The sequence below is a fragment of the Caballeronia sp. AZ1_KS37 genome (assembly GCF_023631165.1).
GTDB classification, from domain to species: domain Bacteria; phylum Pseudomonadota; class Gammaproteobacteria; order Burkholderiales; family Burkholderiaceae; genus Caballeronia; species Caballeronia zhejiangensis.
Map to the genome: position 1 here is coordinate 1 of NZ_JALQDP010000042.1, position 57,671 is coordinate 57,671.

Annotated in this window: 50 protein-coding genes (1 of these 50 running past the window's edge); 24 read left to right on the forward strand and 26 right to left on the reverse strand. The window is 62.3% G+C overall.

Translation table 11 applies throughout. The features are described from left to right. Positions 1–103: IS3 family transposase (locus NCS00_RS28815; RefSeq protein WP_250439142.1), on the forward strand; the 103-nt coding region annotated here is incomplete at its 5' end. Between the two features lie 81 nt (positions 104–184). Here the strand turns inward: NCS00_RS28815 and NCS00_RS28820 are convergent. Further along, on the reverse strand, positions 185–1,318 hold the full coding sequence (locus tag NCS00_RS28820) for an MraY family glycosyltransferase (RefSeq protein ID WP_033536894.1): 1,134 nt from the start codon (positions 1,316–1,318) through the stop codon (positions 185–187). A 781-nt stretch (positions 1,319–2,099) separates the two neighbouring features. Here NCS00_RS28820 and NCS00_RS28825 point away from each other — a divergent pair. From NCS00_RS28825 to NCS00_RS28870, 10 genes are all read left to right on the forward strand, one after another. Further along, positions 2,100–4,340 carry a polysaccharide biosynthesis tyrosine autokinase gene (locus NCS00_RS28825; protein WP_033536895.1) on the forward strand — a complete coding sequence of 747 codons (2,241 nt, stop codon included), beginning with the start codon at positions 2,100–2,102 and terminating at the stop codon, positions 4,338–4,340. A gap of 94 nt (positions 4,341–4,434) precedes the next feature. After that, entirely contained in the window at positions 4,435–5,712 is a 1,278-nt protein-coding gene (tviB, locus tag NCS00_RS28830; RefSeq protein ID WP_008346170.1) for a Vi polysaccharide biosynthesis UDP-N-acetylglucosamine C-6 dehydrogenase TviB, read from the forward strand. A 116-nt stretch (positions 5,713–5,828) separates the two neighbouring features. Continuing rightward, positions 5,829–7,040, forward strand: a complete 1,212-nt coding sequence (locus NCS00_RS28835; protein ID WP_008346171.1) for a glycosyltransferase family 4 protein — start codon at positions 5,829–5,831, stop codon at positions 7,038–7,040. Further along, positions 7,033–8,103, forward strand: coding sequence for an SDR family oxidoreductase (locus NCS00_RS28840; protein WP_250441632.1), 1,071 nt, complete (start codon positions 7,033–7,035; stop codon positions 8,101–8,103). The genes NCS00_RS28835 and NCS00_RS28840 overlap by 8 nt, the downstream gene beginning before the upstream one ends. After that, on the forward strand, positions 8,100–9,266 hold the full coding sequence (locus NCS00_RS28845) for a glycosyltransferase family 4 protein (RefSeq protein ID WP_250441633.1): 1,167 nt from the start codon (positions 8,100–8,102) through the stop codon (positions 9,264–9,266). The genes NCS00_RS28840 and NCS00_RS28845 overlap by 4 nt, the downstream gene beginning before the upstream one ends. Before the next feature lie 13 nt (positions 9,267–9,279). After that, positions 9,280–10,443 carry a glycosyltransferase family 4 protein gene (locus tag NCS00_RS28850; RefSeq protein WP_008346177.1) on the forward strand — a complete coding sequence of 388 codons (1,164 nt, stop codon included), beginning with the start codon at positions 9,280–9,282 and terminating at the stop codon, positions 10,441–10,443. Continuing rightward, a complete protein-coding gene (locus tag NCS00_RS28855; protein WP_008346179.1) occupies positions 10,443–11,462 on the forward strand; it encodes a hypothetical protein in 1,020 nt (339 codons plus the stop codon). Before NCS00_RS28850 ends, NCS00_RS28855 begins: the two co-directional genes overlap by 1 nt. Positions 11,463–11,509: 47 nt before the next feature. Continuing rightward, positions 11,510–12,616 (forward strand): EpsG family protein, encoded by a 1,107-nt coding sequence (locus tag NCS00_RS28860; protein ID WP_235366307.1) that lies wholly within the window; start codon positions 11,510–11,512, stop codon positions 12,614–12,616. 5 nt (positions 12,617–12,621) lie between these two features. Next, complete coding sequence (locus NCS00_RS28865) at positions 12,622–13,632, forward strand: polysaccharide deacetylase family protein (protein WP_008346183.1); 1,011 nt, start codon at positions 12,622–12,624, stop codon at positions 13,630–13,632. A gap of 124 nt (positions 13,633–13,756) precedes the next feature. Next, positions 13,757–15,694: an acyltransferase family protein gene (locus NCS00_RS28870; protein ID WP_250441634.1), complete on the forward strand. Its 1,938-nt coding sequence runs from the start codon at positions 13,757–13,759 to the stop codon at positions 15,692–15,694. A gap of 10 nt (positions 15,695–15,704) precedes the next feature. On the opposite strand, the gene murJ is transcribed toward NCS00_RS28870, so the two are convergent. From murJ to NCS00_RS28885, 3 genes are all read right to left on the reverse strand, one after another. Then, entirely contained in the window at positions 15,705–17,090 is a 1,386-nt protein-coding gene (murJ, locus tag NCS00_RS28875) for a murein biosynthesis integral membrane protein MurJ (RefSeq protein WP_250437546.1), read from the reverse strand. A gap of 171 nt (positions 17,091–17,261) precedes the next feature. Continuing rightward, positions 17,262–17,825 carry a serine O-acetyltransferase gene (locus NCS00_RS28880; RefSeq protein ID WP_008346189.1) on the reverse strand — a complete coding sequence of 188 codons (564 nt, stop codon included), beginning with the start codon at positions 17,823–17,825 and terminating at the stop codon, positions 17,262–17,264. Positions 17,826–18,983: 1,158 nt separating this feature from the next. Then, on the reverse strand, positions 18,984–19,325 hold the full coding sequence (locus NCS00_RS28885; protein ID WP_241814146.1) for a hypothetical protein: 342 nt from the start codon (positions 19,323–19,325) through the stop codon (positions 18,984–18,986). On the opposite strand from NCS00_RS28885, the gene NCS00_RS28890 reads away from it, so the two are divergent. Then, a complete protein-coding gene (locus NCS00_RS28890) occupies positions 19,303–20,178 on the forward strand; it encodes a hypothetical protein (protein WP_239295288.1) in 876 nt (291 codons plus the stop codon). The genes NCS00_RS28885 and NCS00_RS28890 overlap by 23 nt on opposite strands. Before the next feature lie 69 nt (positions 20,179–20,247). Here the strand turns inward: NCS00_RS28890 and NCS00_RS28895 are convergent, their stop codons facing one another. The 3 genes from NCS00_RS28895 to NCS00_RS28905 form a co-directional block, all read right to left on the reverse strand. Continuing rightward, positions 20,248–21,423 (reverse strand): GDSL-type esterase/lipase family protein, encoded by a 1,176-nt coding sequence (locus NCS00_RS28895; protein ID WP_250437547.1) that lies wholly within the window; start codon positions 21,421–21,423, stop codon positions 20,248–20,250. Between the two features lie 298 nt (positions 21,424–21,721). Continuing rightward, a complete protein-coding gene (locus tag NCS00_RS28900; RefSeq protein WP_502801607.1) occupies positions 21,722–24,070 on the reverse strand; it encodes a transglycosylase domain-containing protein in 2,349 nt (782 codons plus the stop codon). Between the two features lie 83 nt (positions 24,071–24,153). Next, complete coding sequence (locus tag NCS00_RS28905) at positions 24,154–24,681, reverse strand: Lrp/AsnC family transcriptional regulator (protein WP_008346196.1); 528 nt, start codon at positions 24,679–24,681, stop codon at positions 24,154–24,156. Between the two features lie 151 nt (positions 24,682–24,832). Here NCS00_RS28905 and NCS00_RS28910 point away from each other — a divergent pair, with 151 nt between their 5' ends. After that, positions 24,833–25,849, forward strand: a complete 1,017-nt coding sequence (locus tag NCS00_RS28910; protein ID WP_008346198.1) for a 1-aminocyclopropane-1-carboxylate deaminase — start codon at positions 24,833–24,835, stop codon at positions 25,847–25,849. On the opposite strand, the gene NCS00_RS28915 is transcribed toward NCS00_RS28910, so the two are convergent. The 3 genes from NCS00_RS28915 to ppnP all read right to left on the reverse strand — a co-directional run bounded on the left by NCS00_RS28915 (position 25,846) and on the right by ppnP (position 28,176). Further along, positions 25,846–26,715 (reverse strand): nucleotidyl transferase AbiEii/AbiGii toxin family protein, encoded by an 870-nt coding sequence (locus NCS00_RS28915; RefSeq protein ID WP_250441635.1) that lies wholly within the window; start codon positions 26,713–26,715, stop codon positions 25,846–25,848. The genes NCS00_RS28910 and NCS00_RS28915 overlap by 4 nt on opposite strands. Then, a complete protein-coding gene (locus NCS00_RS28920; RefSeq protein WP_250441636.1) occupies positions 26,693–27,709 on the reverse strand; it encodes a type IV toxin-antitoxin system AbiEi family antitoxin in 1,017 nt (338 codons plus the stop codon). Before NCS00_RS28920 ends, NCS00_RS28915 begins: the two co-directional genes overlap by 23 nt. A gap of 146 nt (positions 27,710–27,855) precedes the next feature. Continuing rightward, on the reverse strand, positions 27,856–28,176 hold the full coding sequence (gene ppnP, locus NCS00_RS28925; RefSeq protein WP_008346204.1) for a pyrimidine/purine nucleoside phosphorylase: 321 nt from the start codon (positions 28,174–28,176) through the stop codon (positions 27,856–27,858). A gap of 356 nt (positions 28,177–28,532) precedes the next feature. On the opposite strand from ppnP, the gene NCS00_RS28930 reads away from it, so the two are divergent. Then, on the forward strand, positions 28,533–28,970 hold the full coding sequence (locus tag NCS00_RS28930; protein ID WP_008346207.1) for a YqaA family protein: 438 nt from the start codon (positions 28,533–28,535) through the stop codon (positions 28,968–28,970). 127 nt (positions 28,971–29,097) lie between these two features. Here the strand turns inward: NCS00_RS28930 and NCS00_RS28935 are convergent, their stop codons facing one another. After that, the gene (locus NCS00_RS28935) at positions 29,098–29,952 is read right to left on the reverse strand and encodes a class II aldolase/adducin family protein (RefSeq protein WP_008346210.1); all 855 of its coding nucleotides are present in this window, start codon (positions 29,950–29,952) and stop codon (positions 29,098–29,100) included. A 774-nt stretch (positions 29,953–30,726) separates the two neighbouring features. On the opposite strand from NCS00_RS28935, the gene NCS00_RS28940 reads away from it, so the two are divergent. Further along, on the forward strand, positions 30,727–31,458 hold the full coding sequence (locus NCS00_RS28940) for a Crp/Fnr family transcriptional regulator (protein ID WP_008346211.1): 732 nt from the start codon (positions 30,727–30,729) through the stop codon (positions 31,456–31,458). Between the two features lie 727 nt (positions 31,459–32,185). Here the strand turns inward: NCS00_RS28940 and NCS00_RS28945 are convergent. From NCS00_RS28945 to NCS00_RS28970, 6 genes are all read right to left on the reverse strand, one after another. Then, positions 32,186–33,004: an ABC transporter permease gene (locus NCS00_RS28945; protein WP_008346213.1), complete on the reverse strand. Its 819-nt coding sequence runs from the start codon at positions 33,002–33,004 to the stop codon at positions 32,186–32,188. Positions 33,005–33,018: 14 nt separating this feature from the next. Further along, positions 33,019–34,272, reverse strand: a complete 1,254-nt coding sequence (locus NCS00_RS28950; protein WP_175980279.1) for an ABC transporter permease — start codon at positions 34,270–34,272, stop codon at positions 33,019–33,021. A gap of 26 nt (positions 34,273–34,298) precedes the next feature. After that, entirely contained in the window at positions 34,299–35,345 is a 1,047-nt protein-coding gene (locus NCS00_RS28955; RefSeq protein WP_250441637.1) for an ABC transporter substrate-binding protein, read from the reverse strand. Between the two features lies 1 nt (position 35,346). Then, positions 35,347–36,528: an ABC transporter ATP-binding protein gene (locus NCS00_RS28960; protein ID WP_250441638.1), complete on the reverse strand. Its 1,182-nt coding sequence runs from the start codon at positions 36,526–36,528 to the stop codon at positions 35,347–35,349. Positions 36,529–36,547: 19 nt separating this feature from the next. Next, the gene (locus tag NCS00_RS28965; RefSeq protein WP_008346220.1) at positions 36,548–37,678 is read right to left on the reverse strand and encodes an aromatic ring-hydroxylating oxygenase subunit alpha; all 1,131 of its coding nucleotides are present in this window, start codon (positions 37,676–37,678) and stop codon (positions 36,548–36,550) included. Positions 37,679–37,832: 154 nt separating this feature from the next. After that, a complete protein-coding gene (locus NCS00_RS28970; RefSeq protein ID WP_008346221.1) occupies positions 37,833–38,759 on the reverse strand; it encodes a LysR family transcriptional regulator in 927 nt (308 codons plus the stop codon). Positions 38,760–38,934: 175 nt separating this feature from the next. Here NCS00_RS28970 and NCS00_RS28975 point away from each other — a divergent pair, with 175 nt between their 5' ends. The 7 genes from NCS00_RS28975 (at position 38,935) to NCS00_RS29005 (ending at position 46,857) form a co-directional block, all read left to right on the forward strand. Next, positions 38,935–40,275 (forward strand): flavin-containing monooxygenase, encoded by a 1,341-nt coding sequence (locus NCS00_RS28975; protein ID WP_008346223.1) that lies wholly within the window; start codon positions 38,935–38,937, stop codon positions 40,273–40,275. A 31-nt stretch (positions 40,276–40,306) separates the two neighbouring features. Then, positions 40,307–40,750, forward strand: coding sequence for a RidA family protein (locus NCS00_RS28980; RefSeq protein WP_008346225.1), 444 nt, complete (start codon positions 40,307–40,309; stop codon positions 40,748–40,750). Further along, positions 40,747–41,424: a DUF1028 domain-containing protein gene (locus NCS00_RS28985; RefSeq protein ID WP_250441639.1), complete on the forward strand. Its 678-nt coding sequence runs from the start codon at positions 40,747–40,749 to the stop codon at positions 41,422–41,424. The genes NCS00_RS28980 and NCS00_RS28985 overlap by 4 nt, the downstream gene beginning before the upstream one ends. After that, positions 41,417–42,580, forward strand: coding sequence for an acetylornithine deacetylase (gene argE / locus NCS00_RS28990; RefSeq protein WP_250441640.1), 1,164 nt, complete (start codon positions 41,417–41,419; stop codon positions 42,578–42,580). Before NCS00_RS28985 ends, argE begins: the two co-directional genes overlap by 8 nt. Before the next feature lie 77 nt (positions 42,581–42,657). Continuing rightward, positions 42,658–44,079: a purine-cytosine permease family protein gene (locus NCS00_RS28995; RefSeq protein ID WP_250441641.1), complete on the forward strand. Its 1,422-nt coding sequence runs from the start codon at positions 42,658–42,660 to the stop codon at positions 44,077–44,079. A 241-nt stretch (positions 44,080–44,320) separates the two neighbouring features. Beyond that, positions 44,321–45,652, forward strand: a complete 1,332-nt coding sequence (locus tag NCS00_RS29000; RefSeq protein WP_250441642.1) for an epoxide hydrolase family protein — start codon at positions 44,321–44,323, stop codon at positions 45,650–45,652. A 185-nt stretch (positions 45,653–45,837) separates the two neighbouring features. Beyond that, on the forward strand, positions 45,838–46,857 hold the full coding sequence (locus NCS00_RS29005) for an alcohol dehydrogenase (protein WP_008346234.1): 1,020 nt from the start codon (positions 45,838–45,840) through the stop codon (positions 46,855–46,857). 39 nt (positions 46,858–46,896) lie between these two features. Here the strand turns inward: NCS00_RS29005 and NCS00_RS29010 are convergent, their stop codons facing one another. The 8 genes from NCS00_RS29010 to NCS00_RS29045 form a co-directional block, all read right to left on the reverse strand. Continuing rightward, positions 46,897–47,499 carry a dimethylsulfoniopropionate lyase gene (locus NCS00_RS29010; protein ID WP_250441643.1) on the reverse strand — a complete coding sequence of 201 codons (603 nt, stop codon included), beginning with the start codon at positions 47,497–47,499 and terminating at the stop codon, positions 46,897–46,899. Positions 47,500–47,512: 13 nt separating this feature from the next. After that, positions 47,513–48,706 carry a M24 family metallopeptidase gene (locus NCS00_RS29015; RefSeq protein ID WP_250441644.1) on the reverse strand — a complete coding sequence of 398 codons (1,194 nt, stop codon included), beginning with the start codon at positions 48,704–48,706 and terminating at the stop codon, positions 47,513–47,515. A gap of 12 nt (positions 48,707–48,718) precedes the next feature. Further along, complete coding sequence (locus NCS00_RS29020) at positions 48,719–49,849, reverse strand: FAD-binding oxidoreductase (protein WP_250441645.1); 1,131 nt, start codon at positions 49,847–49,849, stop codon at positions 48,719–48,721. 101 nt (positions 49,850–49,950) lie between these two features. Continuing rightward, positions 49,951–50,499, reverse strand: coding sequence for a GNAT family N-acetyltransferase (locus NCS00_RS29025; protein ID WP_008346242.1), 549 nt, complete (start codon positions 50,497–50,499; stop codon positions 49,951–49,953). A gap of 28 nt (positions 50,500–50,527) precedes the next feature. Further along, a complete protein-coding gene (locus tag NCS00_RS29030; RefSeq protein ID WP_008346244.1) occupies positions 50,528–51,130 on the reverse strand; it encodes a helix-turn-helix domain-containing protein in 603 nt (200 codons plus the stop codon). A 104-nt stretch (positions 51,131–51,234) separates the two neighbouring features. Then, positions 51,235–52,482, reverse strand: coding sequence for a serine hydroxymethyltransferase (gene glyA / locus NCS00_RS29035; RefSeq protein ID WP_250441646.1), 1,248 nt, complete (start codon positions 52,480–52,482; stop codon positions 51,235–51,237). A 143-nt stretch (positions 52,483–52,625) separates the two neighbouring features. Beyond that, complete coding sequence (locus NCS00_RS29040; RefSeq protein WP_250441647.1) at positions 52,626–53,324, reverse strand: GNAT family N-acetyltransferase; 699 nt, start codon at positions 53,322–53,324, stop codon at positions 52,626–52,628. A gap of 113 nt (positions 53,325–53,437) precedes the next feature. Beyond that, positions 53,438–54,325: an SDR family oxidoreductase gene (locus NCS00_RS29045; protein WP_008346249.1), complete on the reverse strand. Its 888-nt coding sequence runs from the start codon at positions 54,323–54,325 to the stop codon at positions 53,438–53,440. 102 nt (positions 54,326–54,427) lie between these two features. Here NCS00_RS29045 and NCS00_RS29050 point away from each other — a divergent pair, with 102 nt between their 5' ends. Beyond that, positions 54,428–55,249, forward strand: a complete 822-nt coding sequence (locus NCS00_RS29050; RefSeq protein WP_008346252.1) for a helix-turn-helix transcriptional regulator — start codon at positions 54,428–54,430, stop codon at positions 55,247–55,249. Between the two features lie 4 nt (positions 55,250–55,253). Here the strand turns inward: NCS00_RS29050 and NCS00_RS29055 are convergent, their stop codons facing one another. Continuing rightward, complete coding sequence (locus NCS00_RS29055) at positions 55,254–55,955, reverse strand: SDR family NAD(P)-dependent oxidoreductase (protein WP_250441648.1); 702 nt, start codon at positions 55,953–55,955, stop codon at positions 55,254–55,256. 1,041 nt (positions 55,956–56,996) lie between these two features. Between NCS00_RS29055 and NCS00_RS29060 the strand changes: the two genes are divergently transcribed. Then, positions 56,997–57,671, forward strand: the beginning of a protein-coding gene (locus tag NCS00_RS29060; RefSeq protein ID WP_250441649.1) for a ShlB/FhaC/HecB family hemolysin secretion/activation protein. 1,098 nt of this gene lie beyond the right edge of the window; 675 of the gene's 1,773 nt are visible here — the first part of the coding sequence; it begins with the start codon at positions 56,997–56,999; its stop codon lies off the right edge, out of view.

Consider the following 57,671-nt stretch of genomic DNA (forward strand, 5'->3'; position numbering starts at 1 on the left):
CGGAATCAGACGCTACATTCACTACTACAATCACCACCGCATCAAGCTGAAGCTGAAAGGGCTGAGTCCTGTGATGTACAGAACTCAGCCCTTAGCGGCCTAGCCCAAAACTGTCCAACTTTGCGGGGTCAGTTCAGATTCGACCGGGGCCTTTCGTGATTACGTTCCTACGAACTGCTCAGGATCACTTGTGATGTGTCGTCTGCTCGGCAACCGCGCTGGCAACGACGCTGCGCCGCTGACTGCCGAGGAGCCATCGCGGCGTCTTGAACCGCACGATCGCCGTGTAGAGCCACACGTACGCCACCGCGAACACGACCGCCGTCACCGCGAGCACCACCGGGTTGTGCCAGAAGAGCGACGCGGGCACGATGCCGATCATGCTCAGCACCCACAGATACGGCGACGTGCGCGCGTTTCTGCGCTGACGCTGACGCGGGTCCGTCCCTTTGCGCACGACTCGCTTGAAGATGAGCGTGTGCAGATGGATGCCGTCGGGCGCGCCGACCGGACGCCCGCGCACGATCCGGCGGCGGTAGATCGAGAAGAGCGTTTCGAAAAGCGGATAAATCGCGACGACCATTGCATACCACGCACAGACGTTCGGATGCCGCGCGACCAGCAGCACGAGCAATTCGGCGATCGTGAAGCCGATGAAGTACGCACCGCCGTCACCGAGAAAAATCGACGCAGCCGGATAGTTCCAGATCGCGAAGCCGCCGATCGCGCCGATCATCGTGAGCGCGGTGCTCATCACGAGCAGGTCGCCGACTTCATGCGCGACATAGCCGATCGAACCGAAGATCAGAATCGCCACGACGGCGGCGAGTCCGTTGAAACCGTCGATGATATTGACCGCGTTGGTGAGTCCGGCGACCGCGAGCACGGTGAGTCCGATCGCAATGGGCGTGACGGCGAGAATCGGATCGACGAGCGGCAGATCCACACGGCCGACGACGCCGTTGAGAATGAACGCGCCGAGCAGCGCGGCCAGCATCGCGCTCAGCAGCCGCGCCCGCACGCTCACGCGCTTGGTCAGGTCTTCGATCACGCCGCTTCCGAATGCGGGCGCTGCGCAAAGCAGCAGCAAAAGGGACTCGTCGCGCGGATTGCCGCCGAAGATCGCGGCGATGGGAAACGTCACGCAGGCCGCGACCATCAATGCGATGCCGCCGACCCGCGGAACCGGATGAGAATGGTTCTTTTGAACCCCGTTCAAATCATGATCCAGGGAAAGCGCCCCGTAGCGTCCCGCGAATCGAACTATAAGTAGCGTCATGCAGAAAGAACTGATGAAGCCAAGCGCAAGGTTTAACATTTTTTTCACTCACGAAGAGGGCGCATCTCTTTTCGAATATCAATACCCGAAAGCCTATGGTAGGTACAACCCCTGCCATTGTCCACGCATTTATGGCGCTTTAATGTGTGAAACCGAGCCTACTGCGATTTTATTGGGGCTTCCCCCGATTATTCATACAAACCCGAAATTAATAGCGCGTTAAAACACGGATTTCATATAAAGGACTTAATGCGCGCTTTTGAAATTCGCGCCTTGTCCGTACGCAAGCCCACCTTCGCGCGCATATTCTTCTGAGGGCCGGTACGTTTTTCCCTGCGTTAGAGCCCAGCGGGCCGGCGCTGCCGGCACAACAGGCCCGACGAGCCCGTCCCGGCAGGCGAAAAAATGTCCGCAAATCGAACCCAGGCTAAACCGGCTTTCTTCATAGAATTAGCAGTTCGATTAATAGCGATTATATGTGCGGTGCCGCGCATACAACAAGGCGGCCTATGCTACTTTTCGATTTGCTCAAATGGCCCGCATACTCGTTAAATTCTTAAAAGCGGGAAAGCGAACACTCGGTCGCTCTGAAAGGTTCGATAAACAACAAAAATCGTCTGTGGGAATTTCTCTTTTTTTGGGTCGTGTGTTTCAATACGACTGCAATGCCGGGGCGGGATTTTAACGGCCCTGAATGCAGGCCTGAATTCAAGAATAAGGAAATGATGTTTGCGCCCTTAGGGGTGCGCCGCAGGTGTTTCGATCCGCATCCGGTGCGCTTGCCGCGCCGGTCCCATAAGAGCCTGTAACGAGACGTTCTATGAAAGTTAAAAATCAGGCGTCAGCCGTAATGGCCGAGAGCGAGAAAGAGATCGAGCTGACGTCGATTCTCGAAACGCTGGGCCGTCACTGGAAGATGATCGCGGCGACCGTGGCGGTCGTCTTCAGCATCGGGGTGGTGTACGCGTATTTCTCGGCCCCGATTTATCAGGCCGGCATGCTCGTCAGAGTCGACGACTCGAGCAATGGACAGCCGGCCGACTCACGCGACATGGTTCGGACCGCGGCCACGCTGTTCGATCAGCGTGCGACGGCCGAAGGCGAGATCCAGGTCATCGGATCGAAGTTCGTGCTCGGTCCCGTCGTCGATGCGCTCAAGCTGTACATCCAGGCAGCGCCGCATCGCTTCCCGATCATCGGGGGCATGGTCGCCCGCATGAACGATGAAACGTCGACTCCCGGTCTCTTCGGCCGCGGCGGTTACGCATGGGGCGCCGAATCGATCGACGTGTCCGCGTTCGACGTGCCGAAGAAATACGAAGGCAAGGAATACACGCTGCGCTATCTCGGCAACGGCCAGTATCAGGTGCGCGGCCCGGGCGTCGAAACGGGCGTCGGCGGCCAGGTCGGCAGCGTGCAGCGTTTCGACACCGACGCCGGTCCCATCTCGCTGCTCGTGGGCTTCATCCACGGCGAGAAGGGCGTCGAATTCGATCTGACGCGTAACTCGCGCGTGTCCGCCATCGATCGTCTGCAGAATTCGCTGGCGATCGCCGAGCAGGGCAACAAGTCGGGCGTCATCAGCACGACACTGGAAGGCAAGGACCCGGTGCTCGTGGCGGCGACGATCAACGAACTGTCGCGCATGTACGTGAAGCAGAACGCCGATCGTCGCGGGATCAACGCCGAGAAGTCGCTCGAATATCTCGAGCAGCAGCTTCCCGACGCCAAGCGTCAGATGGAAACGGCCGAAGACAACTACAACGCGTATCGCAACAGCCGCACGCTGTTCAATCCGGACGAAGAAGGCCGCATCGTGATGCAGCAGGCTTCGCAAGCGGATGCGCAGTTGCTCGACCTGAAGCGCCGTCGCGCCGACCTGGCCGTGCACTTCTCGCCCTCGCACCCGAGCGTGGTGGTGATCGACCAGCAGATCGCGGCGACCGAGAAGTACATCAACGACCTGGCAGCGCGCGTCAAGGCGATGCCGCAGGCCGAGCAGGGCGCGCTTCGTTTGCAACGCGACGTGCGCATGAGCACCGACGTCTATTCGGCATTGCGCAACAACATTGAAACGATGCGCCTCATCAAAGCCGGCCGCACGCCGACGGTGGAGCTGCTCGACCACGCCGAAGTGCCCGAGCGTCCCGTCAAGCCGGTCAAGGCGCTGGTGCTCGTGATCGCGGCTGGTATCGGTCTGTTCCTCGGCATCGTGATGGCGTTCGCTCGCGACTTCCTGTTCAAGGGCGTGCTCGATCCGAAGGAACTGGAATCGAAGACGGGTCTTTCGGTATTCGCGACGATTCCGGACAGCGAGCGTCAGAAGGAACTCGCGAAGCGCATCGCCGAGAAGAAGCCGGAACAGCTCGCGCTCGCCTCGCGTTACCCGACCGATCCGGCTGTGGAAGGCCTGCGCATGATGCGCTCGTCCCTGCAGTACGCCTTGATGGATGCGCCGAACAACGTCGTGATGCTCGCGGGTCCGCTGCCCGGCATCGGCAAGTCGTTCGTCTCCGCGAACCTGGCGACGCTGCTCGCCGCCGGCGGCAAGCGCGTGCTGCTCGTCGACTGCGACCTGCGCCGTGGCCACCTGAACCAGTACTTCGGCCTGCCGCGCGGCAAGGGTCTCGTGGATGTCGTGAACGGTTCGGCCACGCTCGAAGAGACCGTGCATCGCTCGGTGCTGAACAATCTCGACTTCGTCCAGTGCGGCTTCTATCCGCCGGACCCGGCCGAGCTGCTTTTGTCGGACGCATTCACGGAATCGGTGAATCGCGCATCGGCGGAATACGACATCGTGCTGCTCGACGCACCGGCCATTCTGGCGGTGTCCGACACGGCGATCATGGCGCCCGTCGCGGGCTCGATCTTCCTGGTTGCGCGTTATGGGGATACGCGTTCCGGGGAAATCTCGGAGTCCGTGAAGCGGCTCGAACAATCGGGCGCAAGCGTCACCGGCGTGTTGCTCAACGGCTTCAAGGTGCACTACGGCAACTATGCCCAGGCGCGCCAGTACGGCGGCTACGCCTACGCTGCCTACAAGGCCGACAAGGAAGACTAGAGACTGACTCATCCGGCATTTGCTTCAGCTGGACCCCGAATCGAACAGCAGTACTAAATAAACGTCCTGAGTTGCATAACGAGGAGAAGTGAATATGTTCTCGCCGCAAGAGTTGAAACTCGGCATTGTCGGATTGGGCTACGTTGGCCTGCCGCTCGCCGTCGAATTTGGCAAGCGCCATCCCGTCGTGGGCTTCGATATCAATCGCGCGCGCATCAACGCGCTGCGCGAAGGGCGCGATGTCACGCTCGAAGTCGACGATGCCGAGCTGGCTTCCGCGACCTTCATGCAGTACAGCGCCGATGTAGAAGACCTGCGCAGCTGCACCGTGTTCATCGCGACCGTGCCGACACCGATCGATCACTACAAGCGTCCGGACCTGTCGCCGCTGATCGGCGCATCGACGACCATCGGCAGCGTGCTCAAGAAGGGCGACGTCGTCATCTATGAATCGACGGTTTATCCCGGCGCGACCGAAGAAGAGTGCGTCCCGGTGCTCGAAAAGATGTCGGGCCTGAAGTTCAACGAAGACTTCTTCGTCGGCTACAGCCCCGAGCGCATCAACCCGGGCGACAAGTCGCACCGCCTGCCGGACATCAAGAAGGTCACGTCCGGCTCGACGCCCGAAGTGGCCGATTTCGTCGACGAGCTCTATCGCGGCATCATCACGGCCGGCACGCACAAGGCGAGCAGCATCCGCGTCGCCGAAGCGGCCAAGGTGATCGAGAACACGCAGCGCGACGTGAACATTGCGCTGATCAATGAACTGTCGATCATCTTCAACAAGATGAACATCGACACCGAATCCGTGCTGCTCGCGGCCGGCACGAAATGGAACTTCATCCCGTTCCGCCCGGGCCTCGTCGGCGGCCACTGCATTGGCGTGGATCCGTATTACCTGACGCACAAGGCGCAGGCGATCGGCTATCACCCGGAGATCATCCTCGCCGGGCGCCGCCTGAACGACAGCATGGGCAACTATGTCGTCTCGCAGCTCGTGAAGACGATGACCAAGCGCGACATCGCCATTTCGGGCGCGCGCGTGCTCATCATGGGTCTCACGTTCAAGGAGAACTGCCCGGACCTGCGCAACACGCGCGTGGTCGACATCATCGCCGATCTCAAGGAGTACGGCGTCCAGGTCGACGTGTACGACCCGTGGGTCTCGAAGGAAGAGGCGCATCACGAGTACGGCATCGATCCGATCGATCAGCCCGCCAAGGGCGTCTACGATGCGGTCGTGCTCGCGGTGGCGCACAAGCAGTTCGCCGATGAAGGCGCGGAAGGCATTCACGCCTACGGCAAGTCGCAGCACGTGCTGTGCGACCTCAAGTACGTTCTGCCGCCCGAGGCGAGCGACATGCGTCTCTGAGGTTCGGTGGCATCGGCATTGACCGGTGCAGGCCGTCGCACAACATCGCCGCGGTTCGGCTCCCGGAATTTCGGGGGTTGCCCGCGGCGATGTCAACCGGACGTTCGGAGTTCGCAATGAAGATGCCCAAGGTAGTTCTGTACGCCAACACCGATTGGTATCTGTTTAATTTCCGGCTTTCGTTCGCTCGCAAACTGCGCGACGCGGGTTTCGAAGTCATTCTGTTGTCACCCGACGGCGAATACGGCCCGAAGCTGCGCGATCAGGGTTTTCGCTGGCATGCGGTGCCGATGAACCGGCGCAGTCTGAATCCGCTGCGCGAACTGGCGCTCGTGCTCTGGCTCGCGCGCTTCTTCCAGCGCGAAAAGCCGCAACTGGTGCACGGCTTCACGATCAAGAGCGCGGTGTACGGCTCGTTCGCGAGCAAGCTCGCAGGCGTGCCGGCGCGCGTGAACGCGGTCGCGGGGATGGGCTACGTCTTCACGAGCCGCGATCTGAAAGCGCGTATCTTGAAGCCGGTCGTGCGCACGGTGATGCGCTCGGCGCTGAACGGCCGCGACAGCATTCTCGTCCTGCAGAATCCGGACGACATCAAGCTGTTCGAAGCCGCGCGCATCGTCGAGAAGCAGTCGATTCGTCTGATCAAGGGATCGGGCGTCGATCTGACGCGCTTCAAGGTGCGCGAGGCGTCGCCGGACGATGCGGCCAAGCCGCTGCGCATTCTGCTGGCGGCGCGGCTCGTGTGGGACAAGGGCATCGAAGAATATGTGGAGGCGGCGCGCATGCTGCGCCGCGAGAATCGCACCGTGCGCTTCCTGCTCGCGGGTTCGCCCGACGACGGCAACCCGGCATCGGTGAGCACGGCGATGGTGCAGGGCTGGGTGAAGGAAGGGCTCGTCGAATGGCTCGGTCATGTGAGCGATATGCCGAAGCTCTTCACGGAAGTGGATGTGATGGTGCTGCCGAGCTATCGCGAAGGCTTGCCGAAAGCGCTGATCGAAGCCGCGGGCTGCGCGCTGCCGCTCATCACGACGGACGCGCCGGGCTGCCGCGAAGTGGTCAGCGAGTCGGGCGTGGATGGTTTGCAAGTGCCGGTGCGCGATGCACGCGCGCTCGCCGATGCGATCCGCCAGCTCGACGACGACCGCGCGCTCGCGAGAAAGCTGGGCCTCGCCGCGCGCGAGAAGGCACTGAAGAATTTCGACGAACGCATCGTCATCGAGAAGACGCTCGCCGTGTATCGCGAGCTGGTTCCCTCGATCGCGATCGAAGACGAGCGCCGCGAACACGCCGCGCCCGTCGGCAAATTTGGAGACTTTCATGTCTGATCGTTACGAATCGATCCGTCAACAACTGACGCGCACGCCGCAGAAGTGGCTCATTACCGGCGTCGCCGGGTTCATCGGCTCGAATCTGCTCGAAGCGCTGCTGAAGCTCGACCAGGACGTCGTCGGGCTCGACAACTTCGCGACCGGGCATCAACGCAATCTCGATGAAGTGCGCTCGCTCGTGACGCCCGCGCAATGGGCGCGCTTTCGCTTCATCGAAGGCGATATCCGTAATCTCGACGATTGCCGCACCGCGGTGACAGGCGTCGCGCACGTTCTGCACGAAGCGGCGCTCGGCTCGGTGCCGCGCTCCGTGAACGATCCGATCACGACGCACGAAGTCAACATCAGCGGCTTTCTGAACATGCTCGTCGCCGCGCGCGACGCGAAAGTCGAGAGCTTCACTTACGCCGCGTCGAGCTCGACGTATGGCGACCATCCGGGCCTGCCGAAAGTCGAGGATCGCATCGGCCAGCCGCTTTCGCCGTATGCGGTGACGAAGTACGCCAACGAGCTGTACGCTTCGGTCTTTGCGCGCACGTACGGGTTGAACGCCATCGGTCTGCGTTACTTCAACGTGTTCGGCAAGCGCCAGGATCCGGACGGCGCGTATGCGGCCGTGATCCCGAAGTGGACGGCCGCGCTCATCGACGACGAACAGGTGACGATCAACGGTGACGGCGAAACGAGCCGCGATTTCTGCTTCATCGACAACGTGGTGCAGATGAACATCCTCGCTGCGCTCTCCGAGCCGCAAGCGCGCAATCAGGTCTACAACGTCGCGGTCGGCGATCGCACGACGCTCAATCAGCTCTATGACGGCTTGAAGCGCGTGCTCGCGGACAACGGCGTCATCAACGAAGGCAGCCCGGTGTATGCGCCGTTCCGCGCGGGCGATGTGCGTCATTCGCAAGCGAACGTCGATAAGGCCGCGCAACTGCTCGGCTATGCGAGCGCCATTCCGCTCGCCGACGGACTCGCGATCGCGATGCCGTGGTACATCCGCTTTCTGTCGCAGCGCCGCGTGCCGGTCGAAGCCGAACTCGCGACGAGGCCCGCATGAAAATAGTCGTTTTCATCTACTCGATGCACGGCGGCGGCGCTGAACGCGTCACTGCCAATCTCGCGAACGAGTGGGCGGCGCTCGGCTGGGAAGTGACCGTCGTCACGCTGACAGCCGGTGAAGGCGATGTCTATCCGTTTCATCCGGGCGTGAAGCGCCTCGAGCTGGGGCTCGCGGGCGGCGTCGAGGGCGGCGGCTTCGTGCGTACGCTGATGTCGAACGCGAAGCGCGTGCTCGCGTTCCGCAAGGTGTTGCGCGAGACGAAGCCTACTGTCGCGCTCGGCGTCATGGCGACGGCCAACGTGCTCGCCGTGCTTGCGGGCATCGGGCTGCCGTACAAGATCATCGCGAGCGAGCACACGCATCCGCCGCGCGCGCCGCTCACGCCGTTCTGGGAGCGTCTGCGGCTCTTGACGTATCGCTTCGCGGACAAGGTCGTCGCGCTCACCGACGAAACCCGCGACTGGATCGAAACGCATTGCCGCGCGACAGACGTCAAGGTGATTCCGCCGCCGTTCACGCTGCCTATCGCGCGAACGAATCCGATCATCGAGCCGAAAAGCGTCGTGAAGGACGGGCGCAAGTTGTTGCTCGCGGTCGGACGGCTCTCACCCGAAAAAGGTTTCGACAGCCTCATCGATGCGTTCAGGAAGATTGCCGGCGCGCTGCCGCAATGGGATCTGGTGATCGTCGGCGAAGGGCTTGCGCGTGCGAGTCTCGAACGCCGTGTCGAAGAGGCGAAGCTGCGCGGCCGCGTGTTTCTGCCTGGCCGCGCGGGCAACGTCGCGGACTGGTACGAGCGCGCCGATCTCTACGTGCTGAGTTCGCACTTCGAGGGCTTCTCGATGACGCTCGTCGAAGCGATGGCGAGCGGCTGCGCGGCCGTGAGCTACGACTGCGATTCGGGTCCGCGCGTGATCGTCACGCACGGCATGAACGGCCTGCTCGTGAACCCGGTCGGCGATGCGAGCGCGCTCGCGAAGTCGCTCGAATCGCTGATGAAGGACGACGCAGAACGTCATCGCATGGCGCTGTGCGCGACGTCGGTCAACGACACGTTCGCGTTGTCGAAGACCATCGCGCTGTGGCAGGAAGTGTTCGAAGAGTCGGGCGTGAAGGTGCCGCGTCGCGCGGAACTTCACGCTCCCGCAGCCGGACGATGAGGAGCCACGACCGATGAAGATCATGCTCGTGGTCAGTTCGATGGGAAGCGGCGGCGCGGAGCGCGTCGCGGCCTCGCTCGTCAATGCGTGGGCGCAACGCGGCGATACGGTGACGCTCGTCATCACGTATAGCGGCCGTGGCGCGTGCTTTTATCCGCTCGCGCCGAACGTGCGCTGCGTCTTCCTCGCCGATCGCGTGAAGGCCGGCGCGCGCATGCTGCAATATCCCGCGCGCTTTCGCGCGCTGCGTGCGCTGATCCGCGAAAGCGCGCCCGATGTGGTCGTGTCGTTCCTCTCGAACGTGAACATCACGACGATTCTCGCGACGCGCGGCCTCGGCATTCCGGTTATCGCGAGCGAGCACATCGATCCGTCCGCCGACGGCCGTTCGCAGCTCATGAGCCAGATGTGCCGCTTCGTTTATCCGAGCGCGGACCTGCTCACGCTGCTCACGGACAACATGGAGGCATCGTTCAGGAAGATGGTGCCGCGCGTGAAGCGCATCGAAGTGGTGCCCAATCCGCTGCCGGACGAGTTGTTGCTGTTGCAGCCCGAAACCATCGAGAAGAGCGCGCGCAAGCGGCTCGTCGCGGTCGGGCGTCTCAACACGCAAAAACAGTTCGATCTGCTGATCGATGTATTCGCGACGCTCGCGCCCGAGTTTCCGGACTGGGATCTGTGGATCTGGGGCGAAGGCCCGGAGCGCGCGGTGCTCGAAGCGCAGGTCGCGCAACTGAAGATGAACGAGCGCGTGCTGATGCCCGGCAAGACGACGACGCCTTGGGAAGAGATGGCGCGCTCGGATGCGTTCGTGCTGTCGTCGCGCTACGAAGGTCTGCCGATGGCGATGCTCGAAGGCATGGCGCTCGGCCTCGCGACGGTCGCGTTCGACTGCAAGAGCGGCCCGCGCGAACTCACGCGCGACGGCCAGGACGGTCTGCTCGTGCCTGCCGGCGACAAGGCCGCTCTGATCGATGCGCTGCGCCGCGTGATGTCGGACGAAGCGTTGCGCGCCGAGCTCGGACGCAAGGCGGCGGCATCGGTACGGCAGCGTTATTCGTCGCCGGCGATCCTGCGTCAGTGGGACGCGATCTTCGCGCAACTCGGCGCACGCTCGCGCGGCGGCGAAGGCAAGAGCACGGCTTATGCGCGTGCGGTGACGGGAGAGAAAGCGTAATGGTCGACCGGCGACAAGTGATCCGCTCGCTGCTGATGGGCGCCGTCGCCAGTGGAGCGGGCGTCGCCGGCTTCGACGCGCGCGCGGCGCAGAAACGCGATGTCGTCACCGACAAGTCGTTCGGCGTGAAGGGCGACGGCAAGACGAACGATCGCATCGCGCTGCAGCGGGCCATCGATCAATCCGTCGATTCGACCTTGCTCATCACGGGCAAGTGCCGTATCGACGACAAAGGGCTCGACCTGCGGCGCGATAGTCACCTGCGCTTCGCACCGGGCGCGTCGATCAAGCTGCTGCCGCACGATACGTCGTTCTATTCGATCTTCCGCATCTGGGACGTGAGCAACGTGCTCGTCGAGAACGCGGTGCTCGACGGTAGCAAGGAGCTTAATGCCGCGAAACCGGCGCTGCGTGAAAACGGTCACGGCATGGGCTTTTCGATTGCGGGAAGCACGGAGGTGACGCTCATCTCGCCGAAGACGATCGGCTGCTGGGGCGATGGCATCTATATCGCCAACAGCTACAACGTCGCGTTTAAGTACAGCAGCGGTATTCGCGTGGTGAATCATCATGCGGACCGCTGCCGCAGACAAGGCGTGTCGATCATCAGCGGACGCAACATCGTGTTCGAGAATCCGCTGTGGGAGAACATCGGCGGCACGCAGCCGGAAGCGGGGCTCGACGCGGAGCCGAACAGCAACGCCGATATTCTCGAGAACATTCGCATCGTCAATCCGACGACGCGCAATTGCCGGTACGGGATCATCGTCTGGCTGGAGGAGATCGTCGGGCCGATGCCCAAGCATGTCGATATCGGCATCACGAATCATCGCGACGAAGGCGCGAGCGATGCCGCGTTCGCCGTGTCATCGCTCAAGCTGAATGGGCGCAAGGTGTCCGGGCAGATCGCGAGTCATTCGCCGACATGGGTGAGTCCGAAGATGTCGACAGTGGAAAGCATCGATTACGACAAGGCGGGACCGAAGATCATCGTCACCAACCTGAGGCTCGTGCCATGAAAGCCGCGCCCACACACAATAACTAAAGCGGAAAAAAGGCCAATACGATGCAAGCAACGACAATGAACAATACGGCGCAGCAAAGCGCACAGAGCGCGCAGAGCGAACCGATACGACGCATGACCGGATTCGCGTACTTCATGACGCCATCCGGCTGGGCGTTCCTTGTGCTCGCGGCCACGGCGCTCTCGATCGTCGCGTTCCGCGAGCGCAGCGTCGGCCTGATCTTCGACCAGGAAGCGTACATCCAGTACTTCCGCTCGACCGACTGGCACTGGCTCGTGCAGTTCTATCAGAACCGCGAGTCGGATATGGGCTTTCTCATCAGCCTTATCACGGAAGAGCTGGGCTGGCGCTCGTGGGTCATCCTCCTCAATGCGTTCGGCGTGTCGCCCGAAGGCGGCATCCGCATTACGGTGGTGCTGCTTAACCTGGTCGTGATGTATTCGCTGTTGCAGACGCGCAGGCCGCTCATCGGTCTCGTTCTGTGGCTCGTGATTCCGTATGCGCTCGCTACGGTCGGTCTGTTCCAGATCCGCCAGGGCTTCGGTCTTGCCATCGCGATGCTCTTCGCGCTGCGCTTCAATAAGCCGACCATCGGCATGGGGCTCGCGAGCTTCGTGCACACGACCTTCGCGGTGCCTACAGCGTTCCTGATGACCGCCGGTTTCATCGGCGAGCAAAGGAAAGCGCGCGCGCTCGTCGCGGTGAGCGTGGTGGCGATCGTGCTTGCGTCGGCGGCGAAGTTTCTGTTTGCGACCTACGGCGGCCGTCGTATCGACGAGTACTCGGGCTATCAGGAAAACTTCACGATCAAGCTGCTGTCGCTGCTGCTGTTCTACACGATGGCATCGGTCATGGTGCTCTACTCGACGTGGCGCGCGCAGGATACGCAGCGTCAGCGCGCATTCACGCGGCTGTCGATCATGCATGTCGGACTCTTCGTGTATCTCGTCGTTGCGTTCTTCGTGTTTCCGTTCGCGAAGGGCCGCGTCTGGTATTGCGTGCCGCTGCTGCTGCCGTTCCTCGCGCCCGAGATCAAGTTCAAGAACGCGATGGTTCTGGTCATCACCTTCGGCGTGTTCGTGGCCGTCGCAGCCGACGCCACGAAGAGTTATTTCGAAGGCGTCTATCACTACTTCCTGATGCCCTGACGACGATGTCCTACTTCCTGATTTCGCTCGATTTCGAACTGATGTGGGGCGTGCGCGACCATCGCTCGATCGCCACATACGGAAAGAACATTCTCGGCGTGCGCGAGGCGATTCCGGCGATGCTCGACATGTTCACGAAGTATCGCGTGAAGGCGACGTGGGCGACGGTCGGCATGCTGCTGTTCGATAACAAAAAGGACCTGCTCGCGAATCTGCCCGACGTCCGGCCGACTTATACCGATACGAAGCTGAGTCCATACGCCAACGGTTATCTCGATTCGATCGGCGATAACGAAAAGAGCGATCCGTACCACTATGGTCTGTCGCTCGCGCGTCGGATCGTCGATACCGAAGGCAGCGAGCTCGCGAGCCATACGTTCTGCCATTACTACGCACTCGAAGCAGGGCAGAACAGGGCGCAGTTCGCCGCCGACATGGAAGCATCGGTCGCATCGATCCGGCGTCTCGCCGATCCGCCCGCGAGCATCGTGTTTCCGCGCAATCAGGTGAACAACGCGTATCTGTCGGTGTGCGCGGAGCAAGGGCTCGTCGCGTATCGCGGCACGGAGCGCAGCTGGATGTATCGCGAAACCTCGCGCGCCGATGAAGCGGCGATGCGCCGCGCGGCGCGTCTCGTCGATACGTACATCAATATCTCAGGCGATCACGCGTTCGATCCGCGCCCGGCTCGCGGACTCATCGACGTGCGTTCGAGCCGCTTCCTGCGTCCATATGCGCGCAACAAGCGCGCGCTCGAATGGCTGCGCATCCATCGGATCAAGCAGTCGATGACGTCGGCGGCGCGCACGGGGCGTTCGTTCCACTTGTGGTGGCATCCGCATAACTTCGGTGCGAATCTGGCCGAGAACCTCGGCGTCCTCGAAGCGGTGCTGAAGCATCACGTGTACTTGAGAGAGACCTACGGCATGCAGCCCGCGACCATGGCGGAAGTCGCGCGGGCGACGCAATCGGAAGAAAGCCGGCTTGCGGAGATGGAATTCGGTTTGTTCGTATGACGAAGTAATCAGGAAAGACAAGACGCTAGAAAATAACCCGCACCGCGGGCGCGATGCAATGGCGATGTCCATTGCATCGCGCTGGCGCGTGCGCGGCAAAAAAGAAGTTCTTGGGGGAAGCGCGATGAACTTTCGTAACGACATCAACGGCCTGCGCGCGTTCGCGGTTCTCGCGGTCGTCCTTTTCCACTTCGATGTGCCCGGCTTCAAAGGCGGCTTTCTCGGCGTCGACGTGTTCTTCGTGATCTCCGGTTATCTGATGACGAGCATCATCTTCAGACGCCTTTCGAAGGACAGGTTCTCGGTGCTCGAATTCTATGGCGATCGAGCGCGGCGCATCATTCCGGCGCTCGCGTTTCTTTGCTTCGCGCTCGGTGTGTTCGGCTGGCTGATATTCCTGCCTTCCGAGTTTCGCGCGTTCGGCAAGGCGGCGGGATCGAGCCTCGGCTTCTTTTCGAACATCGTTTACTGGCGCGAAGCGGGTTACTTCGATACGCGCTCGCATCTGAAATGGCTGCTGCATACGTGGTCGCTTTCCGTCGAGTGGCAGTTCTATCTGCTGTATCCGCTCGGCATTCTGCTCGTGCGCAAGCTCTTCGGGCGACGCGGGACGAAGATCGCGCTCGTCGGCGCCGCGCTCGTTTCGTTCGCGGCGTGCGTCTATCTCTCCGATCCGACGAAATGGCCGACGGCCGCGTTCTTCCTGCTGCCAACGCGCGCATGGGAAATGATCGCGGGCGGGCTCGTCTATCTGTTCCCGTTGACGGCGGGCAGGCCCGTGCGCCGCACGCTGGAATGCATCGGCCTCGCGATGATCGCGTACGGCGCGGTCATGTTCAACGAGAACAACGAATGGCCGGGCTACCTCGCGCTCGTGCCGGTGCTCGGCACGGCGTTCGTGATTCTCGCGGCGCGCAGGCATTCGATCTTCACGGGCAATCCGCTCGCGCAGTTCATCGGCAAGATTTCGTACTCGGTCTATCTCTGGCACTGGCCGTTCGTCGTCGCGCTCACGTACTTCGACAGGGAAGGTTCGCTGCGCTGGCGCGCGGCCGCGATCGCGGGCGGCTTCGTCATGGGCTATCTGTCGTATGCGCTCGTCGAGTCGAAGACCAGAAAGCCGCCGGCGCGAGACGAGGCGCGCGCCTTTCCGCGCTTCATCACGCTGCGTCCGATTCTCGCGTTCACGCTGCTGCTGGCAATCGGCGGCGGCAGCATCTATGCGAGCCAGGGCGTGCCGAATCGCTTCGACCGTTCGGTGTTCATCGCCGATAGCGAGACCTACGACACGAATCCGCATCGCACGAAGTGTCACATGATGATCGATCCGTGCGATGTCGCGAACAAGCAGAAGGAGAGCCGCGTCGTGGTGCTCGGCGACAGTCACGCGGAAGCGATCGCCGAAGCGGTCGTCGACGCCGTGCCGAACGGCAAGCCCGATGATGTGCTGCTCATCACGATAGAAGGTTGCCCGACGATCTACGGCATTCGCCGCGGCAATGGCGATTGCTTCGATCAGGACCGCAAGTACATCGATATCCTGAGCCGCGATCAGAGCGCGAAGACGCCGGTCATCATCGCGAATCACTGGTCGCAGTACTGGTCCGGTCCGACGATGGACGACTTCGCGTTCGTCAATCCGGAGCAGCCGGCGCAGACATCGACGCCGTTCACGACGGAGTTGTATCGCGAGCACTTGCTATCGACCGTTTGCCGCATCTCGAAGATTCGCCCGGTCTATCTCGTCGAACCGATTCCCGAGTTCGACTTCAACGTGCCGCTGACGCTCGCGCGCGAGAAGATGCGGGATCCGAAGGCGCCCGATCTGTCGATCACCATGTCGGATTACGTTCAGCGCAATGGCGCGTTGCTGCAGGCGATGCATCAGGCACACGATCAATGCGGTATCCATCTGCTCGACCCGCGTCCGTTCCTGTGCCCGGACGGCAAGTGCATGGGCTCGCACGATGGCCGGCCGCTTTATTCCGACTTCCATCACATGAGCGAATACGGCAACCGCTTCCTCGTGCCGATGTTCCGGCGCGTCTTCGAACAAGGTTGAAAGCAGGTGCTTATTGCGGCGTGCCGGTATCGTGCTGCGCGCCGTTGCCGGTGAACGGCGGCGCATAGCGCGTCCAGAAGATATAGCTCGCGAGCACCGCGATCGCGCCGATGCCGGTCGCGAGCAGCACGCCCTGCGCGCCGTAGTAGCGCACGAGAATGACGTTGCCGATGATCTTCGTCGCGAAGCCGATCAGCGAAATGACGGAGATCGCGCGATAGCGTGTCTCGCTCGCGAACAGCTGCACGAGCACGCACATGCCGAAGTAGAACGGCACTTGCAGCAGCCCGTAGCGAAAGAGCGTGGTGACGGCGATGGTGTCGTCGGCGGTGAACGCGCCTTTCTGAAACAGCAGCTTCACGACGTACGGCGCGAGCGCATACGCGAGGATGCTGCCGGTCAGGCCCAGTACGGTCATGATGCCGGACCACTTCAGCGCGGTGCTGCGTGCGCGCGCATGATCGCCGCGATGAAGAATCTCCGCGAGAATCGGCAAGGTCGCGCGCGTGATCGCAAGCGCGCCCATGCTGAGCACGAGCGAGAGCAGCCGGTTCGCGTAGCCGAGCGTCGCGATGGCGCCGTCGCCTTGCTGCGCCATGAAGTACTGATCGATCGGAAGCCACAGACTCGCGACGACCGCGCCGATCGTGAGCATGCCCATCGAGCGGATCGTCGATGGCCACTGCTTCGCGCGCATCGAAACGCGCGGCCGGGCGGGCATCGTGTCGGCTCGCCTGGCGAGCACGCGCAGCCACGCGGCCTGCACGACGAAGCCGAGCGACGTCCCCATGACGAGCGGAAAAATCGATTCGTTGTTGCGCGCGGCAAGCACGAAGACCAGCAGGCCGATGGCCGGCACGCATTCGAGCAAGGTGTTGATGTGCTTGCCCGACGCCTGCAGCCGCGACGACGAAATGCAGATCGTGAAGGTCAGCACACCGACCGGCGTCATGCTGATGATCATCGCGCGGCACATGTCGCGTGTGGATTCGGCGAGACTGCCCGCGATGACATCGGCGAGATAAGGCCAGAAAAGCCATAGCAGAAGCGACGAGCCGAGGCCGAGCACGAGGCCCACGCCTTCCAGCTCGCCGAGAAAACCGTTGCGCTGCGACTTGTCTTCCTGAAGCGAGACGAGCGCGGGAACGAGCAGCACGGCGAGCACGTTCGTGAGCATCGTCGGCAGCCAGGTGACGAGCGTGAGCGCGAACTGATAGGCGTCGACCGTGCCGCTGATCCCGTAGCGATACGCGATCGCCATTTCCTTCGACGCGCCGATGCACTTCCCGGCGATCACGAAGATCAGCAGGACGACCGCGCTTCTTGCGATTCTCTTGTGATCCTGATGCACGCCGCCGAGACGTCGTCTCACCGATTGCACTGCTGCGCTCAGCACGGGTCCTCCTGCGTGGGAGCCTTTCGCCGCATGGCCTGACGTCGAAACGAAAGCGCCATGCGACAGAAATCACGCGAAGGCCCGCGGCTTTCGCGTGAGAGAGGAGAGCGTGCACCAAAACGGGCGGCGTGACTGTTCGCTAAGGCACCTCGCCATGCCGAAGCCGGCCCTTCATACCGCGCCTGTCTGCCACGGACGCATGATGTAGCGCGCCGCCCGCTCGGGCGTGGCGTCGTCGGTCAGAATGCGCGCCGGGCAGCCGGCCACCGTGACGTTCGGCGGAATATCCTTCGTCACGACGCTGCCCGCGCCGATCGTCACGTTGTCGCCGATGGTCACGTCTTCGATGATGCAGACGTTCGGCCCGATATACACGTTGTTGCCGATGGTAGCCGCCTTGCCGTGATTCGATCCGATGGTCACGCCCTGCGAGATGTTGCAGTTCGCGCCGATGACCGCCGTCGGGTTTACCGCGATCGTGCCGATATGACTGATATAGAAGCCCGGCCCGATGCGCGTGCGCGGACTGATGACGAACCCGAAGCGGCGCTGCTTCAGACGCACGATGTGGTTGAGCACGAGGCGCATGGGCCGCGACGACGCGGCGCTCGCGAGGCGCAGCCAGAACATGTAGTTGAACCCTTCGTTCAGCATCAGTTGCTCGAGAAGGAGCATGACGCTGTACTCGCCCGTATAGCGATAGAGATCGCTTTTGATCAGATCAAAGGTTTTCATCGCGGTGTATCCGCTGGTCGTGTGATTTCTTGTAATACCTCCGGCCGGAATCGGCCGTTCCCCCGACTGTGCTGAGCGCACCAAATCCGAGACTAGTCTTTCTGTCCAACTGGATCAGTGCGAAACGGAACATATGACCGGCTGGCAATCGAAACGATTCCAACTTTCGCCTGTTTTGTCTGTTGAATAAACCGGTTTCTTTAATCAGATCATTAGCGTTTCGCTCGAATCCCAGGCTGCGCGCGGGATTCAGCGGAAAATGATCCGATTCGTAAAAACCCGATAAGGGTAAGCCCTGTAGGGTCTTTCGTCTTTTGAATGAAAAAAGTTTTTGGACCGCACTTACAAAATCCGATTCGTCGGATGAAATCGTTTAAAACGGTGCTTACTTGAATGTAATGTTGGGACTGCAACCGTGCAGATGCGGCAATTTTGGTGCGCGTCTGGATAATCGTCGGCGGATTGACCGGTCAATAAGGCGAAATAATCGGGGGATCGTTGCTCGTTTCGGCATACGAAAGGCGCTCTGCAAGCCCCACCGGGCCTTCCGAGGCGATAGGTCGCGCTCTCGGCGGGTGAACGTTCGTGTCGTTATAATCGATTCTTCAGATGATTATTAGTCATCGTACCTCAACTGGTTTGAAGTGGTGTTATTCATCTACGGTATTAACATTAAAAAAGCGGTAGATTAATTTACTCGCCGTCGATTAAAAGCGGAAATACACAGCAATAAAGACGCGGAAAAGCAAAATAATAAGTTACAAGCGTACATTTTGTAACAAGTGCCGGGTAGAAACGCCTCGTAACAATCTGTAGGATTTAAAAAAGACGGTAATTACTGCCGTCAGACTTCAGCGCTTCATCAGCCCGTTCGCGGGCCGATCAAGCGCGGGGTTGAGTGGGTACTTCCGGATTATCTGGCTCTTCCGACTCTGGTTCGTCCAATCCCGAAGTCGTCATGTTTTTCGCCGAGATGCCTTTCGGAGTCGCCGTGTGCGGCTGTCGAGCGCTGAGCGGCGCAATCGTTTGCGCCTGCTGAATTTGCGTTGGTCATCTCACGCCCATAAAGAAACGTTGCGTGCGGCCGTAGTCGCATGAACGGGTCCGCCCGTCGACAACGCACAACCAACTCGGAAAGACAATGCTTTCGAACAACACTCAGGCAGACACCCAGGCAGACAACACCGTCGTCGACACGCGTATCGCAACCCGTCGCAAACTCCTGACCTCGCTTATCGCGGGTAGCGGCGCGTTTGTGCTCGCCGCATGCGGCGGCGGCAGCGACAGCGCGGCCCCCGATTCGGTCGCCGATCGCTGGAGACGCCGTAACACTGGCAGCGGCGCCTCGACGGCGACGCCCGCGAGCTCGGCTTCGTCGGCAAGCGCCACGACGACCGCCAGCGCGCCGGCCGCGGCAAGCTCGACGAACGCCGCCAGCACGAACACCGCAGGCACCATCAACGCATCGTCGTTCGGCGTGAAGGCCGACGGCTCGACCAACGACCGCGCCGCGCTGCAAGCCGCCATCGACGGTTCCGTCGGTCAGATTCTCCTGATCTCGGGCCAGGTCCGCATCGACACGACGGGTCTCAAGCTGCGCACGAACACGCACATCCGCTTTGCGTCGGGCGCTTCGATCAAGCTGCTCCCGCACAACGCCGACATCTACCAGATGATGCTCATCGAAGACGTGAGCAACGTCATCGTCGAAAACGCGTACCTCGACGGCAGCAAGGAGCTGAACTCGGCTTCGGGCGGCGAGCACGGCATGGGCTTCTCGATCATCGGCGCACAGAACGTGCACCTGATCGCGCCGACCACGATCAACACGTGGGGCGACGGCATCTACATCAACGACAGCCAGAGCAAGAAGAACACGCCGACGTACAACCTCGTCGTCGACAACCACAAGGCCGACGGCTGCCGCCGTCAGGGTGTGTCGATCATCTCGGGCGACACGATCACGTTCAACAGCCCGATTTGGCAGAACATCACCGGCACGGCGCCGGCTTGCGGTCTCGACTTCGAACCGAACGACAACTCGGCCGTGTTCAAGAGCATCACGATCAACAGCCCGACGACGGCGAACTGCAAGGGCGGCGGCATCAACGTGTGGTTCGGCTCGCTGCCGGGTCCGATCAGCAAGACGGTCACGATCGCGATCAACAACCACGTCGACACGACCAGCCCCGGCGGTTCGTTCGCGGTTCAGGGTCTGTCGCTCGACGGCTACATCGTCAACGGTCAGATCAGCAGCACGAATCCGAAGTGGAAGTACCCGCTGATCGTCGAGCAGTGGGACAACGCGGGTCCGCGCATCAACGTGCAGAACCCGACGATCGTCAAGTCGTAATCGGCGATGAAACGAAAAACGCCATGCGGATGAATTTTCCGCATGGCGTTTTTTGCTTTTCCGCGCCGCCTACTTGAGCCAGTTGAGATTCACGGAATTGGCGATCGCCTGCAGCCCCGCCTGATTCGGATGCAGATGGTCGCCGCTGTCGTACGCACCGAGCATGACAGGCGGATTGGCCGGATCGCCGAGCGCGGCGGCCTGATCGAGCACGGCGTCGCAGCCGCTGTCGGGCGTCGCGACGAACGCGTTCACCGCTTGCCGCGTCGCTTCGATGTCGGCCGTCCACGGCGACACGCCCTCGAACGGCGTGAGCGTCGAGCAGATCGCCTTGACGCCCGCCGCGTGCGCGCTCTGCGTCAGTTGCGCGAACGCGCTGTTCAGGCGCGCGGCCGTCGGCGGCGATCCGCCGATCAGGTTGTTGACGGCATCGTCGGAAATGATGACCCACTTGACGTTGTACTTGTCGAGCACGTCGCGCTGGAAGCGCGTGAGGCCGGCATCGCCCGCGTCGTTCGTGAAGAAATCGTTGCCGGCGATACCCTGATTCAGCACGCCCACCGTCATGCCCGCCTGCTGCAGACGCGCGGCGAGCAGGTTGGGCCAGCGGCCGTTCGTGTTCGGCGGCGAATCGATGCCGTCCGTGATCGACGCGCCGAACGCGACCACCGCGCCCGTCGCACTGGCGTTCTGCACGACGACGTCGGTGAGGAAGTAATACGACTGCGCGCCGAGCGCGTTGACCACGCCGCCCGCGAATTCGGTGTCGGCGCTGACATCGCCGGGCGCGACGTACACGTCCTGCAGGCCTTCGGCGTGACCGGTGGTTTCCGATGGCGTCTGCTGCGGGAGATAGGCGCTGACGACGATGTCCGACATCGCCGGCACCGCGATCGCGATCGGATCGCTCATCTCCGTCTTGCCGGGCGGAATCGTCACGAAGGGCTGACCGTTGAAGGTGACGGCCCGGTCGCTGCCCGGCACGGTGCGTTTGCCGTCGGCGCGCAACGCGACGCGCACGTCGCCGATCACGAGCGGCTCGCTGCCGTACTGATTGGAAAACTGGACGCCGGCGGCCGTCCCGCCGATGCTCGTGTGCACGATCTGCCGGATGGTCTGATTATTGAAGCCGCCGCCGCCGACGATCATCGGCGCGGTGCTCCAGGTGCCGGTCCACGGCAGGGTAGCGCTGATGTTCTGCGCAAAACTCGACGACGTAAGCGGCAAGGCGAGCGCGGTGGCCACGAGGGCTCGCTTGAGGCGAGGAAATCGCTTGTTCAACTTGTTCTCCGAAACCAGCCTGGAATGAGATAGACGTCTCGCAGTGCGCGAGACTTTTGGCGGGCGCATGTGGCCACAGCGCGCCGGGGTGCGCGGCGAAATCTTTGAATGCGTTTGTTTCGCCTTGGTGAATCGGAGCACCATTTGTGCGCGTGCTCTGTGCGCGCGCGCTCATTTCGCCCGATACGCAAGTCTTTCGTCGCTAGCTCGCAACTAACTGTCTACGCAAGCACCCGCCTTTGTTCGCGGGCGGCGTAAGCGTTTACGGTTGCACGTCGGAAGCGGGCGCCGGAGAGCTTGCAGTTTCGCCGGGCGTGGGCAGGATCGGCGGCATCGTCGTAAACACTGGCGGTTGCGGCGGCTCTTCGGTCACTTCGGCGGCGGGCTCCGAAGGCGGCCGCTTCGGACGCACCGGATGCTGCGCCGCCGTCTGCGCGGTTTTCGGCTTGCCCGGCTTCGGCGCTTTCGAGAACGTCTCGTCGAACCAGGTTTTTGCGTTCGTGAGCATCGTTTGCCACATGCCCGGCGCTTCCTGCGTATCGAAGCGCGCGCGGGCATCGATCAGATGCGAACGCAGCGAACGCTGCATGAAGTCGCCGACGATCGGCAACGCGCTGTGCGCGCCTTGGCCCCAGTAATCGCTGCGCAGCGTGACGCGGCTGTCGTTGAAGCCGACCCACGCGCCCGCGACGAGTTGCGGATGCATCAGGATGAACCAGCCGTCGGCGTTGTCCTGCGTAGTGCCGGTCTTGCCCGCGACATCCGCGCGAATGCCGAAGCGCGTGCGGATCGTCGTGCCGGTGCCGCGGTTGATGACGTCGCGCATCACATCGACGAGCTTGCGCGTCGCATCGACGGACAGCGCGCGCTCGGGCGTGCTCTCGAACTGCGCGAGGACTTCGCCGTCCTTGTTCTCGATGCGCGTGACGAGCAGCGGCTCCATATAACTGCCGTCGTTCGCGATCGTGCCGTACGCCGACACCATTTCCCTCAGCGTCACCGGGCTCGTGCCAAGCGCGAGCGACGGCACCACGTCGAGATGACTGTCGCGCACGCCCATGTCACGCGCGAGCCGCGCGACGCGTCCCGGACCGACTTGTTCCATCAACTGCGCGCTGATGCGGTTCTTCGAATACGCGATGCCGTCGCGCAGGCTCACGGGACGGCCCGACGGCGGCGAGTCGTCGGTCGGGCGCCAGATTTCGTCGCCGCGTATCGGGATTTCGACGGTCTGATCGACGATCGTATCGGCCGGCTTCGCGCCGCGCTCGAACGCCGCGCCGTAGACGAAAGGCTTGAAGGTCGAGCCGGGCTGGCGGCGCGCCTGCGCGACGTGATCGAACGGATCCTGCGTGAAATCGCGGCTGCCGACCCACGCCTTGATCTGCCCGTTGCGCGGATCGAGCGCGACGAACGCGGCCTGCACGCGCGTCTTGTCCTCGCACAGCGCCTGCATGAAGGCGCGGTCCGAGCCGAGTTTCTTGATGGCGTCGGCGTCGTTCGCGCCGCCCGTGCGCAGCGCGCGGTATGCGTCCGTCTCGCGGATGAACGCGTGCCCGAGATCGGCGTTCGCGTTCGCGCAACCGGCGCGGCCGCCCCACGCCGCGTTGGCGATCGATTGCAACTGGTTGCCCTGCAGCGCGAGCGCGTTCGTCGCCATCGCCTGCAGACGCGAATCGATGGTCGTGCGCACGACGAGGCCATCGGAATAGATGTTGTAGTCGTTGTCGTCGGCCCAGCCGATCAGCCATTTGCGCAACTGCTGCGCGAAGTGCGGCGCGCGGCCGGGCGCTTCCGTCTGCCGCTCGAAGTCGATGCGCAGCGGACGTTTCTTCAGCGCGTCGAGTTTGGTCGCCGGCAAGTGGCCGAACTTGACCATCTGCCCGAGGACGATGTTGCGCCGGTCGAGCGCGCGCTCCGGATTGATCACCGGGTTGTAGTAACTGTTGCCCTTCAACATGCCGATGAGCGTCGCGCTTTCGAGCACGTCGAGCTGGCCGGCGGATTTGTCGAAGTAAGTGCGCGCGGCCATTTCGATGCCGTACGCGTTGTACAGGAACGGCACCGTGTTCAGATACGTTTCGAGAATCTCGTCCTTCGAATAGAGCGCTTCGATCTTGAACGCCGTGATCGCTTCCTTCAGCTTGCGCGTGAGCGTCTGCGAGCGGCCGATTTCCTCGGGATACAGATTGCGCGCGAGCTGCTGCGTGAGCGTCGAGCCGCCTTGCCGGTCGCCCGAGAACGTGCGCAGCGCCGCGCCCGCCGTGCGCCGGAAGTCGATGCCGTGATGCTGATAGAACCGCCGGTCTTCGGTCGAGATGAGCGCGTCGATCACCTGCGGCGAAATCTGCTTGAGACTCACCCATTCGCGATGCGTCGGCTTGAATTCGGCGAGGAGCTTGCCGTCGGCGGAATAGATCTGCGCGGGCTGATCGACTTTTGCACGGCGGATATCGCGGATACCGGGCGTGAACGGAATCAGCACCAGCACATAGATAAGAAAGAGCGCCGGCAGAAGGAGCAGCGAACGCGCACGCAGATGCGGACGCAGCCGCGACGCGAGGCGAGCCAGAATCGCCTTGGCCCAGGCTTTGAAATCAGACGCGGTCACAACGAAACGGGATGCCCGGACATGGAAAACCCTGAATCGTAGCGTAATTTTTCAGCAGGTCTTTCGCAAAAGTGTCGCCGACGCTACACCGCCCGCGTTCCCGCCGATTCGCCGATTGGAAACGCCGTCGTCGAAAGCACCTCACGCAACACGACGAACGTGCGGATCTGCCGCACGCCCGGCAGATAGAGCAGCTTTTCGGCGTGGAGCCGGTTGAAGCTTTCGCTGTCGCGCGTGCGGATCAGCATGAAGAAGTCGAATTCGCCGGTCACGACGTGGCATTCCATGCAGCCGGGCACTTTCTGAGCGGCTTTCTCGAAGGCGTCGAAGGAATCGGGCGTCGAGCGGTCGAGGATCACGCCGATCAAGACGAGCATGCCGGCATCGAGCGCTTTCGGATCGAGCAGCGCGACGGTCGCGCGGATCAGCCCCGCTTCGCGCAGCCGCTCGACGCGCCGCAGACACGCGGGCGGACTCAGATTGACCTTCTCCGCGAGCGCGACGTTCGAGATCGACGCATCGCGCTGCAACTGACGCAGGATCGCGCGATCGACGCGATCGGTCTGGACGCTTGCCGGATGCGGGTTTGGAGCGGATGCGGTTTTTTTCATTGCTTCAATGGGCTCTTGTACGAAATAAAAGTTAGCGAACAGCGTCTCGCGTCCAAAAACGTTAGGCCGAACGGCATTTTTTCGCAACCCGATCCGTCACGAGAATCTCTACGATTCTGTCATGCAGTCCCACCATCACGAGGATGCCGACATGAATCTGCAACGTTTTCCCCGCTATCCGCTCACGTTCGGACCGACGCCCATTCAGCCGCTCAAGCGCCTGTCCGCGCATCTCGGCGGCAAGGTCGAGTTGTACGCGAAGCGCGAGGACTGCAACAGCGGCCTCGCGTTTGGCGGCAACAAGACGCGCAAGCTCGAATATCTGATTCCCGAGGCGATCGCCGAAGGCTGCGACACGCTGGTTTCCATCGGCGGCGTGCAGTCGAATCAGACGCGCCAGGTCGCCGCGGTCGCGGCGCATCTCGGCATGAAGTGCGTGCTCGTGCAGGAAAACTGGGTCAATTACTCCGATGCCGTCTATGACCGCGTCGGCAATATCCAGATGTCGCGGATGATGGGCGCGGACGTGCGCCTCGTCGCCGATGGCTTCGATATCGGCATCCGCAAAAGCTGGCAGGACGCGATGGAAAGCGTGCGCGCGGCGGGCGGCAAGCCGTTTCCGGTGCCGGCGGGTTGCTCGGAGCATCCGCTGGGCGGCCTCGGTTTCGTCGGCTTCGCGGAGGAAGTGCGCGCGCAGGAAGCGGAGCTGGGCTTCAAGTTCGACTACATCGTCGTGTGCTCGGTGACGGGCAGCACGCAGGCGGGCATGGTGGTCGGCTTCGCGGCGGATGGGCGCGCGCGGCGCGTGATCGGCATCGATGCATCGGCGAAACCGGAGCAGACGCACGAGCAGATTCTGCGGATCGCGAAGCACACGGCGGAACTCGTCGATCTCGGCCAGGACATCACGCGCGACGACGTGATTCTCGATACGCGCTTCGGCGGCCCCGAATACGGCCTGCCGAACGAAGGCACGCTCGAGGCGATCCGTCTGTGCGCGCGGCTCGAAGGCGTGCTGACCGATCCCGTCTACGAAGGCAAATCGATGGACGGCATGATCCAGATGGTGCGCAACGGCGAATTCCCCGAAGGCTCGAAAGTGCTCTACGCGCATCTCGGCGGGGTGCCCGCGCTCAACGCGTACAGCTATCTGTTTCGCAACGGCTAGAACGCGCTGCGGAATGCGTCGAACAATGCGGCGACGCGTTCCGACGTATCCGCTTCGAAGACTCGCATGCGCGAGCCGAGCATGTGCGTGAGGATCGGCGGCGCGGGATCGCCGGGGCGCAGGATCGCGAGAATCTGCGCGCGGAGGTTTTCATCGACGAGCGCGGCCGTGTCGCGGCCGAGAAGCGCCGCGCCCGCGATATCCGGATCGTGTCCGTGGCGCTCGACGAGATCGAAGGCATCGGCATAAAGACGATCGAGGTTGCCGGCTTGAGCGTAACGCGCCATCAGAAAGAGCAGGTCGATCGCGTCCTTGCGGTCGGCGGCGTGCCGGTCTTGCCACGCGATGATCTTCAGCATCGCCTGCGCGGGCAGCGAAGCGACCGGCACGACGAGATCGCGCGCGACGCGCACGGCGAGCGCCGCATCGAGCGCCTGGCGAAAACCCGCGACGTTCATCCGCACCGAACCATCCGGCGGCCACGCGATTTCGCCGTGCGCGTCCTGCACGCCGCCGAAGGGCACGATATCGAGCCACGTGCGCTCGCCGGTCTGCGGCGCGTTGAAATTCAGCCGATGCGCCGAGCCTTTCGGCGCGGTGAAATGCCCCGACGCGACGAGCGCTTGCCGCAGCGCGTCGTGGCCGGTCCAGCTTTGAATCGAGATGCCGATATCGACGTCGGCGGTGGCGCGCGTCGCCTCGATGTCGTGGACGTGCGTGAGCAGGATGTCGCGCGCGCTCGCGCCGCCGACGAACCACGCGATGTTCGTCGCGTGCGACGCGGCGACGACTTCGCGCAGCATCGCGGAAAAGACGCCGGCGAGCGGGCGATGCGGCAGCAGTTCAAGCGGCAAGATAGCGTTCACGCAGCATCCTGGCGGTTTCGAGATTGCGCGGGTCGCCGCTCGCGACGAGATCCGCATAGACGATGAGCGGCGCGACGACGTTCGGCGGAAGACCATCGACGGGCGCGAGCGCCACGGGCGCGCGCAGGAATTCGACGTTTCCGGCGGGATCGGGCCGCAACCGCGCCGCCTTGATCCATTCGCGCGGCGCGGCGTCGGCGCAATACGCGGTGACGGTCGCGGGCTTCAGGTATTCCGTGAGTATCGCTGCGGCCGGCTCGCCGCCGAACTGGCATTGACCCGGCAGGCCGGGCACGTCGCGCCACCAGTCGTTCGACTCCGCGCGATAACGCCCGATCAGCAGCGATTCGCGCAATTGCCGCGGATACAGCGTCACCCATTCGTCGATGAGCCGTTCCTTGTCGGCGATTTGCAGGCCGGCGCCGTCGGGCCGCTCGAATACATCGCGATGATCGATGAGCGCCCGCACCGCGTTTTGCACCGTGCCGTGGCTCACGCCCGCGTGTTGCGCGATATCGCGATAGCCCCGTTGCAGCAGCGCGGGCGTGATGAGCAGGGCGGCCGTGACGCGCAACGTCGACTTCGTCCAGGTTTTCGAGCGGCGCGCCTTGCCGTGCGCGACGCGCGGACGGCCCGACACGATCACGACGACGCCATCGCCTTCGATGACGCTCGCGTTGCCGGCGAGATCGAGGGCATCGACGTTCAGATCGCGGCAGGCGCGGATCATGTCGGGGGAGAGATGCGCGGTAACGAGCGCGGGTTTCGCGCCGCCGTTCTGCGCGACCGAGGCGCTGAACGCGGATAACGCGCTGAACCGGTCGATGTTTTCCCGCACGATGACAGGGCGCTTGAAGCGCGCGCCGCCGACGCGGAATTCGATGGCGGCGTCGTAGCCGCCGCGCGCGGGTGGTTTGACGCTGCGTGCGGCGAAGCCGGTCGCCTCCGTGAAGGCGGCTGCGGCGGCTTCGGCGAGTTGGTCGGTGGGTGGCATCGGCGGGTTGGGCGTCCAATTTTGGTCAGTGTACACGAAACGTGGACAGACATAAAAGTTGGACGGAGTTCGTCTTGCCGAAATCCACTCTAAGAATCATGAGGTGCGGAATCCCTACCCGGCACCGCATTTCCCCTTCACGCCAATCAAAGATAACTACAAACGTAATCCAGCGTTTCCGTCACGTCGATATCGAATCGGCTTTTGCCCGGCACCGAGAACGATTCGCCCGCCTTATACGTCTTCCACTCATCGCTGCCGTCGAGCCGAATACGGCACTGGCCTGCCTGCACCTCCATGAGCTCGGGCGCGTCGGTGCCGAAGTTGAGCGTGCCCGGCAGGATCACGCCGAGCGTTTTCCTGGTGCCATCGGCGAAGAGAACCGTGTGCGACACGCACTTGCCGTCGAAGTAGACATTGGCGCGTTTGATGACGGAAACCTGATCGAATTGCGTTGCGGCGGTCATGATGATGGTCCTTTGGACGGTTGCGAGGGATGGTCCGCCATCATACAAAAAAGGCGATGCGACTCACATCGCATCGCCTGTTTCGAGCCAGCAGGAACAATCAGCGATTCACGAGCCGTTTCGGCATCAGGATCCAATGCAACCGCATGTGGAGGCAAGACAGTCGCGAGAGCGTTTCAGGTATAAACCGCGATTGTCAGAGTTCCAAAACCGATACGATAGAATCGCGAACCAACTTCTGCTCGCGTTGGCAACGTTAGCGATCTTTCGCTTCATCTATTTATTCGCCGATCAATAGCTAGTTCGGACAGACCCATGGCAATAGCGATTCGAGGCGCTGGCATGCCCTTCAAGACATGCTGACGCTGTCGGCATACGGAGGATTGTTTCTTGCCGCATTCGGCGCAGCCACCCTTCTGCCTCTTCAATCGGAGGCTGTGCTTGTGGGCTTGCTGCTGAGTAAAAGCTATTCAACTGCAACGTTGATACTGGTCGCGACGATCGGCAACGTGTTGGGTTCACTGGTCAATTGGGTTTTGGGGCGATACATCGAGCGCTTCAAGAGCCGCCGCTGGTTTCCAGTGTCAGACGAGAAATTGGACCGCGCGCAGCGCATGTATCAACGTTTAGGGAAATGGTCGCTCTTGCTTAGTTGGGCGCCCGTCATTGGTGATCCTCTTACTCTCCTGGCTGGGGTGATGCGTGAGCCTCTTCTGCCATTCGTCGCGTTGGTCACGGTTGCGAAGCTCGGACGTTACCTTGTCTTGGCGGCTGTGACGATGCGATTGATCTAGATCGGTCGGCATCTTCAGATGTGTCCGCGCGCTGATACCCAGGCGACGCCGGGAACGCTTGTCTCGACGTAGTCATGGGGAATCGCCTCGCCTTTCTCCGAAGGCGAGGGGCTGCAACATAATGGAATCAGTCGAACATGTCGGGCTGCGTGGCGACGAGATCGTTCCAGATCGTCTGGAAGTGCAGCCAGCCGATGTAGTCGCTGCCCACATGCTCCCGGCTATAGCGCGCGCGGTCTTCGGGCACGAGCTTCGGCGTGATGCCGGTCGCTTCGATCATCAGTTGTTGCTGGCAGCAACGCTCGAGCGCGATGAACCAGAACGCCGCCGAATCGATGCTGTGGCGGCTCGCCGTGAGTAGGCCATGATTCTGATGGATCGCGGCCTTCACGCCCTTGAACGCATTCGCGACCTTGTTGCCGCCCTTCACTTCGACGGCGACCTTGCCGGCTTCATCGCCGATCACGACGTGGTCTTCGAAGAACGCGCACGCGTCCTGCGACATCGGAATGAGCGGCTTGCCGAGCGCCGCGAAGGCGGTGCCGTAGACGGTATGCGCGTGGCACATCGCGACGATGTCCTGATGCTGCTCATGCACGGCCGCGTGCAGCACGAAGCCCGCGCGATTGACCGCGTAATCGCCTTCGACCACGTTGCCCTGATGATCCGCGCAGATCAGATTAGACACCTTCACTTGCGCGAAGTGGACGGCCATCGGATTGGTCCAGTAAAGCGACGGATGCTCCGGATCGCGCACGGTGAGATGGCCCGCGAACCCGTAATCGAAGCCCTGCAGCGCGAAGGCGCGGCACGCGGCGACGAGGCGCTCCTTCAGGTACTGACGATGTTCCGCGTGGCTCGCAAACGTGGGCAGCTCGGGGAAGATCAAGCCTTGCTGCTCCGGCTGATAGATCGATACGCGGCCCTTGAGATCGATGGCCTGATCGGCGGTCTTTGCGGGGGTCTCCATGACGTCGCTCATCTTTTCGCTCCATGCGGATAGAAGTGGGTATGTCACGCATGGTGCCGGTAGCGATGCTTGCGCACAAACGAAGGTTGTTCAACGTGGCATGAGTCACATTCATGCGCCAAAGGTTTGAAGCGGCTGCCGAATTCGAAATTCACCGAGGTTTAAGCGATGCAACATTTTTCGCCGCGCCGCGAAACCGCGACGGTTCACGTCCGCATCCTGTGCCAAGCCTTTGAGAATCCCGCGGACGCCTGTCGCATAAGGCTTTCGCGCGACTCGGCATCGGGGGTTTAAAAACGACGCGCATCGCCGTTAACCACCTTTGCAACATTTTTCGCGTGCGGGCTGTTTCTGCTACGACAAGGCTTTCGAGCCTCCGATTGGCTTCGTTTCGCTAGATGAGCGCATCGGCGGAGCCTGCTCTGACAAGACATTCGCCAGACGAAAACGTTTGGCGTTCTGCTGCCATCGCCCGCGATCCGTCTGAAGGTCGCTTTTCACGGGTGAATCAATTTTCTTCGTACTTGAGCGCACGTTCTCGGCGCTTTGCGTGGGGAATCGCGCAAAGTCCTGTTGGTATAAGGATTGGCGTTCGCTGGCACACCTCTCGCTAATGTATGACCACGCACGAACATCGCTGCGGTATCAAACAAGAAGAAGCAGCGGGTTCGTACTACGGGGCTGGACGCAACAGGTTCGATGTATGCCATCAGACGCATGCGCGAATCCTGTTGCGAGCCAGAAGAAATCAAAAGCGCGAAGCGCAAACGCACGAGACTAAGAAAAATGTTGACACTTCAATCCGATCTGCACGGCAATCATCTGTTGGGCGCGCTTCCGGCGCAGGAATGGCAGGCTATCGCACCGCATCTCGAGCTGGTCCAGTTGCGCACGGAGCAGTTGTTGTGCGATTCCGGGCAGCGCATTCATCACGTGTATTTCCCGACCACGGCGATCATTTCGCTGCTGCATACGATGGAAGACGGCGGTTCCGTTGAAGTCGCGGCGGTGGGACGTGAGGGAATGTCGGGGGTTCCGGTGCTGACGGGCGGCGACACGATGCCGACGCGCGTGCAGGTGCAATGTGCGGGCTTTGCGTATCGCATGAGCGCGGGTGCGTTGCGTGAGCACTTCGGCCGTTCCGACTTTCTGCGCCGCGTGATGTTGCTGTACATGCAAGCCCTGCTGACGCAAGTGGCGCAGACGGCCGCGTGTAATCGTCATCACTCGCTGTCGAAGCAACTGTGCCGTTGGTTGCTGATTCAGACGGATCGCACGCCGTCGGATCAACTGCGTGTGACGCAGCAGATGATCGCCGATATGCTCGGCGTGCGCCGTGAAGGTGTGACGGAGGCGGCTGGCAAGCTGCACGATGCGGGGCTGATTCATCACAGCCGTGGGTGTATCAAGATTCTCGATCGTGCGGGACTCGAGGAGCGGGCTTGTGAGTGCTATGGCATCGTTAAGCGCGAGTTTGATCGGATGTTGCCGCGGCGTGCGGCCGAGGCGTTGGCTTAAGCTGTTTTTGGTTCTGTCGCTGGATCCCGTTTTCTTAGTGATCTATCGGCACTGCCCCTGTGCGGGGCGGCAGTCACTTTCTTTGCCGTCGACCAGAGTTAGCGCTTTAGTGCTTACTCTGGTCCTGTGCAAAGAAAGCAACCAAAGAAAGCAGCTTTTCAGGCCCGCGGTCACACGCACGTTGGGTAATTCTCTCGTCGCGGATGGCACTCGCCTAAAGAGTGCCCTCATCACAATAACGGGGCTTGGATCGCGCACGGTCTGACGAGCTAGTTTTCCAAGGACACTGGTTCAGCACGAAAGAGCTTCGGCACAGCGCTACGCGCTGCCGCCGGCTATGCAAGGGAAACCAAGGGGGCGGCGATTGCAGTGAGATGGAGACGTTAGTAGAGAAGCACGCGCGGACCCGATTGACCGGTCGGCCGCGAAGCGGGCCGGAGCTATTTGGTGCTGAACCCATTTGTTATGTGGTGCGATGTGGCAGACCGTGCGCGAGCCAAGCCCGGTTGGGCCTATGAGGGCACTCTTTAGGCGAGTGCCGCCTAGGACGAGAGAACTACGCAAATTGCGTGTGACCGCGGGCATCAGTAGCTGCTTTCTTTGCTTACTTTCTTTGCAGCAGCAAAGAAAGTGAGTGCCGCCCCGCACAGGGGCAGTGCCAATAGACCGACGCGAAAGCGGGATCCGGCGAAAGCGAAAGCACGGCGAACAGAGGGCGATTCAAACTTCAAACAAGAGCCCGACTAGCCCGCCCCCGCAACCAATTGATGCTGGCAAAGAGCAGAACAGCAAACACGATCAGCATCGTAGCAACAGCAAGAATGGAAGGATCGATGGAATCGCGAATACCGCTCCACATCTGCCGCGGCACGGTTCGCTGATCCGGCCCGCCGATAAAGAGAATGACGATAACTTCATCGAACGAAGTAGCAAACGCGAACACGCTGCCGGTAGCCACAGCCGGCGTAATGAGCGGCAAGGTCACGCGCCGGAAGGCGATCCACGGCGTCGCCCCGAGCCCCGACGCAGCACGCAAGAGACTTTGATCGAAGGACAACAACGACGCCGTCACGGTAATCACGACAAAGGGCGTGCCAAGCGCCGCATGCGCGAAGATCACACCGGGATAAGAGTTGACGAGCCCGAGCGGCGCAAAGATCAGATAGAAGCCGGCCGCGACAACGACAATCGGCACGATCATCGGCGAAATGATGATCGGCATGATGACCGAGCGCAGCGGAAACTGCGAACGCGAAAGGCCGAGCGCTGCAAGCGTGCCGAGACACGTCGCGATCAACGTCGACGCCGCACCAATGCCGATGCTGTTCAAAAGCGAGCGCTGCCAGTCGGGACTCGTGAGCGCCTGCTCATACCAGCGCAACGAAAACCCCTGCAACGGATAAGAAAAGTAGGATCCCGAATTGAACGACAAAGGGATGATCGCAAGAATCGGCGCGACGAGAAAGAACAGCACGAGCGCGGTATGCACGCGCACCCATCGGGAAGCGATGCGTTCGGTCAGCACCCTGTTGCGTGATTCCGTCATGGAAGAATGGCCCCTTAACCGAAGCGCAACCGGTCGATGCCGACGATGCGGTTGAACAGGAAATAGAAGATCGCGGTGAAGATCACGAGGTACGCCGAGAGCGCGCCCGCAAGCCCCCAATTGAGCTGCGTATTCGTCTGCAGCGCGATGAGCTGGCTGATCATTTCATCGCCCGCGCCGCCGAGCAGCGCGGGCGTGATGTAGTAGCCGAGCGCGAGCACGAAAACGAGAAAGCATCCCGCGCCGACACCCGGCAACGTCTGCGGTATGTACACGCGCACGAACGCGGTGAACGGATGCGCGCCGAGCGATTGCGCCGCGCGCAGATAGACCGGCGACACGCCTTTCATCACCGAGAAGATCGCCAGAATCATGTACGGCAGCAACACATGCGTCATGCCGATCAACACGCCCGTGCGATTGAAGATGAGCGGCAGCGGATGCGTCGCGAGACCGAGTCCCATCAAGAGGCCATTGATGACACCGCCCGGCTGCAGCAACACATACCACGCAGTCGTGCGTACGAGCAGCGACGTCCAGAACGGCACGATCACGAAAAGCATCAGGCGGTTGCTGCTTTGCGTCGGCAGATTCGCGAGCAGCCATGCGACCGGATAACCGAGCACGAGGCACAGCAGCGTGACGGACGCGCTGATCGATATCGTGCGCAGAAACGCCTGTCGATACACCGACGAGTTATCCGCCACGAACGCGACGTTGCCTTGCGGCGTCACTTGCGCATCGACGGCGGCAAGCAGATAGTCCGGCGTCGGCGACGTAGCCGCGCGTTTCAACAGACGCCAGATCTCCGGCGAATTCCAACGTTCATCCATGTCGATCAAAACCGGCTTCCACGCGGGCGGCGTCTCCTCGCGCACGCTGCGCGCGGTCCGCATCAGCAAGCTGCGAAACTCGGGCTGCGCGAAGTTGAGCCTGCGCGCGACGGTGCCGAGTTGCCCGTTCTGTTGCGCATCCTTCAGGCCCGAGGCGAGCAGCGCGAACAGATGTTCATCGGGCACGCCGCGGCCGTCCCAGGCATCGAGAGCACGAGTGAGCGCCGGCATGCTGTCCGGCACCTCCTTGTTCTCGACACTGCGCGCAAGCAGCATCGCGATTGGCGCGATGAACGTCGACAGCAAAAACACGATCAGCGGCAAGGCAAGCAACAACGCCTGCACCGATGCGCGGCGGCGCGCTCTTTGATACGAGGCGCGGCCATCGGCTCTCGTCGGAGAACCGGCGGCGTGCGCGTGAATCGATGCAGGCATGTCGTTACTCTCATCCATGAACAGCGTTATTGCGTGAGCCAGACCTGGAAGCGCTTGTTGATCTGATCTGCGTTGTCGGCCCAAAAGTTCGCGTTGATCTGCACCGCGCGCTTGAAGTTATCCGGCGCGGTCGGCATGTCGGCGAGTCGCTGCTTGTCGACGAGCGCGACCGCATCCTTACGCGGCGGCGCATACGCGATGTACTTCGAGAGATCCGCCGAAGCCTTCGGCTGCGCTTGCGACACGATGAACTTCGCCGCGGTATCGGCGTGCTTCGCGCCCGTCGGAATAGCCCACCACTCGAAGTCGTAGACTTGCGCGTCCCACACGGCCTTGAACGGCTTGTTGTCTTTCTTCGCGGCGTCGTCGATGCGGCCGTTGTAGGCCTGCACCATCACGACCGCGCCATCGGCGAGCAGTTGCGGCGCCTGCGCGCCCGATTCCCACCACACGATGTTCTTCTTGATCGTGTCGAGCTTCTTGAACGCGCGATCGACGCCGGCGGGCGTGCCGAGCACCTTGTAGACATCTTTCGGGTCGACGCCATCGGCGATCAGCGCCCATTCCATCGACACCTTCGGCGACTTGCGCAGGCCGCGCTTGCCGGGGTATTTCTGCAAATCGAAGAAGTCGTTGACAGTGGTCGGCGCGGTCTTCAGCTTGCTCGCGTCGTAGGCATAGACCGTGGACCACACCATGCTCGCAACCGCGCAATCGCTGATCGAGCCGGGGATGAAGTCGCTCGTCTTGCCGAGCATCTTCTTGTCGAACTTCTGCAGCAGGCCTTCATCGCATGCGGTGATCGCGTCGTTGGTTTCCAGATCGATGAGATCCCACGTCGTGTTCTTCGCCTGCTCCATCGCGGAGAGCTTGGCGAGGCCGCCGTCATACGATTCGGTCGAGAAGTTCACGCCCGTTGCCTGCGTGAACGGTTCGAACCAGGCTTTCTTGGCGGCGGCTTCGAACGCGCCGCCGAACGTCACGACGGAGAGTGTCTCCGCCGCCTGTGTCGAGATAGTTGCAAACGCAAATACTGCGAGTGCGGCGCATTGTGCTTTGATGTGATTGCGCATGTCAGTTGGCTCCTGCGGGTGCGGTCGGGATGAGAGAAGGTGAGGGCGGTGTGCTCGGGGCAATCGCGGGCGCGTTTTTTGGCGCCATCATCGCGAGAATCTTGCAGTCGTCGTGACGCCACGCGATATCGATCGTGCTGCCTGCGCAGGGCAATGCGTGACGCTGGGTATTGGGCACTTTGACGACGATGGAATCGCGCGAGCCGAGCTTCAGATGCACGCGATGATGATCGCCGCAGTACACGAGCTCCTCGACGCGTGCGCGCACGACGTTGCTGTGCTCGTCCGCGTGCGCGTCTTCCGTGCCGGGAATGTGCGCGCGTTCGGGGCGCAGCGCGAGCATCGCTTCATCGCCGGCGCGCAGGCCGTGCTCGCAACGTCCGCGAATGACGCTGCCGTCCGATAGCGCCAGCGTCGCCCATTCGCCGTTCGCACTGACGACGCGCCCCGTGAGCCCGTTGTTCTCGCCGACGAAGTTCGCAACGAACGCGTTCTGCGCGTTCTCGTAAAGCTCGCTCGGCGTCGCGGCCTGCTGGATGCGGCCATCGGAAAAGACGGCGACCCGGTCCGACATCGTCAGCGCTTCGGCCTGATCGTGCGTCACGTAGACGATCGTCAGCGAAAGCTCGCGGTGCAGCCGCATGATTTCGTATTGCATCGTTTCGCGCAGGCGCTTGTCGAGTGCGCCGAGCGGCTCGTCCATCAGCACGACGCTCGGTTCGAACACGAGCGCGCGTGCGAGCGCGACGCGCTGCTGCTGCCCGCCGGAAAGCTGTGAGGGTCGCCGGCTCGCGAGATGGGGCAACTCGATCATCTCCAGCGCGCGCTTCACGCGCGTCTTCTGCTCGGCGCGGCTCACGCGTCGCACGGAAAGCGGAAAGGCGACGTTCTCCGCGATCGTCAGATGCGGAAAGAGCGCGTAGTTCTGAAAGACCATGCCGATGTCGCGCTGATGCGGCGGCTTGTCGTCGAGACGCCTGCCATCGAGACGAATCTCGCCTTGCGTCGGCGTTTCGAAGCCCGCGAGCATCATCAGCGTCGTCGTTTTACCCGAGCCGGACGGACCGAGCAGCGAAAGAAATTCTCCCTTGCGCACGTCGAGGTTCAAATCCTCCACGACGTAATGGGCGCCGTCATACGATTTGCTCACGCCGGAGAAGGAGATGAAGGAAGGGGCTGACATCGTGTTCGTGTCCTGTCTTTCAGTGCTGTGCGAGCTTCGTCGCGATATAGCGCGCAAAGTCGAAATTGGGCCGTTCAAGGTGGCTCAGATTTCCGGGCTTCGCGAGCGGCGCATGCACGCCGCGAAACACCGCTTCCACGCCGCGCCTGTCTTCCGCGTTCACTTCGTCGAGCAGCTTCTTCAATGTCGACATATGCGCGTTCGCTTCCGCGTCGGCGATGAATTCAGGCGCGAGACCGCCGCCGAAGCGGATATGCACTTGCCCGACGCCGCGCGGCTGCAACACGAGATACCAGAAATAGCCGGGCGTAAGCGTGACGAGATGCGTCGGATAGATCGCGAGCAGTGCGGTCGTCTTGCGCCAATGACCCGTTAAGCGCGGGTTATCCGGATGAGCATTGCCAATGGGCAAGCTCGCTTCCTTCGTGATCCAGTGATAGTTGAACGCGGGATAACCCGGTGGACATTCCATCTCTTCGAGCTTCGAATGCGGCCCTACGGTCGCGCGATGCAGCATTGGCAAGTGATAACTTTCCATGAAGTTTTCGGCGAGGATCTTCCAGTTGGTATCCCACACATGCTCTTCATAGAAAGTTTCGATGTAGTCCGTCATGCCATACGCGCCGATCAATTCGCTCAGTTCGGCTAGCTGCGTTGCGACGGGCGGCGCGCTTTCATCGAGCGTCACATAGATCCAGCCTTGCCATTCCTCGCAGCGCACGGCGGGCAGCCTATAACTTTCCTTGCAGAAGCCTTCTTGCCGGTCCATGAGCGGCGCGCCCTTCAATTCGCCGTCGAGTCCATAACTCCACGCGTGATACGGGCACACGATGCGCCGCTTGTTGCCGCGCCCTTCCAGCAGCACCGACATGCGATGCAGGCACACATTCGACATCGCCTTGAGCTGCATCTGCTCGTCGCGCAATACGACGATCGGCTGCGCGCCGATCTGCGCCGTCAGGTAATCGCCGGGTTCCTTCAACGCGCTCGCGCGGCCGACGCATTGCCATTCATGCGCGAAGATCTCGCGCTCTTCGAGTGACAGGAAGTCGGGCGATGTATAGACGCCAGGCGGCATGGCGTGCGCATCGCTGAATGGTCGTTCGCAATTCGACCGTAACTGGTCGATGAGCGTGTCCACTGCGATCATGAAGCCCTCCTTGTCTCAACTCGTGAGAGCGCGCTGGCGCGGGCTTTGACCGCATTGCGCTCGACATGGACATCAATCTATCAAGCCAAATTGCCAGCCAAAATATTGTTTTCGGATACAAAGCAAAGCTTTTATCTATGCAGCCCCGATAACTTCACGTATCGATATGCAGTCGCCTAATATAGTTCTCGCAGAACGACGAGAAGCGATGCACCACTTGCCGCGGACGCATTGTGCGCGATTGCGCGATGCCTAACGTAGTCGCGTTGACGTTGTCCTTGAAGCGCTTAATCACGAAGTCCTCGCCATCCACCGTGCGATTCGACTTCAGCGGAAAGTTGAGGATGCTATAGCCGAGGCCGTTCGCCACCATGCCGCGCACGACTTCCGGTTGCGATGACCGGAACGCGGGCACGGGACGGCTGCCGACCGCATCGAAGAGCGCGGCGAAATACTCGCGGCTATGCGGCAGATCGAGCATCACGTAAGGCTCCGATTGCAAATCGGCGAGCGATACCTTGCGCGCTCGCGCAAGCCGATGCGTCTTCGGCAAGATCGCATAAGGCGGCAACGAAAGCAGCGGCGTGAACGCGATGTCTTCGGTCAAGTCCAGACTATAGGTGAGGGCGATATCGAGCGAACCGTCATGCAGGCCGCGCAACAAGCCGTCCTGATGCGCTTCGACCGTGCGAAACGAAATGCCCGCGTGCCCTGCCGTGAAGCGGCTGATGAGCCCCGGCATCAACGGCGGTGCGAGCGACACGAGACAGCCGAGCGCGATGGAGCCGGTCATGCCGCCATCCATTTCTTTCGCGGCCATTTGCAGTTCTTCCGCGATCTTCAGCAGATTGCGCGCTTGCCCGAGCAGATCGCGGCCGGCCTGCGTGAGCGACAGACCGCTCGCATGATGGCGAATGAATAGCTGCACGCCGAACGATGCTTCGAGATCGGCGAGGGCGGTCGATATCGACGGCTGCGAAATATGCAGTTTTTTCGCGGCGGCGGTGAAGGACAAGGCTTCGGCAGCGACCACGAAGTAGCGCAATTGCCGCAGCGAATAGCGCAAGGGATGGCTTTCCATCGATGACATTCCGGAAATGGAGCTTCGATGAGCCGCATTGTGAAGTGCTCAAAATTCATTGCATAGCCAAATCCGATGCCGTGCATTTTTTAAATATATTTTTCGGATTCGATCGGGACGCGTAGATTTTCACGAAGACATCACGGATACAACGGCCTTTCAGAAGGACATAGCCATGACAGTGGAAACAACGTCTATCGACACGCTCGTGGTCGGCGCGGGCCAGGCAGGCGTCGCGATGAGCGAACACCTGAGCAAGCTCGGCGTGCCGCATCTCGTGCTGGAACGCGATCGCATCGCCGAACGCTGGCGCACGGGCAGGTGGGATTCGCTCGTCGCCAATGGTCCCGCATGGCACGATCGTTTCCCTAATCTCGAGTTCGCGGATTTCGACCCCAATGGTTTCGCATCGAAAGATCAGGTCGCGGAATACTTCGTCGAGTATGCGAAGAAATTCGATGCGCCCATTCGCACCGGCGTCGAAGTGAAGAAGGTCGTGCGCAATGCGGGGCGGCCGGGCTTTACCGTCGATACATCCGACGGAACCATCGAAGCGAATCGCGTGGTCGTCGCGACGGGTCCGTTTCAGCGCCCCGTGATTCCGCCGATCGCGCCGTCGTCCGCAAAGCTCACGCAGATCCATTCCGCCGACTATCGCAATCCGCAGCAACTGCCCGAAGGCGGCGTGCTCGTCGTGGGCGCGGGATCGTCGGGCGTGCAGATCGCCGATGAATTGCAGCGCGCGGGCCGGCGCGTGTATCTGTCGGTCGGCGCGCACGATCGTCCGCCGCGCGGATATCGCGGACGCGATTTCTGCTGGTGGCTCGGCGTGCTCGGCGAATGGGACGCGGAAGTGATGAAGCCGGGCCGCGAGCATGTGACCATTGCCGTGAGCGGCGCGCGCGGCGGCCATACGGTGGACTTCAGGCGCCTCGCGCATCAGGGCATCACGCTCGTCGGTCTGACGAAATCGTTCGACGATACGCGCGTGAGCTTCGAAGCCGATCTCGCGGATAACATCCGTCGCGGCGACGAGAACTATTTGTCATTGCTCGATGCCGCCGATGCCTATGCGCAACGCAACGGCCTCGATCTGCCCGAGGAGCCCGAAGCGCGCCATATTCCCGCCGACCCGGAATGCATGACGCATCCGCTTCTCGAACTCGATCTCGCGCAAGCGGGTGTTACGTCGATCATCTGGGCGACCGGTTATGCCGTCGATTTCAACTGGCTGCAAGTCGATGCATTCGATGACAAAGGCAAGCCGAAACATCAACGTGGCGTCGCCAAAGAACCGGGCATCTATTTTCTCGGCTTGCCGTGGCTTTCGCGGCGCGGCTCCGCGTTCATCTGGGGCGTGTGGCACGACGCGAAACATATCGCCGATCACATCGTCACGCAGCGCAAATACCTCGCTTATTACGACGCGCCGCAACGTGCTGTCGAGACGAAGCGCGAAGAAGGCGTGACCGATGCATCGCGCGTCCACAAGGTCAGCGAGATGGGCGTCAACTGATCAGAAACTATCCGGAATCAAGGTGCATTCGATGAGCCAACCTACGCATACCCGTATCCGCATGTTCAACACGAAGGATACGTACCCGAATCAGACCCTCGATAACGATCTCTGCCAGGCCGTTCGCGCGGGCAATACCGTTTATGTGCGCGGTCAGATCGGCACGGACTTCGACGGCAATCTCGTCGGTCTCGGCGATCCGCGCGCGCAGGCCGAGCAGGCGATGAAGAACGTGAAGCAGTTGCTCGAAGAAGCGGGCAGCGATCTCTCGCATATCGTCAAGACGACGACTTATCTCACCGATGTGCGCTTTCGCGAGCCGGTGTATCGCGAAGTCGGCAAATGGCTGAAGGGCGTGTTTCCGATTTCGACGGGCCTTACCGTCGTCGCGCTCGGACAACCCGAATGGCTGATGGAGATCGACGTGATCGCCGTCATCCCCGATGGATGGACGCCGCCCCAGGAGCGCGCATGACATTCTCGATCGTCGGACGATGTGAAGAGACCGGGCAGCTCGGCATCGCGATCAGTTCGTCGAGCATCGCGGTGGGCGCGCGCTGTCCGTGGGTGCGCGCGGGCGTGGGCGTCGTCGCGACGCAGAACGTCACGCTGCCCGTGCTCGGTCCGCAAATTCTCGATTACATCGAAAGCGCCAAGCTCGATGCGAACGCCGCACTCGAACGCGCGTTGAGCGCGAACGAATGGAGGGAGTATCGGCAGGTGACGGTCGTCGATGCGCAAGGCCACACCGCGTTCTTCAGCGGCAAGCAAGCGCTCGGCACGTATCACGCGGTCGCGGGCAGGCAATGCGTCGCGGCGGGCAACATGCTCGCGGGCGTGCATGTCATCGAAGCGATGATTCCCGCATTCGAGAACGCATCGGGCCAGCTTGCGGATCGTCTGCTTGCCGCGATGCATGCGGCGATCGCGGCGGGCGGCGAAGCGGGGCCGGTGCATTCGGCGGCGCTGAAGATCGCGGGCGAGCAAAGCTGGCCGCTCGTCGATCTGCGCGTCGACTGGGCCGATGACGATCCCATCGGCAAGCTCGATGACCTGTGGCATGCGTACGAGCCGCAGATGCAGGACTACGTGACGCGCGCATTGAACCCGACCGCTGCGCCGAGCTACGGAGTGCCGGGCGATGAGTGACACGACGAGCCGCGATCTGCTCGACAAGCTGATTAGTTTCGCGACCGTCAGCCGCGATTCGAATCTCGCGCTGATCGAGTTCGTTCGCGATTACCTCGCGCAGTTCGACATCGAAAGCGAGCTGTTCTACAACGCGGAGCGCACGAAGGCGAATCTGTTCGCGACGATCGGACCGCGCGATCGCGGCGGCATCGTGCTCTCGGGGCATACGGATGTCGTGCCGGTCGATGGCCAGCCGTGGACCGTCGATCCATTCCGTCTCACGGAAAAAGATGGACGGCTGTATGGCCGCGGCACAGCCGACATGAAGGGCTTTCTCGCGTCGGTGCTGGCCGCCGTGCCGATGTTGATCGAGCGCGAACTGAGATTGCCCGTGCATCTGGCGTTTTCATACGACGAGGAAGTCGGATGCCTCGGCGTGCGGCCGATGCTCGCGCAACTGGAGAAGCGCGCGCACAAGCCCGTTCTGTGTCTGATCGGCGAGCCGACATCGTTGAAGCCGGTGCTCGGTCACAAGGGCAAGCTCGCGATGCGTTGTCAGGTGAAAGGCGCGCCTTGTCATTCCGCCTATGCGCCGTATGGCGTGAACGCGATTCAATATGCAGCGCGCCTCATCAATCGGCTTGAAGAAATCGGCGAACGGCTGGCGCAGCCCGAGCATCACGACGAGCGCTTCGATCCGCCGTATTCGACCGTGCAGACGGGCGTCATCAAGGGCGGTCGTGCGCTCAACATCGTGCCGGCGGAATGCGAGTTCGATTTCGAAGTGCGCGCGCTTCCCGGCTTCGAAGCGAGCACGGTCGCCAAGGATTTGCAGGCGTACGCACAAGCCGAACTGCTGCCGAAGATGCGCGCCATTGAACCCGAGACGGACATTCGCCTCGAAGCGCTATCCGCGTATCCCGGACTCGCGACATCGCCGGAAAGCGAAGCGGCGCGTCTCGTCGCGCTCTTGAGCGGATCGTCGGAATTCGGCACGGTGGCGTTCGGCACGGAAGGCGGACTCTTCGATCAGGCAGGCATTCCGACTGTCGTATGCGGTCCCGGCAGCATGGATCAGGGACACAAGCCCGATGAGTACGTAACCCTCGAACAACTCCACGATTGCGACGCGATGCTGATACGCCTCGCCGATCATCTTTCGACCACAGCCTGATTTCTCACACGCCGCAGGCGATACGGGCGCGATGCGCGTCAGGGCATCGCTTTGCCGCGCACAAACTGGAGACGACTTTGACTAGTGCATCACGCAACGCTTCTCCGTTGATCGAGAAGCACACCATCGGCTATGTGCCGCCCGAGGATCGTCACGGCAAAGTGCGCGACCTGTTCACGCTATGGTTCGGCGGCAATATCGCGCCCTTGCCGATCGTGACCGGCGCGCTCGGCGTGCAGATCTTTCATCTGAACCTGCTGTGGGGCATCGTTGCGATCGTCGTCGGACAGGCGGTCGGCGGCGTGCTGATGGCGTTGCATTCCGCGCAAGGGCCGCAAATGGGCATTCCGCAGATGATCCAGAGCCGCGCGCAGTTCGGATCGTGGGGCGCGTTGCTCGTGACCGTCATCGCGGGCGTGATGTACGTGGGCTTCTTCGCGTCGAACATCGTGCTCGCGGGGAAGTCGCTGCATGGCATCGAGACGTCGGTGTCGGTGCCCGTGGGCATCGTGATCGGCGCGCTGGGATCGGGACTGATCGGCATCATCGGATACAAGTTCATTCATATCCTGAACCGCATCGGGACGTGGGTCCTCGGCATCGGCATTTGCGTGGGCTTCGGCTACATCCTCACGCATGTCTCGACGGACGATTTCCTCACGCGCGGCGGCTTCAACTTCGCCGGCTGGCTCGCGACCATATCGCTTTCCGCGCTGTGGCAGATCGCGTTCGCGCCTTACGTGTCCGACTATTCGCGCTATTTGCCGGCGACCGTGCGCGTCTCGTCGACGTTCTGGGCGACGTATCTCGGCTGCACGATCGGCTCGACGCTCGCCTTCGTGTTCGGCGCGGTCGCGGTGCTCGCGGTGCCGCCCGGCGCCGACGCGATGGATGCCGTGAAGCTCGCCACCGGACCGCTCGGCCTGCCGATGCTCGTGTTGTTCCTGTTGAGCGTCATCAGCCACAACGCGTTGAACCTGTATGGCGCGGTGCTCGCGGTGATCACGTCATTGCAGACGTTCGCGTATCGCTGGATTCCGACGGCGAAAGCGCGCGCCGTGTTGTCGGTCGTGATTCTCGTCGCGTGCTGCTATGGCGCGATCGGCGCATCGACGAACTTCGTCGCGAATCTCGTCGATCTCGTGCTTGCGCTGCTCGTCGTACTGGTGCCGTGGACCGCGATCAATCTCATCGACTTCTATGTGATCCACAAAGGCAAGTACGACATCCAGTCGATCTTTCAGGTAGACGGCGGCATCTATGGACGATTCAATCCGCAGGCGTTGATCGCTTATGCGATCGGTATCGTCGTGCAGATTCCGTTCATGAACACGCCGATGTATGCGGGCGCGGTGCCCAAGTATCTCGACGGCGCGGATCTGTCGTGGATCGTTGGATTGCTGCTGACGTCGCCGGTTTATTACTGGCTTGCATCGCGCGATACGAGTTATCGGCGCAGACAGAACGGTGCGCGTGTGGCGTCGAATGTGGCGCGGTGATTCATAAGCGATGTCGGGCGGGACTCTTTCCCGCCCGACAATTCTGTTGTAACCCCGGCTGCATTTACGTCGAGTGTGCACATGCACAAAATCGCGTCACCTGCTGCGAAAACCCTTCGCGGCGCATCGAGGCGGTGACGATCCCAGGCTTGCCGAACGGCGGCCTGCAAGTGCGGTTCAGTGATTCTGATTCGTTGCGGCAAACATCGCTCCTCCTCGCACACGCATTCAGGAGCTTGTCATGTCGAACGATCTTCCTCTCCGGACGGCTTCGCGCCGTCATTTCATCGGCGTCGCGGCGGCGAGCATCGCGGCGAGCGCATTGAGCCGCGTCGCATTCGCCGATTCGATCCAGAGCACGGCGGACATCGTGCAAGTGAAGAGCGGCGACAAGACCGCGATTCGCCCGCTTCGCGTCCACGCAACGGATGCGCAACTCGCCGATCTGAAGCGGCGCGTGCAGTCGACGCGCTGGCCCGAACGCGAAACCGTCGCCGATGCCTCGCAAGGCGTGCAACTCGCGACGATGCAGCAACTCGCGCGCCATTGGTCGACCGCTTACGACTGGCGCAAGCTCGAAGCGCGGATCAACGCGGTGCCGAACTTCGTCACCGAGATCGACGGACTCGACATCCACTTCATCCACGTTCGCTCGAAACATGCGAACGCGTTGCCGATGATCGTCACGCACGGCTGGCCCGGCTCGATCATCGAGCAACTGAAGATCATCGATCCGCTGACGAATCCGACCGCGCATGGCGGCAATGCATCGGATGCGTTCGATGTCGTGATTCCGTCGCTGCCCGGCTACGGATTTTCCGGCAAGCCGGCGACGACCGGCTGGGACCCGCAGCGCATCGCGCGCGCATGGATCGCGCTGATGCAGCGGCTCGGCTACACGCGCTATGTCGCGCAGGGCGGCGACTGGGGCAACGCGGTGACCGAGCAGATGGCGCTTATCGCGCCGCCGGAACTGATCGGCATGCACACGAACATGCCGGCGACGGTGCCGGACGATATCGCCAACGCGCTGAAGTACGGCAATCCCGCGCCCGCGGGTTTGGCCGGCGATGAAAAGCACGCGTTCGATCAACTCGATTACTTCTACAAACACGGCCTCGGCTACGCGCAGGAAATGGCGAATCGGCCGCAGACGCTGTATGGCATCGAGGATTCGCCGATCGGTCTCGCGGCATGGATGATCGATCACGACGCGGCGAGCCAGGCGCTTATCGCGCGTGTGTTCGACGGACAGGCGGAGGGTCTCACGCGCGACGACATCCTCGACAACATCACGCTTTATTGGCTGACGAACACGGGCGTTTCATCGGCGCGGCTGTACTGGGAAAACAAGCTCAACTTCTTCGCGCCGAAGCATGTTGCGATTCCGGTGGCGGTGAGCGTGTTTCCGGACGAGATCTATGCCGCGCCGCAAAGCTGGACGGAGAAGGCGTATCCGAAGCTGATTCACTACAACCGTCTGGCGAAAGGCGGGCATTTCGCGGCATGGGAGCAGCCGCAAGCCTTCACGGATGAAGTTCGCGCGGGCTTCCGTCCGCTGCGTTCGGCGTAAAGGCGGCGCATCGCGGTCAGCGCGCGCATGGACGCGCGGCCGATGCATCGGGCGGAACCCTGTCACAATCGCAATCTCCGACGTTTCTCGACGATGCGCTCGGGAGTGCGATTGACCGGGCCGTCTCATCCGATTGCGGCGCGCGAGGTGCGCCGCGCGTGTTTCTCCATGACAAGGAGCAAGCGATGCCAACGATGCAGGCAGTGCAGGTAACGAAAGCGAATGGTCCGCTGGAAGTCGTCGAGCGCGATGTGCCGGAACCGCCCGCCGGACACGTGCTCATCAAGGTGCAGGCGTGCGGGATCTGCCACAGCGATTCGCTGACCGTCGAAGGACTCTGGCCGGGTCTGCAGTTTCCGCGCGTGCCGGGACACGAGATCGCAGGCGTGATCGAGAAGCTCGGCGCGGACGTCGAAGGATGGGAAAAGGGTCAGCGCGTCGGCGTGGGCTGGCACGGCGGGCATTGCGGCCATTGCGAGCATTGCCGGCACGGCGACTTCGTGCTTTGCCAGCGCGCGCTGGTGCCGGGCATCAGCTATGACGGCGGCTACGCGGAATACATGGTGGCGCCGCAGGAAGCGCTCGCGCGTATGCCCGACGATCTCTCCGACGTCGATGCCGCGCCGCTTCTTTGCGCGGGCATCACCACGTTCAATGCGCTGCGCAACAGCGGCGCGCGAGCGGGCGATGTGGTCGCGGTGCTCGGCATCGGCGGGCTCGGTCATCTGGGCGTGCAGTTCGCGCGCAAGATGGGCTTCCAGACGGTGGCCATCGCGCGCGGACAGGACAAGGCGCCGCTCGCGAAGCAACTCGGCGCGCATCATTACATCGACAGCGAATCGCAGAACGTGGCCGACGCGCTCAAGGCGCTCGGCGGCGCGCGCGTGATACTCGCGACGGCGACGAGCGGCAAGGCGATGAGCGCGACCATCGGCGGGCTGGGGCTGAACGGCAAGCTCATCATGGTCGGGATATCGGAAGAGCCGGTCGAGGTGCCGATCACGCAGTTCATCATGGGGCGCAACTCGGTGCAGGGCTGGCCGTCGGGCACGGCGGCGGACTCGCAGGAAACGCTCGCGTTCAGCGCGCTGTCGGGCGTGAAGCCGATGATCGAGGAATATCCGCTGTCGCGCGCGGGCGAGGCGTATGAACGGATGATGAGCGGCAAGGCGCGGTTCAGGGTTGTGTTGACGCCGGGGAAGTGAGGTGAGCGAAGCCCCGCTGGGCGGGGCTTCGAAAGCCGCCTAATCCCCCTCCCTCGTCAACAGACACCAGATCGCGAAAAACGGCACATCACCCGACCGCATCGCGTGCGGATTATTCCGCACGTTATGAATCCCGCCGCCGATGCCCGGATCGCGCCATTCTCCGCCGTTCTGCCGAAACTCACCCGGCGTGAACAGCACATAAGCTTCCTCGGGCGGATGACTGTGATCCGGATAACGCGTATGCGGCAGCATCAGCGAAAAGCCCAGTTGCACGTCATAACGGCTCTCCGCGCCGCCGGGACCGCAGATCATGCCGTGCACGTGTGCATCGATATAGCCGTCGCTACCGTTCACGCCCGATGATCGGCGCGACCAGCCGAGATCGGGTTCGAGCGCCTTGATCGCGCGCGCGGCGGTGCCGAAGCCGGTGTCATCGTCGATGAAAGGCGCGAGCGTCGCGTCGAGCCATTCGCATGCGGGATAGCGCGTGCGATGCCGCGCGCCATCGTCGGATGGCGTCTGCAACCGCTCGAACACGCGCGCCGCGACGCGACGTCCCGCTTCCGGCAGCTTCTCCGATTGAAACAGCTTCTCCGCGATGGCGATGTAAGCCGCCACGTTCTGCGCACGACGATTCATGAAGCGCTCTCCGTCACAACCAGTCGGTCTCGAAGCTGCATGCCGTGAGCGGCACGCAGCCGTGCTCCGTAAGCACCACTTGTTCCTCCAGTTTCACGCCCTGACATCCGCCTTCCGCGCCGATATAGCTTTCGATGCACAGCGTCATCCCCGTTTCGAAGACGCCGTCATAGCCCGCGCTGTCCCAATCGACCTGATGCGCGATGGCCGGCGCTTCATCGACCATGCCGATGCCATGCGCGATGCAGCTATACCGGTTCTTCACGTACGGCGCGGGAATCTTCCACGCCTTCTCGGAGAACTCGCGATAGGTCATGCCCGGACGCAGCAGGTCCATGTTGAAATGCACCTGAGAATAAGCCAGTTCGTACAGCTTGCGTTGCTCGTCGGATGGAAGCGTGTCGCCCACCGTCCAGGTGCGCGAAATGTCGGAGCAGTAGCCGTGCGGGCCGACCATGTCGGTATCGAAGGCAAGCAGTTCGCCGTTTTGCAGCACGCGCGACGAACATTCGCGCATCCACGGATTGGTGCGCTCGCCGGACGCGAGCAGTCGCGTCTCGATCCATTCGCCGCCGTGACGGATGTTCTCGAAGTGAAGATGCGCCCATAGCTCCTGCTCGGTCATGCCGGGCCGAAGCTCGCGACGCATCCGTTCGATACCGGCCTCGCACGCGCGCAGCGATTCGCCGATCAGCACGAGTTCGCCCGCCGACTTGATCGCGCGGGCGTCTTCCATCATCGCCTGACCGTCGAGCAAGGTAAGGCCGCGATTGACGAGCAGCGCCGAGCCGATCGGATCGAGCCGGTCGACCGCGAGCCGGCTGTCGCCGCGCGCGTGCGCGCGAAACACATCGACGATTTCGTTCGCCCACACTTCGGCGCGGCTTTCCGCTTCGTGGCCCGCGCTGAAATAAATCCAGCTCACCGCGCCGCGCATTTCGACGTTCAACTCGATGCCGTCCCAAACGTGCTCGCAGCTATGAAACTCCCACGCGACGATGCGGCCATCCGCGAACACCATGATGTAGCGCGACGGATTGCGCGCGGTCCATATCTGCATGTTGGACGTGTCCGTCGCATAGCGGATATTGACGGGGTCGTACAGCAGGATCGCGGGACATTCGTGTCGCTTCAATTGCGCAAGCACGCGCGCGAGCCGATAGGTTCTGACATCGCGCATCGTCCGCACCGGGTCTTCGACCGCCATGTGTGCGTCTCCTCACAGTTCCAGTACGAGGTCCGAAGTCGGACGGCTGCAGCACAGCAGGCGAAATCCCTTCTGGACTTCCCTTTCGCGAATGCCGCCGTTGTGATTCATGTCGACGGTGCCTTCGAGCACCTTGGTCTTGCACGTCCCGCACATGCCCTGACTGCACGATGACGCCACCGCGACGCCCGCCTTCTTCGCCGCCGACAGCACCGTTTGCGATGCGTTCATCGTGAACGATTTCGACGAGCGCGACAGCTTCACGGTGAAGGTTTCCTGCGCAACGCCGGCTTCGTTCGGCGAAGGCGCGGGCGCGACGCCCGCACCGATATCGAAGCTTTCCTGGTGATAGCGCGCCGGATCGTGACCGCCTTCGCGAAGCAACGTCCGCACCGCGCTCATGTAGCCGGCCGGGCCGCACGTGAAGACCTCGCGCTCCAGATAGTCGGGCGCCCATTGCGACAGCAATTGCAGGCTGAGACGGCCGATCGGACCTTGCCACCGCGTCTCGTCGCCGATGCCTTCGCACACGAAGAACACGCGCAGGCGCGGCGAGAGCTTCGCGAATCGCGCGAGTTCATCGCGGAACACGATATCCGCAGGCGTACGCGCGCTGTGGATGAACACGATGTCGCGATCCAGCCCAAGGTCGATGCTCGCGCGCGTCATCGACATGAGCGGCGTGACGCCCGATCCCGCCGACAGATACAGCGATTTCGTCGCGGGCGCGACGCTCGGCGTGAAAGCGCCGGAAGGACCGTATGCACGCAGTTCGCTGCCGGGCTTCATGTTGTCGTGCAGCCAGTTGGACATCGTTCCGCCCGGCACGCGCTTCACCGTTATCGAGAGCAAAAACGGGCGCGTCGGTGCGGAGGAGATCGTGTAGCAACGCTCGACCGATTGCCCTTGCACCTTCGCCGACACCGTCATGAACTGGCCCGGTTCGAACCGCACGGGCAGGCCGTCGGCGGTGCGGAATTCGAAGCTCTTGATATCGTGCGTTTCGTCGACGACGCGGCAGCACGTCAGCGTCTGTTGCTCGCCGCTCGGCCATAGCTTGCCGCCATGTTCCCAGGTGGCGGCATCGGCGAGGCGATCGTCGAGATCGACCGCGGGAGCAAAAATTCTGTCGACGGAATTCATGGCGCGAAAAAGAGTGCGTTGGCGATGAGCGAAGTATTGGATCGCCCATAAACACCGTCAACGCGCTTTATTTTCCGCGTTCCATTACTTGATGTTATGCGTCAGCCGTCGACCGGCGCGACGGGCGTTTCGAGCTTGAGCTGATAGAACGCCGCATCCAGCCAGCGGCCGAATTTGAACCCGGCTTCGGTGATCGTTCCCGAATGCGTGAAGCCGAGCCGCGTATGCAGGCGGATGCTGCCCGCATTCGTCGCATCGACGCAGCCGACGAGCACATGCACTTGTGCTTCGCGCGCGCGCCGGATCAGTTCGCGCAGCAGCCGCTCGCCGAGCCCGAGGCCACGGCAATCGCGATGCACATAGACGCTGTGCTCCACGGTGTACTTGTAGGCGGGAAACGCGCGGAACGTGCCCCAGCTCGCAAAGCCCATGAGCTTGCCCGACGCATCGACGGCGCCGACAACCGGAAAGCCGCCCGCGCGTTTCGCGGCGAACCACGTCGACATGGCTTCTGCTGGGCGCGGCACGTAGTCGTACAGCGCGGTCGAGTTGACGATGGCTTCGTTCAGTATCTCGAGGATGGCCGGCGCGTGTTCGGCCTCGTTGCAATCGATGAGGCGCACGTCGTCGTGCGGATCGGTGGTGTTCATTCGATATCCGTTCAGGGCTGAAGATGAATCAGTTGGCGGACGCGTCGCCGATGGCGAGAATGTAGCGCGCCGCTTTCGAAGCCGGGTTGCTGAAGATGAGCGGGCGGTCGAGGCGCATCGCGAGGCAGTCGCCTTGCTGAAGCGCGTGAAGCTCGTCGCCGATCACGATGTCGATGCGTCCGCTCATCACCCAGACTTGCTGGTGCATGTTCGATTCGCGTCCGCCGGTTTCATACGCGACGCGCGCGCCCGGCGGAAAGTCCACTTCGACGAGCTGAAACGGCGACGGCCAGCCCGCAGGCGATAGATTGCGGCGCGTATAGCCGGACTCGGGATCGCGCCATTTCAATTGCTGGCGGCGCCGCGCGAGCGGTTGCGCGGGCGCGCCTTCCGCTTCCCCGCCGAAAAGGCTCGCGAGCGATACGCCCAGGCCCGCCGCGAGCTTGTCGAGCACGACGGCGGTCGGGCTGGCCGCGCCGCGCTCGATCATCGAGATCATCGAGCGGCTCACGCCGCAGCGCGCCGCGAGCGCGTCCAGCGTGTAGCCGCGCGCGGCACGCAACTCGCGGACGCGATCCGCGATGCGCTGGTTGATGTCGGCTTCAGCGGAAGGCTTGACGGTATCTAGCATAGTGGACGGAGTGTCCAATAAACTAGACGTCGATGTCAAGCGAAAGCGGGCTTCGCTGCACGAAGACAGCGAAGCCCGCCGATCACGCCTATAACCGGTTCAGATCAGCCGTACACGGGGAAGCGCTTGGTCAATTCCGCGACCTGCTGACGAACGCGTTCGAGGTTGCCCGCGTCTTCCGGGCTTTCGAGCACATCGGCGATCAGGTTGCCGACGATCTCCGCTTCCTTCGTGCCGAAGCCGCGCGTGGTCATCGCGGGCGAGCCGAGGCGCACGCCACTCGTGACGAACGGCTTCTCCGGATCGTTCGGAATCGCGTTCTTGTTGACCGTGATGTGCGCGGCGCCCAATGCGGCTTCCGCGGCCTTGCCGGTGATTTTTTTCGCGCGCAGATCGACAAGCATCACATGGCTTTCCGTGCGGCCCGAGACGATACGCAGACCGCGCTTCACGAGCGTTTCGGCCAGCACGCGCGCGTTGTCGACCACGCGCTGCTGATATTCCTTGAACTCCGGCGACAGCGCTTCCTTGAACGCGACGGCCTTCGCGGCGATCACATGCATCAGCGGACCGCCTTGAATGCCCGGGAAAATGGCCGAGTTGATCTGCTTCTCGAACTCGGCCTTCATCAGAATGACGCCGCCGCGCGGGCCGCGCAGGCTCTTGTGCGTGGTCGTCGTGACGAAATCGGCGTGCGGCACCGGATTCGGATACACGCCAGCCGCGATCAGGCCGGCATAGTGCGCCATGTCGACCATCAGATACGCGCCGACGCTCTTCGCGATCTTCGAAAGACGCTCGAAATCGATCTTCAGCGCAAACGCCGACGCGCCCGCGACGATCAGCTTCGGCTTGTGTTCATTCGCGAGTTGCTCGGCCGCTTCGTAGTCGATGTCTTCGGCTTCGTTGAGACCGTAGCTCACGACGTTGAACCATTTGCCCGACATGTTGACCGGCGAGCCGTGCGTGAGGTGGCCGCCGTGCGCGAGGCTCAGGCCCATGATGGTGTCGCCGGGCTTGAGCATCGCGAAGAACACGCCCTGATTGGCCTGCGAGCCGGAATTCGGCTGCACGTTCGCGGCTTCGGCGCCGAAAAGCTCCTTCACGCGATCGATCGCGAGCTGCTCCACCACGTCGACATATTCGCAACCGCCGTAATAGCGCTTGCCCGGATAGCCTTCCGCGTACTTGTTGGTGAGCTGCGAGCCTTGCGCTGCCATCACGGCCGGGCTCGTGTAGTTCTCCGACGCGATCAGCTCGATGTGATCTTCCTGGCGTCGGTTTTCATTCGTGATGGCCGCCCAGAGTTCCGGATCGACGTTTTCAACGGTGCTGGTTGCGCGATTGAACATGATGGTACCCATGTAAGAGAGGAGCGGGTTGCTGCGGGAACGCGTGACTGTCCCGTATTCCATCGAAAGCCGGCTCGCGCGGATAGAAGAATTACGACATTGCGCTGGAATGCGGGCACCTGCGCATTCGCCGCAGTGAATGCTTATTTCATCGGGCGGCTGATTCGCATCAACGTGAACGCGTGACGCAGCTCGAAGCCGAGCCGTTCATACAGCGCGATGGCGCTTTCGTTGTGACTGAAGACATGCAGAAACGGCGTGTCGCCGCGCTCGCCGATTTCCTTGCGCAGGATGTTCATGAGCCGTCCGGCCAGGCCGCGTCCGCGGCAACGTTCATCGACGCACACCGCGCTGATCTCCGCATGACCGTCGATGGCCATGCGCTCGCCCGCCATCGCGATGAGTTCGCCTTGCTCGCGAATCCCGATGTAGCGGCCCATTTCGCGCGTGCGCCTGCCGAACGGACCGGGTTTCGTGCGTTGCACGAGCGCGAGCATGGCGTCGATATCGGCAGCGCCGAGCGCGATCACGTCGCGGTCGTCGATGCTTCGCGTGAAACGCGACGTCGCGATCATCTGATGGATGGCGCCGACGCGCTCCGCGTGCAATGCGCCGATGTCCGCGAGCGCATCCGCCGACAGCATCGCGACGTGTTCGCCGGGTTGCAGCAGCGCGTGCAGCGCGCGCCAGGCATCGGGTGTATCGGAGGCGATGGCCCCGAACGGCGCGACATCCGGATGGAAACGCCGCGCGAGTGTGTCGCCGAGGCCGAGATGCGCCTGCTTCGTGGTCAGCGCGGTCCAGATCGGGCGGTCGAGTGCGGCGTGGGTCGGGCGGATCATATCGGCTCCGGTTGCGAAAGGTGATCGAATGCCGATCACTTTAGGCAATTCCGAGCGTTCCGGCTATTGTCGGAAATGACAGTTTCGGGGGCATTTGCGCCAAACGAAACGCGTCAGGGGTAGCGCGCTTCGTCCAAATCGGCGATGAGCGTCGGGCCTGTCGGTTTCCATCCGAGGCGCGCCTGCGTCAGCGCGCTCGACGCGGGCATGTCCAGGCCGACGAACATCGCCATCCAGCCGAAATGCGCGGCTGCATCGTCCGGAGAAATCGACGTGACCGGCAGCTTCAGCCCGCGTCCGAGCGCTTCGGCAATCGCGCGGCTCGCGATGCCTTCCTCGCCGACCGCGTGATAACGCGCGCCGCTTTCCGCCTTCTCGACGGCGAGCCGGTAGAGCCGCGCGGCATCGGAGACATGGCCCGCCGGCCAGCGATTGCCGCCATCGCCCACATAAGCGACGACGCCCTTGTCGCGCGCAATGCCGATGAGCGGCGTGATGAGACCCTGCTTCAACGGATCGTGAACCTGCGGCAGTCTCACCACCGACACGTTGATGCCGGAATCGAGCAGCGTGTTCCCCGCCAGTTCGGACGCGATGCGCGGATTCGGATGACGCGTGTTGAAGACGTCCTCGCGCGCCGGTTCGCCGTGCTCGCCGCTGCCCATGCCGGTGCCCGACGTGATGACGAGCGGACGATTCGTGCCCGCGAGCGCCGATCCGAGCGCGGCGATCGCGCGCTTGTCCTTTTCGCAGTTCTCGACGAAGCGCGAGAAGTCGTGATCGAAGGCCGTGTGGATGACCGCATCCGCCAGCGCTGCGCCGCGCGCGAGGCTTTCTGGATCTTCCAGCGTGCCGCGATGCACTTCGGCGCCGGCATCTTCGAGCGCCCGCGCGCCCGCATCCGAGCGCGTCATGCCGATCACCCGATGACCCGCGTTGATCAATTCGTGCACCAAGGCCGAGCCGATGAAGCCGGTCGCGCCCGTCAGAAAAATTCGCATGGTGAAGCTCCCTGGTCGAATGGCGCTCACTATCCGACGTTTTTTTATCCCGTTAAAGTAGTGACGTCATCCTATTAAAACGACTAACAGGGTTTCATATCCGTGGATACGGCCAGATCGCTCGGCGATTTTCTGCGCAGCCGGCGCACGCGTCTCGATCCGGCGAGCTTCGGTTTCGCCGGACGCCGCCGCACGCCCGGCCTGCGCCGCGAAGAGGTCGCCCAGCGCGCGAACATCAGTCCGACCTGGTACACGTGGCTGGAGCAGGGACGCGGCGGCGCGCCGTCGGCCGATGTGCTGGAGCGCATCTGCGGCGCGCTGTTGCTCACCGATGCCGAGCGCGAGCATCTCTTCATGCTCGGGCTGGGACGGCCGCCGGAAGTCCGTTACCGGTCCGCCGATGGCGTCAGTCCGCGGCTTCAGCGTCTGCTCGATTCGCTGCAGACCAGCCCGGCCATCGTCAAGACGCCGACGTGGGATGTCGTCGCGTGGAATCGCGCCGCGGCCGTCGTGCTGACCGATTACGGCACGCTGCCGCCCGGCGGGCGCAATATCCTGCGATTCCTGTTCCGCAATCCCGATGTCCGCGCGCGGCAGCACGACTGGGACAGCGTCGCGCGCTTCGTCGTCGGCGCGTTCCGGGCGGATGTGGCGCGCGCGGGGCTGGTGTCGGAAGTCGGCGAGCTCGTCGAAGAGCTTCGGCACGCGAGTCCCGAATTCGACGCGCTCTGGCGCGACAACGACGTCCACAGCCACGAAGAAGGCGGCGGCATCAAGCGTCTGATGCATCCGGCGCTCGGATCGGTCGAGCTGGAATATTCGGCGTTTTCCGTCGATGGCCGGCCGGATCTCGGCATGATCGTCTACACGCCCGTCGACCGCGCGATGGCCGAGCGGATCGGCCAGCTCGCCGCGAGCGCGTGACGCTTCAGAACTTCTCCACCCACGGCCGCAGCTCGATTTCCCACGTCCACGCGCTGCGATGCTGGCGCAGCACATCGAGATAGGTTTGCGCGATGGCGTCGGGATCGAGCGTGCTGTCCGGCGCGTCGGGCGGATCGGCGCGATGTTCGGCGCGCACGCCGCCGTCGATCACGAAATGCGCGACGTGAATGCCCTTCGGCGCCAGTTCGCGCGCGGCGCTTTGTGCGAGGCCGCGCAACGCGAACTTGCCCATCGCGAAGGGCGCAGACAACGCGAAACCCTTGACGCCCGCCGTCGCGCCCGTCAGCAGGATCGCGCCTTTGCCGGCGGGAATCATGCGGCGCGCGGCCTGCTGGACGGCGTGAAACGCGCCGAGCGCCGAGACGGCGACAGCCTGCGCGACTTCTTCGGCATCGAGTTCCGCGATGGGTCCGCGCACGCGCCCGCTCGCGTTGTAGATGACGATTTCCGGCGCGCCGATGCGGGCTTCGGCCTGGGCGAAGAGCGTTTCCATCTGACCGGCATCGGATGCATCGACGGGTAGCGCGATGGCGCCGGTTTCATCGACGAGCGCCGCGAGCTTTTCGACATTGCGCGCCGCGATGACAACCGGAATGTTTTCGGCGCGCAGACGCCGCGTAAGAGAGCCGCTGATGCCTGGCCCGGCACCGACGATGAGGGCGCTGCGGTAGGGAAGTGTGCTCATGGTTTCACGCTCGGACGAAAGGTGGAACCGATGATAACTGGCGTGGGAAATCGGCGCGCGGACCGGCTGCTGCGGGGCTGTTTTTGATGAAAGTCGATGGGTTTCTCAGCGCGACGTGATCGTCGCTACATCCGGCGCGCTGACGAACGGTGGCACGCTCGCGGCGCAGCGGGATACGAGCGTCAATGCGGGCAGCGCAAGACCGATGCAGGTCATTGGCGCATCAGCAAAAAAAGGATTCTGACTCGGCAACGCGGCGCGTGTCGGACGTTGGTGATCTGAACATCGTCAGCGTGCAGGATGTGACCACGAGCAGCGCGCATCGGAGCAGCACGGGCGGCGGGTTCACGATTAGTCAAGCGGAGGCAGCGCGAGCTTCGGCGCGCAGAACGCGTGTTGTATGTGCTTGATCGTGATCACGTAGATCCGTGATCACGGCCCTCGATGTCGCTGTACGTCAGCGTGCCAGTGTACTCAAGCTGTTCTGCGATGCGTCCGCAGCACTTGCAATCACCGCGCCTTTCAGATCGATGTTGCCCTTCACATTGACGTTAAAGCCGCCTTCGCCGGCCAGAATCTCCGCCTGCTGATTGACCTACGGATAGTCGCCGTCGGCGTGACGCGCGAGGCCGCACCGCAGCCGACAGCACGACGGAATGACTCTCAACATCTGACCCGTATTGAAATGGTCCAACGATAGTCACAATCTTTTTCTGATTGAATGGAAAGATCAGGAAAGGATTATTTACGGCCACGACGGAGACGGCGATAGTAAGAAGTTTCCGTCGGTCGTCCAAGAAGGCGAAGAAAAAGTAAAAGGACGGATCGTAGTTAATCAGACCACGGCTCATTCACCGGGCCGGGTTCAGGCGCTCATGAGCGTCGTTCATGGTAATGACGACGCTCTCTCCACGTCCGACACACGCATCAGCAGCGGCGTTCTGCTCGGCCTTGGTCGGGTAAGTCGCTCGGGTTTGGCGTATGGATGTTGTCGCCGCCCGCGACGGTTTTTTTGTTCCATTCAGACCTAGAAGTTAGTTGATGATTTACCGAAAAAGGCTTGCGGCTCTGTCGTTCACAGCCCTGATGTCGCTCGCAGCAAATGCGCAGCAAATTCCATTCACAGACGAAGCCGCCGCCGCGCGCGCGAATGCGATACAGGATCAGCAAATCCAGCAACAACGCGAGGCACAGCAACGCGAATCGGCGATTCGAGCGCCGGCCGTGCGCTCGGAAATCCCTGACGAGAAGCGATATCCGTTGCTTCCTTCAGAGACGCCGTGCTTTCGCATCGACGCCTTCGAGCTCGATGTGCCGCAAACGCTGCCCGAGCCGATTCGGAAGCAGGGCGCATCATCGCTGCCGCTCGATCCGTTCGCGTTCGCCCGCGAGTGGCTCGACCACTACAAAGGTCAATGCATCGGCAAGGACGGCGTGAACGTACTGACCAAGGCGCTTCAGCAGGCAATCCTGAGCCGCGGACTGATCACGACGCGTGTGCTGCTGCCCGAACAGGACCTGTCGACCGGCACGCTCAAGTTCGCTCTGATCCCCGGCGTGATCCGCGAATTGCGCTTTGCCGATCCCAACACGTCGGGCACATGGAAGACCGCTTTTCCGGCGCGTCCCGGCGACGTGCTGAACCTGCGCGATCTCGAGCAAGGCCTCGAGCAGATGAAGCGCGTCGCGAGCCAGGACGTCGACATGAAGGTCGAT

Excerpts from the sequence above, each read along its gene's own strand:
- NCS00_RS28985 (WP_250441639.1), top strand. The coding sequence starts at position 40,747 with ATGACATTCTCGATCGTCGGACGATGTGAAGAGACCGGGCAGCTCGGC.
- ppnP (WP_008346204.1), bottom strand. The coding sequence starts at position 28,176 with ATGACCGCCGCAACGCAATTCGATCAGGTTTCCGTCATCAAACGCGCC.
- NCS00_RS28920 (WP_250441636.1), bottom strand. The coding sequence starts at position 27,709 with ATGCCACCCACCGACCAACTCGCCGAAGCCGCCGCAGCCGCCTTCACG.
- NCS00_RS28955 (WP_250441637.1), bottom strand. The coding sequence starts at position 35,345 with ATGCGCAATCACATCAAAGCACAATGCGCCGCACTCGCAGTATTTGCG.
- NCS00_RS29030 (WP_008346244.1), bottom strand. The coding sequence starts at position 51,130 with ATGCTAGATACCGTCAAGCCTTCCGCTGAAGCCGACATCAACCAGCGC.
- NCS00_RS28825 (WP_033536895.1), top strand. The coding sequence starts at position 2,100 with ATGAAAGTTAAAAATCAGGCGTCAGCCGTAATGGCCGAGAGCGAGAAA.
- NCS00_RS28940 (WP_008346211.1), top strand. The coding sequence starts at position 30,727 with ATGTTGACACTTCAATCCGATCTGCACGGCAATCATCTGTTGGGCGCG.
- NCS00_RS28835 (WP_008346171.1), top strand. The coding sequence starts at position 5,829 with ATGAAGATGCCCAAGGTAGTTCTGTACGCCAACACCGATTGGTATCTG.
- NCS00_RS29010 (WP_250441643.1), bottom strand. The coding sequence starts at position 47,499 with ATGAATCGTCGTGCGCAGAACGTGGCGGCTTACATCGCCATCGCGGAG.
- NCS00_RS29005 (WP_008346234.1), top strand. The coding sequence starts at position 45,838 with ATGCCAACGATGCAGGCAGTGCAGGTAACGAAAGCGAATGGTCCGCTG.
- NCS00_RS28865 (WP_008346183.1), top strand. The coding sequence starts at position 12,622 with ATGTCCTACTTCCTGATTTCGCTCGATTTCGAACTGATGTGGGGCGTG.
- NCS00_RS28820 (WP_033536894.1), bottom strand. The coding sequence starts at position 1,318 with ATGTTAAACCTTGCGCTTGGCTTCATCAGTTCTTTCTGCATGACGCTA.
- tviB (WP_008346170.1), top strand. The coding sequence starts at position 4,435 with ATGTTCTCGCCGCAAGAGTTGAAACTCGGCATTGTCGGATTGGGCTAC.
- NCS00_RS29025 (WP_008346242.1), bottom strand. The coding sequence starts at position 50,499 with ATGAACACCACCGATCCGCACGACGACGTGCGCCTCATCGATTGCAAC.
- NCS00_RS28905 (WP_008346196.1), bottom strand. The coding sequence starts at position 24,681 with ATGAAAAAAACCGCATCCGCTCCAAACCCGCATCCGGCAAGCGTCCAG.
- NCS00_RS29045 (WP_008346249.1), bottom strand. The coding sequence starts at position 54,325 with ATGCGAATTTTTCTGACGGGCGCGACCGGCTTCATCGGCTCGGCCTTG.
- NCS00_RS28845 (WP_250441633.1), top strand. The coding sequence starts at position 8,100 with ATGAAAATAGTCGTTTTCATCTACTCGATGCACGGCGGCGGCGCTGAA.
- NCS00_RS28850 (WP_008346177.1), top strand. The coding sequence starts at position 9,280 with ATGAAGATCATGCTCGTGGTCAGTTCGATGGGAAGCGGCGGCGCGGAG.
- NCS00_RS28910 (WP_008346198.1), top strand. The coding sequence starts at position 24,833 with ATGAATCTGCAACGTTTTCCCCGCTATCCGCTCACGTTCGGACCGACG.
- NCS00_RS28840 (WP_250441632.1), top strand. The coding sequence starts at position 7,033 with ATGTCTGATCGTTACGAATCGATCCGTCAACAACTGACGCGCACGCCG.
- glyA (WP_250441646.1), bottom strand. The coding sequence starts at position 52,482 with ATGTTCAATCGCGCAACCAGCACCGTTGAAAACGTCGATCCGGAACTC.
- NCS00_RS29040 (WP_250441647.1), bottom strand. The coding sequence starts at position 53,324 with ATGATCCGCCCGACCCACGCCGCACTCGACCGCCCGATCTGGACCGCG.
- NCS00_RS28860 (WP_235366307.1), top strand. The coding sequence starts at position 11,510 with ATGCAAGCAACGACAATGAACAATACGGCGCAGCAAAGCGCACAGAGC.
- NCS00_RS29055 (WP_250441648.1), bottom strand. The coding sequence starts at position 55,955 with ATGAGCACACTTCCCTACCGCAGCGCCCTCATCGTCGGTGCCGGGCCA.
- NCS00_RS28880 (WP_008346189.1), bottom strand. The coding sequence starts at position 17,825 with ATGAAAACCTTTGATCTGATCAAAAGCGATCTCTATCGCTATACGGGC.
- NCS00_RS28970 (WP_008346221.1), bottom strand. The coding sequence starts at position 38,759 with ATGGAAAGCCATCCCTTGCGCTATTCGCTGCGGCAATTGCGCTACTTC.
- NCS00_RS28975 (WP_008346223.1), top strand. The coding sequence starts at position 38,935 with ATGACAGTGGAAACAACGTCTATCGACACGCTCGTGGTCGGCGCGGGC.
- NCS00_RS28945 (WP_008346213.1), bottom strand. The coding sequence starts at position 33,004 with ATGACGGAATCACGCAACAGGGTGCTGACCGAACGCATCGCTTCCCGA.
- NCS00_RS28930 (WP_008346207.1), top strand. The coding sequence starts at position 28,533 with ATGCTGACGCTGTCGGCATACGGAGGATTGTTTCTTGCCGCATTCGGC.
- NCS00_RS28855 (WP_008346179.1), top strand. The coding sequence starts at position 10,443 with ATGGTCGACCGGCGACAAGTGATCCGCTCGCTGCTGATGGGCGCCGTC.
- argE (WP_250441640.1), top strand. The coding sequence starts at position 41,417 with ATGAGTGACACGACGAGCCGCGATCTGCTCGACAAGCTGATTAGTTTC.
- NCS00_RS28960 (WP_250441638.1), bottom strand. The coding sequence starts at position 36,528 with ATGTCAGCCCCTTCCTTCATCTCCTTCTCCGGCGTGAGCAAATCGTAT.
- NCS00_RS29020 (WP_250441645.1), bottom strand. The coding sequence starts at position 49,849 with ATGAATTCCGTCGACAGAATTTTTGCTCCCGCGGTCGATCTCGACGAT.
- NCS00_RS28935 (WP_008346210.1), bottom strand. The coding sequence starts at position 29,952 with ATGAGCGACGTCATGGAGACCCCCGCAAAGACCGCCGATCAGGCCATC.
- NCS00_RS28950 (WP_175980279.1), bottom strand. The coding sequence starts at position 34,272 with ATGCCTGCATCGATTCACGCGCACGCCGCCGGTTCTCCGACGAGAGCC.
- NCS00_RS29015 (WP_250441644.1), bottom strand. The coding sequence starts at position 48,706 with ATGGCGGTCGAAGACCCGGTGCGGACGATGCGCGATGTCAGAACCTAT.
- NCS00_RS28870 (WP_250441634.1), top strand. The coding sequence starts at position 13,757 with ATGAACTTTCGTAACGACATCAACGGCCTGCGCGCGTTCGCGGTTCTC.
- NCS00_RS28965 (WP_008346220.1), bottom strand. The coding sequence starts at position 37,678 with ATGATCGCAGTGGACACGCTCATCGACCAGTTACGGTCGAATTGCGAA.
- NCS00_RS29000 (WP_250441642.1), top strand. The coding sequence starts at position 44,321 with ATGTCGAACGATCTTCCTCTCCGGACGGCTTCGCGCCGTCATTTCATC.
- NCS00_RS28980 (WP_008346225.1), top strand. The coding sequence starts at position 40,307 with ATGAGCCAACCTACGCATACCCGTATCCGCATGTTCAACACGAAGGAT.